The following is a 54,417-nucleotide window of genomic DNA, read 5'->3' on the forward strand; positions in this document are numbered from 1 at the left end:
GGCCGCAAGTCGCTGAACGAGATCAAGGAAGTGTTGGCCCAGATGGGTCTGCATCTCGGCATGGAAGTGCCGGGCTGGCCGCCAGAGAATATCGACGAGCTCGCCAAGCGCTTCGAGGATCACTACTAAGGATTCGTCATTCCGGACGTCGCGAAGCGGCGATCCGGAATCCCGAGATTCGGGGTTCGTGCTTTCGCGCGCCTCGAAATGACAGGGCGAACGCAGGAAGCCCACCTGAGAAACTTGTCGCTGAACCACCGCGACAGAATTGAAGAAGGAATACTCCAATGCGTCACGGCAAGGTTCATCGCAAGCTCAACCGCACCGCCGAGCATCGCCGCGCGATGTTCGCCAATATGTGCGCCGCGCTGATCAAGCACGAGCAGATCGTCACCACGCTGCCGAAGGCCAAGGAATTGCGCCCGATCGTGGAGAAGCTGGTCACCCTTGGCAAGAAGGGCGGTCTCGCCATGCGCCGCCAGGCGATCTCAGAGATGCGCGACGTCGATCAGGTCAAGAAGCTGTTCGACACGCTGGCGCCCCGCTACAAGGACCGCCAGGGCGGCTATACCCGCATCATAAAGGCGGGCTTCCGCTACGGCGACAACGCCCCGATGGCCGTGATCGAATTCGTCGACCGCGACGTCGACGCCAAGGGTCAGGACTCCGGTCCGGTGGAGGAGAAGTCCGCCGAAGCGGCGTAAGTTTTCCAAATCGCAGGTTTCAAAAGCGGCGCCGCGGGCGCCGCTTTTTTTATTTATCGTTCAAACGTGTACGATCTTCCAAACTGATCCAATGCGGTGTGACAATCGCAGGAGCATCATTGGAGTGCGCTGAATGAGTGCATCGGAATTGAAGGTCGCTTATGAGGCCGATGATGATGGGACTGGCAAGATCATCGCGACAGTGAAATCAGGTGAATTCTCGGCGCGGGGGCAGCGTGGTTTAATCCAGACGACGTGATGCGAACTTTCGTCGCCGCCCTCAGATCTTTTCCGCTGACGGCGACCACACCAGCGCTCATCGAAGATGGCATCTGGAGCAAGGAGAATCCAGCAAGTTTGGAGCAAGGCCACCTCAGGATTGCTGTCAAACCATACGACAGCCGTGGAACGCTTCTCGTGCACGTTGACCTTTCGTCGGAGGTCTGGACAGCGCGTGATGCTGATCTCCAGAATTTGGCTACTATTCGTTTCACGACCGAGTATGCCGCTGTCGATAGGTTCGCCCAGGAGTTCGAGGAGGTCTTGGACGGTAAGCGAGATGTCGCGGTCTTGACCGGAGCCAAGAGCTAAGGAACCGCTCGCCGGGCGAGGCTTTCATAGGAACCGTCCAGGGACGCAGACGTTCAACATGCATGAGTAGGGCGTTCGTCAAAGATACCGAGGACGTCGAAGGTCTGCCTGACCGGCCAATCTCCGATCTTCCGAACGACGTGACGGCTGAAGGTCTCCGCCGGATTGAGCAGGCATTGGCCGCGGCCGAAGCGGCCCAGGCTGCGGCGCAATCCGCTGGCGATCGCGCAGCGCTGGCCAGCGCTCGCCGTGACTTCCGCTATTGGAATGCTCGCCGCGCCACGGCAAGGGTGGCGCCTGAGCCATCAGACAATTCCGTCGTGCGTTTCGGCCACACCGTCACCATCGTGCGCGAGGACGATCGGCGGCAGACCTTCCGAATCGTCGGCGAAGACGAGGCCGAGCCCGCGCAAGGGACGATCTCGCACGGATCGCCGCTGGCGCGGGCACTGTTCGGCAAGGGTGTTGGCGATGTCGTCGTCATCGCGGGCGGCGGAGCGGAGATCGTCGAAATCCGGTGATACGTAACACCGTCTGCGAGGGGCAGGATGTCAGCCTATGTTATTTCCGAGGTCGACGACGTGCGCGATCCGGCAGGGTTCGAGGTCTATCGCAGCCTCGCCGCGAAGACGATCGCGCATTATGGCGGCCGCTATTTGATCCGTGGCGGCGCCGCAAACTTGATCGAAGGCGGCCCGCCGCCGAAAACCTTCATTGTCGTGGAGTTTCCGACGATGGAGCGCTTACGCGAATGGTACGCCTCGCCGGAATACGCCGAGGCACTGAAGGTGTGGCAGGCTGCGTTCGATCGGCGGCTGATCTTCGTTGAGGGCGTCCCGCCGGCGTGAGCGAAATGCGGCTTGAACTTGCCGTGCAATGCCGCGCTGCGAGCGCGCGCATCAAGGCGATATCGTTGTGCATTTAACGTGTTGCAATGCCGAATTCCGTCGGAACAACAGGTTGAAAAATCTGTTTTCTCGAAAGCCGCGCTGATGCGGTTTGAGGAGGAACTAGATGAAGAAGCTGTTCATACTTGCGGCGGCAGCATCGCTGGTTGCGACGATGGCCAACGCTCAAACTGTGACCACTGAGACCACGACCGGTGCTGCGGGCGCTACGATTCGGATCGAGCCGGAATACCGCACCCGGATTAAGAGCTATGTGACCGAGCACAAGGTCCGCCCGGTGGAAACACGTGAACGGATCGTGGTTGGTGCCAAGGTGCCTGCCGATGTGGAGCTCGCGCCGGTGCCTTCGGATTGGGGCCCGACGGTCACGAAGTATCGCTACGTCTATTCGAACGACCGCGTGATGCTGGTCGATCCTGCTACCCGCACCGTGGTGCATGAAATCGACTGACGCGATATCCAGGCGTTAAAAAGGGCCGCCATTTCGAGCGGCCCTTTTTTCGTTGTACTACCAATGACGCCAGTAGTGACGATGGTAAAACCGCGGACCATAGAACCGCGGGCCGCCATAGTAAGCGTACGCCGGACGATATACGCGGCGAACATAGGGCCCGCCGTAATATCCGCCATAGTAGGCTGGCGCATAAGCGTATCCGCCGTAGTAGGGGCCGTACGCCGGATAATAGCCTCCATAATATCCGTAAGGCCCGTAGGCGTAAGCGCTGGAAGCGATGCCGCCGATCACGGCGCCTGCGATCAGCCCGCCAGCCACGGCCGGGAAAAATCCGCCGCCGCGCCAGTGCGCTTCCGCCGGCGACGGTGCGGTTACCGCCGTCAAGCCCAGGACCGCAGCTGCGGCCAAAGCCAAAGGTGCCTTCCTCATGGATCACTCCTTTCCGTAACTTGACACTCGATAAACACGTTCGGGTGAAGTTCGTTGCTTGAGGCGCTGATCGCCAAGAGAGTTCACCCGCAAATTTAACTTTCATGAATAAGTATTCAGGGCGGATGTACGCGCCGCCGCCCTGAGAGGATCGCCAATTTCCTCCCGGTTTGGAACTCAATGCTGCGTGAACTTTTGTTCTGTGGCCGAGGCGAAGCGGCAGCGTCGAACGACGAGCGCGTCAGTCGAAGTCGAGAAAACCCGGCCGTGAGGAAATCGGCGGCTGACGGCGGAGCCAGGCGAGATCGGGGACAGGACGGGCCGTCTCCGGATTGGCGCCAAGCAGCGCCTCGATCTCGCGGGCCACCGACAGCGTCACGACATCGCCGCCGCGCGGGCCAATGATCTGGATGCCGAACGGCAGTCCGGCGCCATCGCGGCCGGCTGGGATCGCCACTGCCGGATGCCCGGCATTGGTTACGGCATAGGCCAGCGCCAGCCAGTGGAAATAGGTTTTCGTAGCTACGCCGTCGATCATGGCGGGGTAGAGCTCCGACCACGGCCGCGGGCTGATCGTGACTGCGGGGGCAATGACAAAATCGTGCGCGCCGAAGAATTGCTGCCAGCTCCGATAGAGCGCGGTCTGCAGCGAGAGCGCGCGTGCGACATCAAGGGCGGAATATCGAAGGCCCTCGGCGACGTTGTCGCGAATATTGGGACCGACCTTGTCAGGATATTTCTCGACGAGTTCGCGGTGACGGCCGAGGAACGCGACGGCGCGCAAAATCCGGAACACTTCGTCGGCGTGGCTGCAGTCGGGATGAGCCCATTCGAGGCTGCGGAAGACCGAACCGAATGTCGCGAGCTTCTTCCTGAACGTCTCGGCGATAGCGCGCTCCGTCGGCGCAAATCCGAAATCGGTTGTCGCCGCGATGCGCAAGGTGGCGAGATCGACCGCAGGCGGATTGCGATAATCGCTACTCACCGGCGTTCCGCCGGCGTGGAGAATTGTCGACAGCGGATCGCGCGCGTCGCGATCCAGCATGCAGGACAGCATCAGGCAGGCATCCGATACGGTTCTTGCCATCGGCCCAAGCTGCGAGATCTGCAGCCACGCCATGTTGCGGCTGTTGCTTGCGATCAGCCCGGGGGAGGGCCGGAAGCCGACGACACCGCAGAACGCGGCGGGGTTCCTGACCGAGCCGCCGGTGTCCGAGCCGGTCGCCAGCGGCACCATGCCGGTGGCGAGCGCCACCGCCGATCCACCGGACGAGCCGGCGGCGGAGCGTTCGGGATCGAACGGGTTGCCGGTGGCGCCATGAAGCGCGTTGCGGGTGTTGCCGCCCGCGCCCCATTCGGGGACGTTGGTCTTGCCGATGACGATGGCGCCGGCGCGCTTGAGCATCGCGACGATCGCTTCATCTTCGGCTGCAACATTGTCCGCAAACAGCACGCTGCCGAAACTCGTCGGCAGCCCCTTGGCGTCGATCAGGTCCTTGACGGCGAGCGGCAGCCCGTGCAGCGGTCCGAGATCGTCGCCGCGCATCATGGCGGACTCGCTCTCCCGCGCCGCCCCACGCGCCGCATCGAACGAGCGCGCGATGATCGCATTGACGGCGGGATCGATCTCCTCGATACGCCCAATACAACTGTCCATGAGTTCGACCGGCGAAAGCTTGCGCTCGCCGATCAGCGCCCGGGCGGTCACCGCGGGCAGATCGCACGGCTCGCTCATATCCGGATTACTCTTCCTTGATCCCGCCTTTGCGGGCCAGTTCCTTCATCTCGGCGGTTTCCTTGGCGATGAAACCCGGCCAGTCGGAATAGCGTTTGAAGGCGGGTTCATATCCGACCTTCTGGAAACGCTCGATCACCGAAGGGCTCGCGATGGCCTGTTCGAGCGCCGAGGCCAGCCGATCGCGAATCGCCGGTGGAATTCCCTTCGGCGCGACCACGGTGCCCCATGAGACAAAATCGATATTGGGATAGCCGAGCTCGGCGAGCGTCGGAACATCGGGAAGAAGCGATGAGCGTTTGGCGGAGAACACCGCGAGCGGGCGAACCGCGCCGGATTCAAGCAGAGGCCTGATCGCGATCACGGTGTCGACGTGATACTCGATATGCTTGCCCATCAAATCGTTCATCGCCGGCGCGCTGCCCTTGTAGGGCAGGTGCACCATCTTGATGCCGGCACTCGATTTGAAGAGCTCGCCGGCAAAATGCGAAGTGGTCGCCACGCCGTAGGAGGCCAGCGACAGCTTGTCGGGATTCGCCTTGGCCGCGGCGACCAGCGCCGCGACGTCCTTGATCGGGTTGTCGCGGTGGGTCACCAGCACCATGGCGAGGGTGCCGGTCTGGGCGATCGGCTCGAAATCCTTCGCGCTGTCATACGGCACGTTCTCCCTCACCGCATGCTGCAGGGTGAAGGTTGAATTCGAACTGGAGAGCAGGGTATAGCCGTCGGGTGCCGCGTTGGCAGCCTCCTTGGCGGCGATCGTGGTGCCGCCGCCGGGGCGATTGAGCACGATCACGGGCTTGCCGAGGCGCTGCTCGAGCTCGCCCGCGATGATGCGCCCGACGACATCGGAGGCTCCACCCGGAGGGAAGGGCACGATCAGTTGCAGTGGCTTTTCGGGATAGTTGACTTGCGCCGACGCGATCGACGGACAAGCCGCCAAACAGGCCGACGCGATCGCGCCCACCAAACATTTGCGTAACATGTCGAAAAGGCCTCCTGTCTTTCCGTAACCCCCGGCAGTTCGCGCCGGGGTTCTCGGCGACAGCCATCCCGGATCGATCGGGCAGGGTCCCTTGAATCGACCCTCTGATCAAGCCTGTTGTTGGATCGTTACCACCCCTCCAGCACGATCTTGCCGCGCGATTTGCCGCTTTCCAAAAGCGCATGCGCCCGTTTCAGGTTGGCGGCGTTGATGGTGCCGAAGGTCTGGTCGAGCGTGGTGCGCAGCACGCCCTTGTCGATGAGGTCGGAGACATCGTTCAAGAGGTGATGCTGGGCGATCATGTCGGGCGTCTGGAACGAGGAGCGCGTGAACATCGATTCCCAGTGCACTGAGATTGCCTTGCCCTTGAACACGCTCATGGTGAATTCCGGCGGATCGTCGATCAGTCCGAACTTGCCCTGCGGCGCCATGAACTCGGCGATCGCCTTGTAGTGCTGGTCGGTGAAAGTGAGACTCGCGACCAGACCGACCGGCGGCACTTTCAGCTTCTCGATCTGCTCCTTCATCGGCTTGGAATGGTCGATCACGGCATGCGCGCCGAGATCGAGGCACCATTTCTGCGATTCGGGACGCGTGGCAGTGGCGACCACCGTCAAGCCCGTGAGGCGGCGCGCGAGCTGGATCAGGATTGAGCCGACGCCGCCGGCGCCGCCGACAATCAGCAGCGTGCGTGGATCGAAGCTTTTGCCCGCCACCGCGCCGAGCCGGTCGAACAACAATTCCCAGGCGGTGATTGAGGTCAGCGGTAGCGCGGCGGCCTGCGCGAACGACAGCGATTTCGGTTTCCTGCCGACGATCCGCTCGTCGACCAGGTGAAACTCCGCGTTGGTGCCCTGGCGCAAAATCGAGCCCGCGTAAAACACCTCGTCACCGGGCTTGAACAACGTGACGTCGGGGCCAACAGCATCGACGATACCGGCGGCGTCATAGCCGAGAATTTTGGTCTCGCCCTCAGGCGGGGCGGCGCGCTTGCGGACCTTGTAATCGACCGGGTTGGCGGAGATCGCCTTGACGGCGACGCAGATGTCGCGGCCGGTCGGTTCCGGCTTGGCGGCCTCGAAATCGATCAGCGCATTGGCGTCCTCGATGGGGAGCGATTTTCGGTATCCGACGGCTTTCATGGGCGAGCCTCCTTGTTAGAAGAGTTGGTTTCCTACCTGTCGCGCTGGCATCCACTTGGCAAGTACTGTAAATTCGGGGAACTAGTCCCTGCTTGGATACTATTGGGAAAACTCCGGGAAAATCTCATGAAACGGCGAAATTTCGCTCGGCGGCCGGGCTGCGCGGTGGAAGCCACGCTCGACCTGATCGACGGCAAATGGAAGGGCGTGATCCTGTTTCATCTTTTGGCCGGCACCCAGCGCTTCGGGGAGTTGCGGCGGCGGATGCCCGGGATTACCCAGCGCATGCTGACAAAACAGCTCAGGGCACTCGAGGAGGACAAGCTCGTGATCCGCAAGGTCTATGCCGAGGTGCCGCCGCGCGTCGAATACACGCTGTCGGAGATCGGTGAGAGCCTTAGGCCTGTGATCGAGACGCTCAGGGTGTGGGGCGAGGGTCATCAGGAACGACTATCCTGTGGGCCTGCATCCGACGGCGTCAAAGAGCCCGAACGCGCGGCGTAGCTGCCGTATGGTGTACCGCTTTATCTTCTCTCGTTGCCGCCCCGCAGCTATATGTGTGGCGCTGAATTCCGGGATTTCGAAATGAGTTTGATCCGTTCCGTCACCCTGCTGCTGGTTTCAGTCGTCGTTGCAACGCCAGCGCTGGCGCAGGACCGCCGCGTACCATCCTCAACCGCTGAACTCAGGCTGTCCTACGCGCCGATCGTGCAGCATGCGCAGCCGGCGGTCGTGAACGTCTATGCTGCGAAGACGGTCCAGAACCGCAATCCGCTGCTGGACGATCCGATCTTCCGCCGCTTCTTCGGCGTGCCCGGCATGCAGCCCGAGCAGATGCAGCGCTCGCTCGGCTCCGGCGTGATGGTCGACCCAATGGGGCTCGTGGTCACCAACAACCACGTCATCGAGGGCGCCGACCAGGTCAAGATCTCGCTCGCCGACAAGCGCGAGTTCGAGGCCGAGATCGTGCTCAAGGACAGCCGCACGGATCTCGCCGTGCTGCGCGTCAAAGACGGCAAGGAGAAATTCGCCACCCTCGATTTCGCAAATTCCGATGAGCTCATGGTCGGCGACGTCGTGCTCGCGATCGGCAATCCCTTCGGCGTCGGCCAGACCGTGACGCATGGCATCGTCTCGGCACTGGCGCGCACCAAAGTCGGCATCACCGACTACCAGTTCTTCATCCAGACCGACGCGGCGATCAATCCTGGCAATTCCGGCGGCGCACTGGTCGACATGACCGGCAAGCTGGTCGGCATCAACACCGCGATCTTCTCGCGCTCCGGCGGCTCGCAGGGCATCGGCTTTGCGATCCCGGCCAACATGGTGCGGGTCGTCGTGGCGTCCGCCAAGAGCGGCGGCAAGGCGGTCAAGCGGCCGTGGCTCGGCGCAAAGCTGCAGGCGGTGACGCCTGAAATCGCCGAGACACTGGGGCTGAAGCTGCCGAACGGCGCTCTGGTCGCCAATGTCTCACCGAACAGTCCGGCCGCACGCGCCGGCCTCAAGCCGTCCGACCTGATCGTCGCGGTCGAAGGCCAGACCATCGACGATCCCAACGCGTTCGATTATCGCTTCGCCACGCGGCAGCTCGGCGGCGCGGCGCAGATCGACGTGCAGCGCGCCGGCAAGATCGTCAAGGTCACGGTGCCGCTGGAGACCGCGCCCGACACCAACCGCGAGGAAATCGTGCTCACCGGGCGCTCGCCGTTCCAGGGCGCCAAGGTTGCCAATATCTCGCCGGCGATCGCCGACGAATTGCATCTGGATTCCCAGAGCGAGGGCGTCGTGGTGATCGATCTCGCTGACGGCGGCACCGCGGCCAGCGTCGGTTTCCAGAAAGGCGATATCATCCTGGCGGTCAACAACCAGAAGATCAGCAAGACCAGCGACCTCGACAAGGCCTCCAGGGCCGGCTCTCGGCTCTGGCGCATCGTCGTGGTGCGCGGCGGCCAGCAGATCAACGTGACATTGGGCGGATGAGCCCGAAGAAACCCAGCGAAGCGCCTAACCTCTTTGCTGCGGCAGGGATGGAAGAGGATGCGCCGCGTCCGCTGCCCGACCGGCTGCGCCCGCGCTCGCTCGCCGAGGTCGTCGGACAGGATCACATCCTCGGTCCCGACGGCGCGCTGACGCGCATGCTGGAAACGCGCACGCTGGGCTCGCTGGTGTTCTGGGGACCGCCGGGCACCGGCAAGACGACGGTGGCGCGGCTTCTGGCCGACGCCACCGAGCTGCATTTTGAGCAGATCTCCGCGGTGTTTTCCGGCGTCGCCGACCTGAAGAAGGCGTTCGACGCGGCGCGCGGGCGACGCGAGATAGGCAAGGGCACGCTGCTCTTCGTCGACGAGGTGCACAGATTCAACCGCGCGCAGCAGGATTCATTCCTGCCCGTGATGGAAGACGGCACCGTGGTGCTGGTCGGCGCCACCACCGAAAATCCGTCATTCGAGCTCAACGCGGCGCTTCTGTCGCGCGCGCGGGTTTTGGTATTTCATTCGCTCGACGCCGCCGCGATCGAGAAGCTCTTTGTGCATGCCGAGAAGGTCGAGGGCCGAAAGCTGCCGCTCGATGCCGAGGCGCGCGCCGTGCTGGTGCGCATGGCTGACGGGGATGGCCGCGCCGCGCTGACTTTGGCCGAAGAGGTCTGGCGTGCCGCGCGCAAGGATGAAATCTTCAATGCCGCGCAATTGCAGGAAATCCTGCAGCGCCGCGCACCGATCTACGACAAATCCGCCGACGGCCATTACAACCTGATCTCGGCGCTGCATAAATCGGTGCGCGGTTCCGATCCCGATGCGGCGCTGTACTATCTCGCGCGCATGCTGGATGCCGGCGAGGACCCGCTGTTCCTGGCGCGGCGCGTGGTGCGCATGGCGGTCGAGGACATCGGTCTTGCCGATCCGCAGGCGCTGGTGATCTGCAATGCCGCCAAGGATGCGTACGACTTTCTCGGCCATCCCGAAGGCGAGCTCGCGATCGCGCAGGCCGTGATCTATCTCGCCACCGCGCCGAAATCGAACGCCGCCTACAAGGCCTTTGGCGCTGCGATGCGCACGGCGAAAGAGGGTGGGTCGCTGCTGCCGCCGAAGCACATTCTGAACTCGCCGACCAGGCTGATGAAATCGGAAGGCTATGGCGCGGGCTACGAATATAATCACGACGCGCCGGACGCCTTCTCCGGGCAGGACTACTTTCCGGAAGCCCTGGGGCGGCAGACTTTTTATGATCCGCCGGACCGCGGCTTCGAGCGTGAAATTCGCAAGCGGCTGGAATATTGGGCGAAGCTACGACGTGAACGGGACAAGCGCGAATGAGCAGGTTTGAAGCGTATTTTGGGCGGACGATGGCGGCGGTCGCCTTCGTTGTGACGCTGGCGTCGGCGTTTCCCGCGCTAGCGGAGACCGTCGAGGTGGCGCCCGGTGTGCAGGTAACAAAGCGAAGCTATCCCGCGCCGACCAACGAGCAGCCGTTCTTCGGGTTTGCGGCCAAGGATGCGGAGGAGAAGTCGGCTGACGAGAAGTTCGTGAGCGCTATCATCGCCGCAGCCGGCACGCGCGAAAAAGCGTTTGACGAAACGACCAAGCGCGCCTGGCGGGCACTCAATACCGGCAAGATCCGCGAGGCCGCCGTGCGGTTCAATCAGGCGTTCCTGATTTCGCCGGAGGAGAGCAGCGTCTATCATGGCTTTGCCGTGGTCGCGCAATTTCGCTTCAATGATCTCGACGCTGCGGATGAGCTGTTCAAGATCGCGCTCAAGCAGCCCGATCCGGTGAAGGCGCTGAGGGCCGATTATGGCCGCATGTTGCTGATCGCCAAGCGGCCGCGGGATGCCGAGCAGGTGCTGGAGCAGGCGGTCAAGGATGCGCCCGATTTCGGCGACGCCTGGACCAACCTCGCCGTTGCGCGCTACCAGAACGGCAATGCGTCGGCGGCCTGCGCGGCGGTAGAGGAAGCGTTCAAGCGCCGCCCGTCCAACAATTCCGGCCAGGATCTGATCACGGTGAAAAACGCGGCGCAGTGCAAATAGCTGGCGCGCAGCATAGCCGGCACGGCGCGGTAGCCATTCGCAACGAGGCCGCGAACCGATTGAATCTGCCGTTCGGAGGACTTGCCAGAGTCGGCCATGGACCGATAGAGACCAAAGTTTGTCACGAAACTAGATGACGCGATGGGCCAATTCCGGACTCATGCGTTGCAGCACCCTGCATCTTGTAGTCGATCACCTCGTCTGCGCGGGCAGCGCCGCGGGAAGATCGAGGCCGCGCATTCTAGCGGTCTTGAGATTGACGACCAGCTCGTATTTGGTCGGCGCTTGTAACGCGAGCACTTCCAGACAGCCTTGCATGACTAACTTGTAAGCTGACTTACCGCTGGCGACCTCTAATGTTCTGGTCAAATCCGCTTTGGACATTGGCGCGACTTGGTTTGAACGACGGTGCCGGATAGCGGTAGCGAATGCAGCAATCGATGCTTTGGAAAGGGTTATAGTCGCACGGCAATTCAGCCACGGAGATCGAGCCATCGCCATGCGCCGCGCCTCCCTGTTGCACGCTCTTACCACAGCCGGTCTGTTCTCTGGTCTGTTCCTCGGATCCAGCCTCATCTCAGATGCATCCGCCGCGACCGCGGGCCAGGCCTTGGCCGTCTCCGTCGACGATTTCAATTACATCGACACGTCGAACGAGCCCACCGATCAGACGGCCGTGCATGAAAAGCGATTGCGGGCTTTCATGACCGCGCTGCGGGACGACGTCACGGCAGACCGCCGTTTTGAGCTCGTGCCGTCCTCCTGCGCACCAAATTGTCCGACCGACGGACCGGCGTTGCGCGATCGGCTGCGCGCGGCGTCACAGGCCGGCACGCAGATCCTGATCATCGGCATCGTTCACAAGCTAAGCACGCTGGTGCAGGTGGTGCGGATTGCTGCTGTCGATACGACAGCCCAGCGCGTCGTGTTCAGAAAGTACTTCCAGTTCCGCGGCGACAATGACGAGGCATGGCAGCGGGCGGAGCGCTTCGTGTCGGAGGAGGTCCGCGACCGGCTGCTTCAAGGCAGATCGCAGCAATAGGCGACGCGTCTGAAATGGGGTCAATCGCGACCGGGTCGAGCCAGTAGCAAGTCCGGCCAAGTCCGCTATGCCGCAGAAAGCGGAAGTAAGCATTCGTGGCACGGCCACGGGGCGCTGTCGGTTGCTGGCGCTGCTCGAGAGGTGATTCAAGCTTCGGAACCGAAGCCTCGAATCATGTGCTACGAACTCGGCGATTACGACTGGACCGCCCATCAACCGATACTTCCGAACAAGCCTCGCGGCGTTCGGCGCGTAAATCACCGTCGCCTGCTCAATCGCATCCTTGTGCTGCGTTCAGGTGCACCATGACGCGACCTGCCGGAGAACCACGGTCCCCCCGCACCAATTTGCTGCGTGCTGATGAGTCCGCGCCCTAGCGGCTTTCCTTACCGAGCAGGAGATCAATCGTATGTGCGGCGATCTTCCGAAGCTGGGCCTCATCGCCGAACGCGCGCTCGAGCACTGCCAATCCGCGCGTGACGGTTGCGATGTGTAACGCCGCGATCTCAGGCGCTCCGCTGAACTCGCCTCGCTTCTTGCCCTCGGCAAGAGCTTGCTCAATCAGACCGGTGGCGCGAGCGACCAGATCCGCAAACGCCTGGCGCGCGTTCTCGTCCAGCCCTTCGCCTTCGCCTGACGCTAGCTCCATCAGCCCGCGTGTGGTCGGACATCCGCGGGGCGGGGAGCCGGAACGGAAGTTCCTTATCGTGACGTCGAAAAACGCCGTGAGCCGCTCGCGCAGCGTGCCTGCTCCGAGCGCCTTTTGCAGGCTGCTCAGATATTTGTTCGCATAGCGTTCGTAAGCGCAGAGAAACAGCGCTTCCTTGCTGCCGAAGGCGTTGTAGAGACTGCCGCGCTGCACGCCCGCATCGCGCGCGATGTCCGAAAGCGACGTGCCGCGCACGCCCTTGCGCCAGAATTGATCGAACGCGATGCGCAGGACGGTGTCGTGGTCAAACTCGCGCGGTCTCAATTCTTGCTCCTCAGTTCCGAAAATCCTGCTTCTAACGCGGCCAAATAGTATTTGACGCGTCGTCAAGAATATGTTTTTGATATCGTGTCAAAAACTACTTAGCCCATTTCGCCGATGAGGTGAAGCACCCGTGCGAGAACCGCCGCACGGGTGAGGGCCGAATGCAAAAGGATTTCGCGATGCCTCTCATTCACATCTCCCTGCGCGCCGGAAAGCCGGAAGCCTACCGGCAGGCGGTCTTCGACAGTCTCTACCGCGCCATGCGCGAGGCGCTGGGCGTGCCCGAAGACGACCAGTTCATGACCATCAGCGAGCATGACGCCGCGAACTTCCGCTACGGCAATGCCTTTGGCGTCAGGCGCAGCGATGATCTCGTGTACATCCAGATCACCGTGTTCGACACGCGCACCGCGGAGCAGAAGAAGGCGCTGTTCCGGCGGATCGCGCAATTGCTCGGCGAGCGTCCCGGCATCCGGCCTGAGGACGTATTCGTGAACATCCTCGATGCCGCGAGAGAGAATTGGTCCGTCGGCCACGGCCTCGCGCAGTTCGCCTGAGGCTGCGTAGGGCCGGCGACGTCCGCCGGTGCGGGGCAGCGCGGCGAAAGCTATTTTCCGGTCTTCACGAAATCCAGAATTTCGTCGGCAAGACGGGATTCGACCGCGTTGATCGCATACACTTCCGACATATGACTGTGCTGTGGCAGCAGGAGCGCACGTGCGCATCCGCTGGCGCGTTTGCAACTGGCTTGCCTCGCGCGGTCGAATTGCAGGATGAAGCCTTCAGGATCAAGTTCGGCGACAGCGATCATCAGGGGGATGTCGGTCGTCGCCAGACCCTGCAGCGAGGAACGTTCGGCGTAGCGCGCGGGATCATCGCCGAAATAGGCGCGCTGGCCGTCTGCGAGGGCCATCGCAGTCAGGTCGTAAATGCCCGAGATCATGATCGCGCCGGCCAAGCCGCCGCCCTTCACGTTGTGAAATTCGGGATGCGATACGTAGGTTGCGACGTGAACGGCGCCCGCGGAATGTCCCATCAGGTAGATGCGCGCGGGATCGCCGCCGCGTTCGCCGATGTTGTCCGTGACCCATCGGACCACGCTGGCCATATCCTCAGCGCCCGCCGGCCAGGGTGCTTGCGGAGCGAGGCGATAGGTGGCGTTCACGCCGATAAAGCCGTTCTTCACCGCCCACAGCATGATGTTGTCATAGAACGGGCTGGTCGGTGTCCTGCGCTTGTTGCCGCCCACGAATGCACCGGCATGTATGTAGATCAGCACCGGCCGGGTAGATGCAGCCGTCTCCGGCACGAAAACATCGAGAAGGTTGCGATCCGCCGGACCGTATCTGATGTCCCGCTCGACCTTGACGCCCTGATACGGTTCCTTCTGCTGCAGTGGCTCGAACAGTGCGGCCGTCCTGGGCGGATCGATGACCCGGCCGAGTTCGAGCAGCTTCCAGACGAGATCCTCCGACATCGGGGATGGCTGAGCGGAAGCCGCGCTCGCGATGAGGGCTGCAATCACCGTGAGTGCCGCTCTCGAAAAGGACATAGGATACTCCATTCGCGTTCCGCATCGGGCTCACCATGGCCGATCTTTAGGCCGATTTGTACCGGATTCACCGTGACGATTCCCTGCTTTTGCGCTACCGAAAAGCTCACCTTTGGAGCCAGAGCCGGATGAGCCGCCGCGACCGAAAACCGCTAAACAAGTCGCGCACTTCAGGCGATCGCCCGAAGCGAGCACAGCCCTTGCGCAACCGCAAGCCGGGAGGGTACGTGCAAGGCGATCGGCCGCCAGCGCATCGTCAGGGCGGCAAGCCCGCGCGGATTGCCGAGCCGCGGCGGGAAAAGCCGTCCCATGTGGCGGCCGAGCCCAAGCAGGCCAACGCCGAGTTGCCGTTACCTACGAAAGTGCAAACCGTCGTCGTCACCGGCGACGAAAACAACATGCGCGTCGACCGTTTCCTGGAGGCGCGCTTTCCCGGCCTGTCGTTCTCCCACATCCAGCGCATCGTCCGGAAGGGCGAGCTGCGCGTCAACGGCAAGCGGGCCGACAGCAAGGACCGGCTGGAAGAAGGCCAGAGCGTCCGCATTCCGCCGCTGCGGCTCGATGCGCCGAAGGGCACTGGTCCGCTCTCCGAGGCAGCGACCAAGACGCTGCAGGCGCTGAAGGACATGACGCTGTTCGAAGACGCCGACGTCCTGGTGCTGAACAAGCCTGCGGGCCTTGCCGTGCAGGGCGGCTCCGGTATCACGCGCAATGTCGATTCCATGCTGGAAGTGATGCGCGATGCCAAGGGGCAGAAGCCGCGGCTGGTTCACCGGCTGGATCGGGAGACATCAGGCTGTCTTCTGATCGCAAAGACCCGCTTTGCCGCCACCGCGCTTACCGGCTCGTTTCGCAGCCGCTCGGCGCGCAAGATTTACTGGGCATTGGTTGCCGGCGTGCCGAAGCCGAAGCAGGGCCGCATCTCGACCTATCTCGCCAAGGAAGAGAGCGAAGAAGACAGCATCATGCGGATCGCCAAGCATGGCGAGGAGGGTGCAAGCCACGCGGTGACCTATTATGCGGTGGTCGAGACCTCGGCGCAGAAGCTCGCCTGGGTTTCGCTGAAGCCGGTCACCGGGCGAACACACCAGTTGCGCGCCCATATGGCCCACATCGACCATGCCATCATTGGCGATCCCAAATATTTCAACAAGGAGAACTGGGACCTGCCGGGCGGCCTGCAGAACCGGCTGCATCTCCTGGCACGTCGGCTCGTGATTCCGCATCCGCGCGGCGGCGTGATCGACGTCAGTGCGCCGCTGCCGCCGCACATGCTGCAATCCTGGAATCTGCTGGGGCTCGAGGCCGACCGGTTCGACCCCATCGAGAACGCGCCGGAGGAGTAGGGCGGGGCAGCCTTTCAAGCCGCGCGCGCAGCAATATCGATCAAAGCGGCGTCGTGCAGTTCCGGTAGCGTGCGGGACGAAGTTGTCTCGGAAAGGCTTTGCTCATGACCCGCCATTGGCTCAGCGCTGCGCTTCTCTCCTGTGTTCTTGCTGTTTCGCCGGGCGCCGTCGCGGAGGCGCAGACGCTGGTCTTGAAGGGAGGCAGCGTCTACGCCTCACCTGACGCAATGCCGATCTCCGATGCCGTGATCGTGACATCAGCTGGTGTCATCGCCGCCGTCGGACGCGAAGGTGAGGTCCAGATTCCGCCTGATGCGCGCGTGATCGATTGCTCAGGCAAGACCATCGTCGCAGGCTTCTGGAACAGCCACGTCCATTTCACGGAAGCTGTATGGAAGGATGCCGGCTCCGTGCCCGCCGCGCCGCTGGCCGAGCATATGCAGGCGATGCTGACACGCTGGGGCTTCACCACCGTATGGGACCTTGGTTCAGACGGAAGAGATACCCTGGCGTTGCGCCGCCGGGTCAACTCCGGCGAGGTGCCGGGTCCGGACATTTATACCGCGGGCAGCATCTTCCCCAGGGATGGCCATCCGGCCTATCTCCCGGCTGAGATGAAGCTGCCGACGGCTTCGACGCCCGAGGAAGCCGCACAATGGGCACGCACCTTTAACGACGTCGGCCTTGACGGTGTGAAACTGTTCACCGGCTCCTTCAAGGGCACCGGCAAGCCGGTCGTGAACATGGATCCGGCGATCGCCAAGGCGGCCGTCGATGTCGCGCATGCCGCGGGCAAGCCGGTGTTCGCCCATCCGCAGAACATGGCGGGCGTGGACGCCGTGATCGCGGCCGGCGTCGACATCATGGCTCACAGCGCGCCCGGTGAACCCGCCTATTCGCCCGAGCGGCTCGCGCGCTTCAAGCAGCAGGGCATTGCGCTGGTTCCGACGCTGTCGCTGTTTGCAAAGCTCCCAGTCGCGCCCGAGATAGCCGCGCGTCTCGTTGAAACGACCGTCAATCAGCTCAAGGCGTTTTCCGACAATGGCAGCCCGGTCTTGTTCGGCACCGATGTCGGCTTTACCAACCAGTATGACACCACGCTCGAATACGAACTGATGCGCCGGGCGCTTTCCGAACGGCAGGTGCTGGCATCGCTGACGACGAACCCGGCGAGCTATTTCAAGGCCGCAAAGAAGGGGCGGGTCGAGAAGGAATTCGATGCCGACCTCGTGGTGCTCGACGGCGATCCCATCGCCGACGTCCGCAACCTCGCCAAGGTCGCCTACACCATCCGCGCCGGCAGGGTGATTTATCAGAGGCCGTGAACTCGCGCCCTTGTCGAAGGTCGCGATCCATTGCAGGGAACCGGCCGAACGGCCGCTCGTGAAACCAACATCACAATTGGCCGACGCAACGGCCTCATCAGCTTTATTTGCATCCACCGTTATCGTATTGTCAGACCTGAATTATTACTCGATCTTGGCAAGCTGAATCACGATATGCGTGAACTATTCGATGAAGTCGCCGGACACTCGCCGCTCGATCCGCAGGAGGCGGTGCGCCGCGCTACGCGCGCGCCCCAGCGCAAACGCTTCTACAAGGAAGCCGGCATCGTCGCGGCGGATGGCGGGTTCTCTGTGACGCTGGACGGCCGACCGATCCGCACGCCGTCCGGCCGCCAGGTCGTCGCCCCGACCAGCGGCATCGCCGACCAGATCGCCGCCGAATGGAACGCGCAAGGCGAGACCATCGATCCACTGACCATGCCGTTGACGCGCTTTGCCAACTCGGTTGGCGAGGTCACCGATCGCGTCGATGCCGTGGCCGACGATGTCGAGAAATATCTCGGCTCCGATTTGCTGTTCTACCGCGCCGGCCATCCCGAGGCGCTGGTCGCCCGCGAAGCCGCGCAGTGGGACCCCGTGCTGTCCTGGGCCGCGACCGAACTTGGCGCCCACTTCATCCTGTCCGAGGGCATCGTTCATGTGACCCAGCCGGAGCAGGCGATCAACGCCGCGCGCAGCGTATTTCCGGCCGACCCCTGGTCGGTGGCGGCGCTGCATGTGGTGACGACGGTGACAGGCTCCGCACTGCTGGCGCTGGCGCTTTGGCGCGGGGCCATGAAATCCGACGACGTCTGGGCGGCCGCCCATGTCGATGATGACTGGAACATCGAGCAATGGGGCGCCGACGAGGAAGTTACGGCCCGCCGTGCGGCGAGGTTCGTCGATTTCCGGGCTGCGGTGACTATTTTGGAGTCCTTACGGGCCTGAACGCCTCCGGTCCGGTTAAGGAGAGGTTTACGGCGCCGGGTTAGCCTTCTTGACCCTGGCCGAGACCTCAAACCATGGCGATTTCGATCAATCCCGTTTTGCCGGTGCTATCAGCCCAAGAGGCTGGCAGCATTGCGCCCGAGCTCGTGCTGCAGCCGGGCAGCGTGGTCAACGCGCAGGTTCTGAAGGTGCTGTCCGCCGATCTCGTGCGGATTGCGATCGCCAGCCTCTCGATCGATGTGGCCACGGAAGTACCGCTGCAGCAGGGCCAGAACCTGCAGCTTGCGGTGTCGCAGACCAAGGACGGCATTCGCCTCGCCGTGGTCGGGCAGGGCGGCGCTTCGGCCGACGCCGTCACCCTTTCACCCGACGCGCTGGCCGATGTCCCCACCAACCATTTAACCAGCGTGGCACCGAAGAACGTGCTGACACCGGTGGAGCGCGCTGCCGTCTCGGCAGCCGCGCAGGCCGCGGCGAGCGAACAGGACAGCCTGGCGCCCTTGTTCGCCAACCTCGGCGCGGCGGTTTCCTCCAGCAGCCTGCCGCCGAAACTGCGCGAAGCGATCGCCCAGGTGCTCGCGCAACAAACCAGTCTCGATCAGAACCTTGATGGCGGTGACATCAAGACCGCGTTCCAGAAGTCTGGAATCTTCCTCGAGGCATCGCTGGCGTCAGGTTCGGTGCCGCCGGGCAGTGTCCCCGATCTGAAAGCCGCGCTGATCGTGCTGCGCCAGACCCTGCACTCGGCGCTCGGTCTCAATGCGGTATCTGCGTCACCCGCACCGGCCGGCGCGCAACAGGCCGCGCTGCCGCAGGCCAGCACGGCGAACACCGTGTCGCCTTTGTCGTCCAATGTCGACGTGCAGAAAATCATGCTGCCGCAGGCGCGATCGCCGGCAGGAGAGAATCTCGCGCTGGCGACTATCATAACTCGAAGCCCGCTTGCACCTCTGCCGGGCACCCAATATTCGGCCGGGGCGACGCTGAGCCTGCTGCAGGAAGCGCTGCATGAACTCGGTGTCCCCATGCGGGCAACCACTGCCGCGCCGAACGATGTTCGCAGCGGCGACGTAACCTTCCAGACCAACACACCACCGCCGCCGGTCCGCGGCGCGCCGCCGGCCGCGCAGCCGATCGCCGCGCCGACGCTTCAGCCGCAGGCGCCGCTGGAATCGACGGCGCATCATCTGCTCGATGACACCGACGCTGCCATAGCGCGGCAGACACTGTTGCAGGTGGCCTCCTTGCCGGATTGCATCGATACGTCCGCGCCCAGAACCGACACGACATCGCCGCGCTGGCACTTCGAAATTCCCTTCGCAACACCGCAGGGCACCGCGATGGTGCAATTCGAGATTTCGCGCGACGGCGGCCACGAGGAGGTCGAGGCGGCGAAGCGGGTGTGGCGGGCGAGATTTTCGCTCGACGTCGAGCCGGCCGGTCCGGTTCACGCACTGATATCGCTGACCTCTGACAAGACCTCGGTGCGGATCTGGGCGGAACGGCCGGCGACGGCAGAGCAACTGCGCGCCGGGTCCTCGCAGCTCAGCCAGGCGCTCAGCCGCGCCGACTTGCAGCCCGGCGATATCGTGATCCGCGACGGCGCGCCGCCGCAGGCTGCGCCTGCCGCCCGTGCCGGGCATTTCCTGGACCGCGCGCTATGAGCGTCGAGACCAAGAGCAAGCTTGCGGTCGCGCTGCATTATGACAAGACCGGCGCGCCGCGTGTCGTCGCCAAGGGCAAGGGCACCATCGGTGCCAAGATCGTCGAACTCGCCAAGGCTCACGACATTCCGATCGAGGAGAACGAAGTCCTGGCGGGCGCGTTGTCCCATGTCGAGATCGGCGACGAAATCCCGCCAGAGCTCTACAAGGCGGTCGCCGAAGTGCTGATCTTCGTGCTGCGGCTGTCGGGCCGCGTGCGCTGATTTGTAGGCTTTCGCGCAAGTGGACGCTGGTTTCGTGGTCGGAACATCCGCCAAACTAAAAGCCTGCTTGTCATAGTTTTTCCACGATGCCATCAGCATCGTCGCGCCGTTCAACCAGGTTGGATATTCCCGTGATCAATCGTCGCCATGCGCTCGGTCTTCTTGCTGCGACCCCGTTCGTACCCGCGCGCGCTCTTGCCAATGTCTCTTATCAGCGCAGCGAGTTTCGCGACGATCTATCCAAGCGCTTCTTCGACCTCGGCACCGTCGGCACCTTCGTTGCTTACAAGGTGGACGATTACCTGATCATCGCCAGCGACAAGGTGCGCTCGGGCGAGGGCAGGCTGCCGGCCTCGACATTCAAGATTCCGAACTCGATCATCGCGCTTGAGACCGGCGTGGTCGAGGACCCCGACAAGGACGTCTTCAAGTGGGACGGCGTGACGCGCAGCATCGAGTCCTGGAACAAGGATCACACGCTGCGCTCGGCGATCGCGGCCTCAGCGGTGCCGGTCTATCAGGAAATCGCCCGGCGCATCGGGCAGGAGCGCATGCAGAAATATCTCGACCTGTTCGACTACGGCAACCATGACATCGGCGGCGGCATCGATCAGTTCTGGCTGACCGGCAGTTTGCGCATCGATCCGATCCAGCAGATCGATTTCGTCGATCGCCTGCGGCGCGGCGTGCTGCCGGTGGGTAAGCGCAGCCAGGAGCTGACGCGCGACATCCTGCCGGTGACCAAGGTGGGCGATGCCACCATCCGCGCCAAGAGCGGACTTTTGGGAGCCGAGCAGGGCAAGCCGTCGCTGGGTTGGATGGTCGGTTGGGTGGAGAAGGGGTCTTCCGCCACCGTGTTCGCCATGAACATGGACTGCAAGGAGCAAAGCCACATCGCCGCCCGCATGACAGTCACGCAGCAATGCCTCGCCGATATCGTGGCCTATTGACGCGCTGATCCGGGTTGCGCAGGCTAGGGTTGCACGAACCCAACCGCGACGCTGACGGGGTAGGGACAGCCAACGGAGCTTTGCATACTGCATCGCCGCTCGGTTCTGCTCGCAGGCCCGGCGCTGCTGATCGCGCGGGGAAAGGCGCAGGCCCAGTCAATGCCGGAGCGGGATCTCGCCGCCATCCTGAAAGAGCGTGTGGATATCAGCCGTGACACGATGGGGATCGTTGCTGCGACGATCGATGGCGGGCAGCGCAGCGTGACCGCCTACGGACGTTCCGGCACTGATCGCCCGCTCGATGCCGACACCGTATTCGAGATCGGCTCGATTACAAAAGTGTTCACGGCGCTGCTGTTCGCCGACATGGTGCTGCGCGGCGAGGTAGCGGCGGAAGACCCTGCGGCGAAATTTCTGCCAGCCAGCGTCAAGATGCCGGATTTCGAGGGAGCGCCGATTACGCTGATGGATCTGGCGACCTACACGTCTGGCCTGCCGCGGATGCCGTCCAATTTCGCGCCAAGAGACTGGGGAAATCCCTACATCGATTACACCGCCGAGCGACTCTACGATTACCTATCGAACCACAAGCTCGGCTTCAAACCGGGCACGCGCTATGAATATGCCAATCTTGGCTTCGGCCTGCTGGGCCATATCCTCGCGCTGCGCGCCGGCAAGAGTTATGAGGAGCTCGTCGTGTCGCGCATTTGCGCGCCGCTAAGCATGGACGACACCCGCATCACGCTCACAAGTTCGATGCGACAGCGCCTGGCGCAGGGGCACAGCGCTGCACTGGAGCCGGTCTCGAATTGGGATTACTTGGCATTTGCCGGCGCCGGCGCGTTTCGTTCAACGGCGAACGACCTGTTGAAGTTTCTTCTGATGTGTCTCGATCCCGCCGATACGCCGATCGCCGCCGCGCTGAAGATGACGTTTTCCGAGCGCCGCCCGCGGGCCGATCAGGGCGACGTGGCGCTCGGCTGGTTCGTCAACTTGCGGTTCGACGACGAACTGATCTGGAAGAGTGGCGGCACCGGCGGCTACGCGGCCTTCATCGGCTACTCGACCAGAACCCGGCGAAATCGCATCCTGCTCTCGAATGCAGCCGACCTATGACGCCAATATCGCGTTTGGCATGCATCTGGTGAACGCGGCATACCCGCTGCCAAACTAGACAGGCCAGGACGCCGGATGACCTGAATATCAGTCAATCGACGCCTCGCGGGTTGGACGCCCGCTCCGTTGCGATTTGGTTCGCAGCTCAACGCCGGTTCAGCGCTAACGAGACGGACGTGACGTTCGTACCCTGCGGCTGGATCGACACCGTCTGCTTCCCGCCACGCGTCGTCAACGACAAGTTGGCCGAGAAGTTGTCGCCTCTTGCCGCAGCCTGAACGTGGTCGCCGGCCGCACGTCCGGAAAGTGTCCCGGAAGCGTTACGGCTTGCTTCGCTCCATGAGCCCGAGATTGTGCCGCCGCTGTATTCGACCTCGCTTGCGAGATCGAAATTATAGCTTGCGCTGGCGCATCTCAGATTGAGCCGGAGTTGCTCGCCGCTTCCGGCGACATCGTAGGCCGCGCGGCAACGCAGTTGCTCTTGTTGTCCATCTGTGGTGCGCAGCACGCCGCCGCCTGACCATGTACCCGCCATGCTGGCGAAGGGCGAGGCGGGCGCTGCCAATGCCGCGCCGGGCAGGCTGAGCGAGACTAGAAGAAGCGTTGCTCTGGTGAGATTTGATCCGTACATCGGATGACCTCCGTTTCGGTCTGGTCAACCAACGTCCAAACCATCCACGGGTTCATGGTTCCGCTGTCGGCACAGGCTTGTGAAGCGAGGTTCCGTGTGCCCGGCGCGGTCAATAACGCCTGCAGGAATTCGCTCACCGCTTTCTGGGCTTCCCCAGATATTTGCTGCCGTGGTGCGACAGCCTTGGAGGGACTGCGACAAGCTATAGAGCAGCCATCAGTTCGTAGGCTTGCCGATCCGCCCGAGATGCGTGAAGGAAAAGCCGCTCAGATATTTCAGCCCGTAGCCGAGCGCGCGGTCGAAGCCGATATGGGCGAGCCAAATCATCGCGACAGAGAGAATGAGCGGCGAGGCGGTGGCAAATCCGCCGGTCATGATCGCGACCGGGGCGAGATAGCTGTGGGCGGCGTTGTAGATGAGGGCGCCGAAACGCGGACCCGACAGATAGGCCGCAAAGCTGAGATCGGGCACGAAAAACAGGACAGCATAGATCCACCAGTCGCCATCCCAGATATAATAAAGCAGCGTCATCCCGATAAAGAGCGCTAATCCTTCCAGCCGCAGCACCGTTCGCACACCCCCTGTGACGGCGCCCGAGGTGTCGGCGCTCGCAGTATCGGTCATTCTGCTCCCCATGGTCTGGATGCGCATATAGGGTCCGCGAGATGGCGGTACCAGAGGGCGGGAAGGGTGTTTCCTGTCCGGAAAATGCCGTGTTAGAAGGCCCTCAAATCGACACCGGAACGGGGCGGAAGCAGCATGAAGGATATCCTGGACACCCTCGAGGCACGGCGCGCCGGCGCCAAGCTTGGCGGCGGCGAAAAGCGCATCGAGGCGCAGCACGCCCGCGGAAAATTGACCGCGCGAGAGCGCATCGAGCTGCTGTTGGATAAGGGCTCGTTCGAGGAATTCGACATGTTCGTCGAGCACCGCTCGATCGAATTCGGCATGGAAAAGACCAAGGTGCCGGGGGATGGCGTTGTCACCGGCTGGGGCACCGTCAACGGCCGCAAGACGTTTGTGTTCGCCAAGGACTTTACCGTGTTCGGCGGCTCGCTGTCCGAGACTCACGCGCTGAAGATCACGAAGCTGCAGGACATGGCGATGAAGGCGCGGGCGCCGATCATCGGCCTCTATGACGCCGGTGGCGCGCGCATCCAGGAGGGCGTCGCCGCGCTCGCGGGCTATTCCTACGTCTTCCGCCGCAACGTCATTGCCTCGGGCGTGATCCCGCAGATCTCCGTCATCATGGGCCCCTGCGCCGGCGGCGACGTCTACTCGCCCGCCATGACCGACTTCATCTTCATGGTGAAGAACACCAGCTACATGTTCGTCACCGGCCCCGACGTGGTGAAGACCGTCACCAACGAGGTGGTGACCGCCGAAGAGCTCGGCGGCGCCTCAGTGCATGCCACGCGCTCCTCGATTGCGGACGGCGCGTTCGAGAACGATGTCGAGGCGCTGTTGCAGATGCGCCGGCTGATTGACTTCCTGCCGTCCAACAACACTGACGGCGTGCCGGAGTGGCCGAGCTTCGATGATATCGGCCGGGTCGACATGTCCTTGGACACGCTGATCCCCGACAATCCGAACAAGCCCTACGACATGAAGGAATTGATCCTGAAGGTCGTGGACGAGGGCGACTTCTTCGAAATCTCGGAAGCTTTTGCGAAGAACATCGTCACCGGCTTCGGCCGCATCGCCGGCCGCACCGTCGGCTTCGTCGCCAACCAGCCGATGGTGCTGGCGGGCGTGCTCGATAGCGACGCCTCCCGCAAAGCGGCGCGGTTTGTCCGTTTTTGCGATGCCTTCAACATACCGATCGTGACGTTTGTTGACGTGCCGGGCTTCCTGCCGGGCACCGCCCAAGAATATGGCGGCCTGATCAAGCACGGCGCGAAATTGTTGTTCGCGTACTCGCAATGCACGGTGCCTCTCGTCACCGTCATCACCCGCAAGGCCTATGGCGGCGCCTTCGACGTCATGGCGTCGAAGGAAATCGGCGCCGACATGAACTACGCCTGGCCGACCGCGCAGATCGCCGTGATGGGCGCCAAGGGCGCTGTGGAAATCATCTTCCGCGCCGACATGAACGACCCCGACAAGATCGCCAAGCGCACCAAGGAATACGAAGACCGCTTCCTGTCACCCTTCATCGCGGCCGAGCGCGGCTACATCGACGACGTCATCATGCCGCATTCGACACGGCGCCGCATCGCGCGAGCGCTGGCGATGCTCAGGGATAAGAAGGTCGAGATGCCCGCGAAGAAGCACGATAATTTGCCGTTGTGACAGGTGCCGTAGGGTGGGTTAGCGAAGCGTAACCCACCGGCAGAGCTGTCCGCGTATCAAGACGTTGGTGGGTTACGCCGGAGCTTGTCATCGGGCCGCGCCTTAGCGCGGACCCGGTGGGCTAACCCACCCTACGAAGCGAGTTTCGCCTACGCCGCCTTGTTCTGCTGCTTCATAAATTCCGTCGCGCGCTTCTTGAGCTCAGCCGGCGATACGTCCTCGATATGGGTGCCGATGTGCCAGCGGTTGCCGGCCGGGTCCGTCACGGCGCCGCTGCGGTCGCCATAGAACATGTCCGCAGGCTCCATCACCGACGTGCCGCCGGCCTTCAGCGCCATCTGGTAAACCGCATCGACGTTGGGCACGTAGATGTACAGCATGGCCGAAGTGGCCTTTGCGCGCTCGGAAGCATCGGAAATCATCACGATGGAATTTCCGATTCTGAACTCCGCATGCATGACCTTGCCGTCGGGCCGCATCATCGGCTCGAATACCGGTTGGGCTCCGAAGGCCTCTTTCATGAAGCGGATGATCTTGTCTGCGCCGTCGACGACGAGATAAGGCGTGACGGTGTGGTATCCCTCAGGAACCGGCTTTACTTTTGTTGCCATGGCTGTCTCCTCTGTTTCGATGGATTTGATCCATGTAGGGCGGCCCAGCCCGCTTCTCCTTTTGCTCGCGATTTTCGATCCGGTCTTTGAGCATAATATGGCGGCCGTGGTGCCGCGCCCGCGTTTGAGCGGTGGTCGCGTCAATGCTGTCCGCTGCCAAGTTCCGTGTTGCCGCCGACCTTAGGGCAGTGACCGCGACCTAACTCTGCAAGAGAGGCACAAAGTCGTATTCGCCGACGCCTTGCAAAACCGGGAAGGTGAGCGATGTCGTGCCGCCGTACAGGTCGGCCGACCCACCCTACAATCCGTCACTCCATATCCTCGCGCTTCCGCTGCTCACCCTCGCGCAGCCGCTGCGCGATTGCGGTTCGTCGCGGGATCAGCGCGGCCTCATCGGCGAGGCGCTGCGCGAGATCGGAGTGGTATTGCTGCACGACATCGAGCACCGCCTCCTTGGCGAGGCGGCGATGATAGTCGGCCAGGAATTTGTGCAGGTCAGCGAGCTGTTCGTCATCCATAGCGATCGCGCCTCAGCCGCGATGCCGGATTATAACGCAACCTGTTGATCCCACACCAGCTTTTCCGATCCCGGAAGTTTCATAAATCTGTCGCAGAAGGAGTGCGGCACATTCAGGTCGTCCGAATGCCATCCGTTAACCACTTGTTAACCATAGCGGCCTTAGCGTTAGTCACTATCCGGTCATGATCACCCGATTCCAGCGCGGTTCGTTCGAGGAGAACAGCCGATGTCCGTTGAGATTCTGACCTACGCAGACCTGGGCGCTCGCCTGAATATCTCGGCAGCGGCTGCTCGTTCGCTTGCCAGGCGGCTCCACTTGCCGCGCACGCTTTCGGATGACGGCAAGGCCCTGGTGAGCGTGGATCTTGCTGAAGTAAGGCATAGGCCACATCCGCTGGGCCGTCGTCAGGCGGCCGACGTTGCTCAGCTGACGACAGCGATCGCGGCGCTGCAAGCGGAGGTCGGGCAGCTCGAGGCCAGGGCAGCCGCTCATCGCGCGGATTTCGAGTACGAACGCGAGCGCGCGGATCGCCTGATGGCGGAGCTGCTGCAGGCGAATGCCGAGACCACGGCCGCCAGGGAGGCGGCGGCGCGGCTCGAAGGTGAAGTGACGGCGCTGCGGACCGCCGTCAGAGCTGGCAGTTCCGACGAGAATCACGGACATTCTGCGCGGCGGGTAGGGCACCTGGCTGCGACTTTGGTGGAAGCAGACCGCAAGGCTGCGCGTAGGTAGCAATCGCTTTTTCTCATTCCGCGGTTGAGCGGAGCAACCGTGGGGCGAAAATGACTGGCATCGATATCCGCGAGCTGAGGGCCCGTATCATCGTCTTCGGGGTCGGCGGCGCCGGGGGCAATGCCGTCAACAACATGATCGAGGCCGGGCTCGAGGGCGTCGAGTTCATCGTCGCCAACACCGATGCGCAGGCGCTCACCAGTTCGAAGGCGCAGCGCGTCATCCAGATGGGCACGCAGGTGACCGGCGGCCTCGGCGCCGGCGCGCAGCCCGATGTCGGCCGCGCGGCGGCGGAAGAAACCCTTGATGAAATCCGCGATCACCTGAGCGGCGCCAACATGGTGTTCATCACGGCCGGCATGGGCGGCGGCACCGGCACCGGCGCGGCGCCCGTGATCGCGAGGGCCGCGCGCGATCTCGGCATTCTCACCATCGGCGTCGTCACCAAGCCGTTCTATTTCGAGGGCCAGCGCCGCATGCGCTCGGCGGAAGCCGGCATCGCGGAACTGCTGAAGGTGGTTGATACGCTGCTGATCATCCCGAACCAGAACCTGTTCCGCGTAGCCAATGCGAAGACCACCTTTGCCGATGCCTTCGCGATGGCCGATCAGGTGCTCTATTCGGGCGTCGCCTGCATCAGCGATCTCATCGTCAAGGAAGGCCTGATCAATCTCGATTTTGCCGACGTTCTCTCAGTCATGCGCGAGAAGGGCAAGGCGATGATGGGCAGGGGCGAGGCTTCCGGCGACAAGCGCGTACTCAACGCCGCCATTGCTGCGATCTCCAATCCGCTCATCGAGAATCCCTCGATCAAACGCGCCAGCGGTCTGATCGTCTCCATCACCGGCGGCAGGGACCTGACGCTGTTCGAGGTCGACGAAGCGGCAACCCGCATCCGCGACGAGGCCGATCCGGACGCCAACATCATCGTCGGCGCCACCTTCGATGCCGATCTCGAAGGTATTGTCCGTGTCTCGGTCGTCGCTACCGGCATCGACAATCTCGAGGCGACGGGCGCGGCGCATCCGGCGGAAGGCCTGCTTTCGGACCTCGCTGGCAGGCTGAGCCACGACAGACGTCGTATTGCCGATCGTGTAGCGCCGCCACCGGTTCCGGCGGCCCGCCACCTCGAAGCGCGAACGGCAGTCGCCGACCATGCGCGGCCGGCGCCTCCGCAGGGTCTCGATCCGTTCGGCCGCTCCGCTCCGGTGCGCAATCCCATTGAGGAAAAAGTTCTCGACATCCCGGCCTTCCTCGGCCGCAAGTCCTCCTGACAGACTTCCGGCGGTCGGCATCCGTTGTCCCGGCGGTGACGGTCAAGTAGCATCCATCGGCTTGACGGCGCCATCAGCGGCTGTCGTGGCCCGTCATTAGGCGGAAACAACCGATACATGAGTGCTCGATCTTGGATTCGATAACCGAGGGCGATCCCGCCGACGAAATTTCACGAATCGAGGAACGGCTTGAGACGCTCGCCGAGACCGCCGAGCGATGCCGGAAGATTATTCTCGTTTCGAAGGCGGTCATCGCGGGCGGCTTCGCGCTGCTGCTCGCGACGATGCTCGGCCTGTTCGCCTCTGGTCAGACCGCCGCGCTCGGCTCGATTGCGCTGGTGCTCGGCGGCATCGTCTCGCTCGGATCGAATGTCAGCACGCTGCGGCAGACCACAGATGCGATCAGCGCAGCCGAGCTGCTCCGTTCGGACCTGATCGGCAGGATCGACCTCCGCGTGGTCGCCGACAGCCCGATGAAGCTGATGTGACGGATTTACCGCGACCGTAGAAGGTGATCTCGACGGAGGAACCCGAACGCAGTTGCCCAAAATCAGCCCTATGCCAGCCTTGCTTTGGTCAAATCGGCGGTAGGGAGTGTCTGCATTCCGACGATCGCCCGTCCAGTTGACGGCAAAACTGGCAGGAGGCCTTACATGCATTCCTCGGCGACCATCAGTCCGACCGAACCACGCGATGCTACCCCGGGATTGTCTACGCAAGACGCGGAGCTGATTGCGCGCGCCGATCAACGGCTCGCGCATGCTTATGAACAGATCGCGCTCGCGGATGAGCAGCTCGCGCGTTTCAACGAACAGATTTCCAAGTTGGAGAAAGAAGGCGCGGGGAAGAGCAAATCTCGTCCGCCAGCGCGTGGCAGGCCGGCGCTCCGCGGCTTCATTGGTCTATTGCTGACCGCGGGCATCTGTGCCGCTGCCTTCGCCTGGCATTCCTATGGTGAGACCGCGAGGCCGATGATCGCCCGGTGGGCGCCGCAACTGGCCGCGGCTTCATCGCCTCTGGAAACACCGAAGCCCGCCGCCGACCCGGCCCCGCCTGCTGTTCAGCTAGCCGCGGCGGATGCGGCAACTTCGCCATTGCCAGCTCCGGCTCAATCCGTACCGCAGGATGCGGCAGCGAGCCCGATCCCTCCCGAGATCACACAGTCGCTTCAGACGATGGCGCGCGATCTCGCCGACATGCGCCAAGAGATCGAGCAGCTCAAGGCGGGCCAGGAAGCATTGACCCGCGAAACTGCCGGGAATGCCGAGCAGCTCAAGGCGCTCAAGGAGAGCCAGGAGCAAACGGCGCGCGCGATTGCGAACGTTTCCGAACAGAATCAGCGCAGGACGTCAGCTGCTCCGCCACTGCCGGTTGCCAACCCCGCCCGCAATCCGGTTGCCAACCCTGCGCGCAAGCCAGTACCGGCGCTTGCGCCAACGGAAGCGAGAGCGCAAGCTGGAGCGCCAGTACGGTTACAGCCCCGACCACAGTAGGCTTGATCGGCGCCGCCGCAGGCCGAGGGCTGGGTCCTTTGTCTTGCGGCGACAGCGCCAGCGCTTTCGATTTTGTATGGCCGACCGCATGATCTTGAAGATCTTGCCGCTGCTCGTGCTATCCATGGTCGCGGCCGCGCGCGAAGTGGCCGCACAGGACGCAGAATGCGTCCGCGAACGCGCCGCCATGGTCGAGACCATCCGCACCTACGCCCGGTCTCGCGTCGACGCTCTGGGCCGGGATGGTCTGTCAGACAGGGTCCTTGAGGCCCTGGGGAAAACGAAGCGTCATCTGTTCATCCCAGAGCGGTCTTGCTCCATCGCATATTCGGACGCACCGCTTTCGATCGGCCATGGCCAGACCATATCGCAACCGTTCATCGTGGCCTTGATGACAGAGTTGGCCGAGGTCGCGCCCGATCATGTCGTCCTCGAAATTGGCACGGGTTCGGGCTATCAGGCCGCCATCCTCGCGCACTTGGCGCGGAAGGTCTGTACCATCGAGATCATCCCGCCATTGGCAGAGACGGCCGCGAAAACACTGCGGGATGCCGCCTATGACAATGTGAGCGTCAGGCTCGGCGACGGCTTCGCCGGCTGGCCCGAATGCGGTCCTTTTGACGCCATCGTCGTGACCGCCGCGCTCGGCGAGGTGCCGCCGCCGCTGATTGAGCAGCTCAAAGTGGGTGGCCGGCTCGTCATGCCGGTGGGGTCCGCTTACGCCTCGCAGCAGCTCACGGTCGTCGAAAAGACCGCCCCTGACAAGACGACGACGCGCGCCGTCGCCCTCGTGCGCTTTGTGCCCTTTACGCGTCCCAAAAAATAACAGCCGCTATGGCGACTATCTCGAAAACGATACATAGAAAAGAGCAGGGAGGAAGCCATGAGCGGTGCAAGACTGAAGCATTATGGCTGGGGCCGCGAAGGCGAAAGCATGACTGCTGAAGAGCAGGCCTTTGTGCTCGGCCGCTACAGCGCAAAATTCGCGCGCGATGCATTTGAGACAACAGCCGTGCCGCGTCTTGAAGACCTGACATTGCGCGCGCCGCGCGTGGCGCCGCCGGCCTCTCTTGCCGCTTTCTGCACGAGCGAAAAATACGATCGCGTAGCGCACACCTACGGCAAGTCCTATCCGGACTACGTGCGAGGCATGCTCGGCGAATATGACAGCGCGCCCGACGTGGTCGCCTATCCACGTAACGAAGCAGAGATTTCCGCTGTCATGGACTGGGCCGGTGGTGTCAGCGCGTCGCTTACGCCGTTCGGAGGCGGGTCAAGTGTCTGCGGTGGTGTCGAGCCGCGCGTTGACGGTATCAGTTATAAGGCGGCCGTCACACTCGACTTGCGCAATCTCGGCAAGGTCATCGAGGTGGATCAGATATCGCGCGCTGCATTGATCGAAGGTGGCGCCTTTGGTCCGTCTCTGGAGAACCAGCTTAAGCCGCATGGCGTTACGTTGCGTCATTTTCCGCAGAGTTTCGAGTATTCAACCCTTGGCGGCTGGATCGCGACGCGGTCGGGCGGTCATTTCGCCAGCCTCTACACGCACATCGACGATTTCGTTGAAAGCCTGCGCGTGGTGACCCCGCGCGGCATAGTGGAAACACGTCGCCTGCCGGGATCGGGTGCCGGACCGAGCCCCGACCGCATGTTCATAGGCTCCGAAGGAACGCTCGGGGTGATTTCGCGCGCCTGGATGCGATTGCAGCCTCGCCCGAAATTCCGTGCTGGCGCATCGGTTCGTTTTCAGTCGTTCTTCGGTGCGGCCCGCGCGCTGCGCGCGATCGCACAGGCCGGCCTCTATCCATCCAACTGCCGTATCCTTGACGCGCAAGAGGCATTCAACACTGGGGCGGCCGACGGCAGCGTCGCGATCATGGTGCTCGGCTTTGAATCCGGCGACCATTCGCCGGATGCCTGGATGGCGCGCGCGCTCGAATGCTGCGCGGACCATGGCGGGATAGCGGAGGCGGCAAAGGCCGGCGATGCACATCTCGAAGGCGCGGCAGGAATCTGGCGTAACGCGTTCATTCGGATGCCCTGTGCGCGCGAGTTTCTGACACCGGCGGGCATCATCAACGACACCTTCGAAACCGCTATCACCTGGGACCGGTTCGAAAGCTTCCACGATAAAGTAAAGGCGGCGACGGAGCGTGCGATTCTCGATGCGACTGGCGTAAAAGGGGAGGTCACATGCCGCTTCACTCATGTCTATCCTGACGGGCCCGCACCATATTTTTCGTTCCACGCACTCGGCCGCCACGGTGCTCTTCTGGAGCAGTGGCAGGCGATCAAGAATGCGGCCAGCGATGCGCTGATTGAGGCTGGCGGGACGATCACGCATCACCACGCCGTTGGCCGAGATCATAGGCCCTGGTACGATCGTCAGCGCCCGGAGCTTTTCGCGACCGCGTTTCGCGCGGCAAAACGAGAACTCGATCCGCAGGGCATGCTGAACCCTGGAGTGCTCATCGATCCGTAAACAAGAGCCGCACGCAAATGCGGTCGATCACAATTCACAAGTCATATGCGGCAAGTGGTGCAATAGGGAACCCGCTACTCACGGACGAGTTTGTTCCTGGGGGGTTCACGGGCCTTCAATTCGGAGGGAAGCCATGGAGCATCTCAGCTATCCGAACGAAACCGCCGAGTATCGTGCTGCCAGAAACGCGCTTCTCAACGACGAGATCGCACTTCGTGCCCAGATCGAAGCTGTGGCAGCCAAGCGCCGTGCCTTACCGCTCGGCGGAGAAGTACCGGAGGACTATGTGTTTGAGCGGATAGGCAAGAATGCGGCGCCTGAGAAGGTCAAGATGTCCGAGCTGTTCGGTCCGCATGACACGCTCATTCTGTACAGCTTCATGTATGGACCAGAGCGGGAGTTGCCATGTCCCGGCTGCACGCACCTGCTTGATGGGCTCGACGGCGCGGCAAGACACATCGGCCAGCGAGCTGCATTTCACATCGTCGCGAAATCCTCGATCGCACATCTCACTGCGTGGGCTCATGAGCGCGGCTGGGACCATCTGTCGCTTTTGTCTACGGCGGGCAATAGCTACGATGCGGATTATTTTGGTGACACGTCGAAGTTTCCCAAGGGCTTGCGTGCACAGCATCGTGTTCCGGATGGCGAGAACTGGGATGAAACGATCTTCAACGTATTCAAGAAGAGTGGTGGAGCAATCCGTCACTTCTGGGGTTCAGAGATGAGCTTCGCACCAACCGAACCCAATCAACATCATCGCGCCGGGGATCTTGTCGACCCCTTGTGGGGTCTCCTCGATATGACCCCTGAAGGTCGCGGAGACTTTTTCCCCAAGGTGAACTACGATTGACATCACTCGGTCGGAGAGGATCCGGGCTGGCGGATGATCATCCAGATGCAGGCTGCCAGCGGCGCAAGCAAGGGATGTCCGGCGGAGAAAGAAAACATCGGCTTGCTTGCATTGACGGTGAGTAATCGAGGAACGATACGATGTCGGCGCTGCCAGAAGTCAAATCCGCGGACGCGACCGTCCGGGCAAACGTGATCAACACCATTGTGCTCGGCTTTGCGACCGACCCGATGGCGCGTTGGGCTTGGCCGGATCCATCCGTGTACCTCGCAACGATGCCCCGGTTCGTCAACGCCTTCGGCGGCCGTGCCTTCGAGCATGGCACAGCCTATGTCACTCAAGGAATCCACGCTGTCGCCCTCTGGCTGCCGCCAGGTGTAGAGCCGGATGAAGCAAGAATGGGCGCAATCATGGAGGAGACCCTGCGCCCGGAGATATCAGAGGATATTGCGAGCATCATGAAAGGCATGGCCGAACATCATCCTCGCGTGCCGCATTGGTATTTGCCTTTTATCGCCACCGATCCGATTTGGTTCGGGCAGGGGCTCGGCACATTGCTAATGAAACACGCGCTTCGACGATGCGACGAGGAGGGCATCGCGGCCTATCTCGAAAGCTCGAACCCGCGAAACATTTCGCTCTATGAACGTCATGGCTTCAAGATCACCGGCCGAATCCAAAGCGGCTCTTCGCCAGTGCTGACGCCAATGCTGCGGCCGGCCGGCAAAATGGGTTAGCTCCACTGGCGCTTCTTTTCCGCGCTCGGCGCTGCAACACTTGTTGATCTCTGCGAAAGGTCTTTGTCCTTGCTCGCGTGTTCCGCGAGGAATAGCTTTTTCGGTTGCGATTGGTTCTCTGCACAATCATGGGAGAGAGCAATGGTAATTTCTCACGCACTTATTGGATTGTCTTCGATCGCTATCCTTCTGACGACGGTTGCGAGTGTTCAGGCTCAGAGTATCCCGCCGGAAGGACCGGTCTCCGTCACATTTACTGCAACGCCAATCCCGCCTCCCAAGCCGATGCCGGTGGGCGGTGGTAGAGAGTTTGACCTGCTGAACCAAGCCATGGCAGCAACGAACGATGCGGGAAACCCGGTGCTCAATAACATGGGTGGGCGCTGCCAGTTTAGCCGGCTCAGAGATCCAGCGGCGAAGACGGTCGAACTGCACGGGTTCTGTACTTATGTCGACAAGGACGGCGACCAAACATTCGAACAATGTGATTTCCTGCCGGGGCAACCCAACAAGTGCAAGATAATCGGCGGCACCGGAAAATTCGAAGGCCTTCAGGCCGAGCTCATCATTACCGTTGTGCCTCTGAAGAGCAATTTCGAAGGAATTAGTCAGGTCGTTGGCCACAAGAAAGGCACATACAAATTTGCAAAAACCAACTGATACGCCGAACTGACGCCGCGCTCCGTGGCAAGCAAATCTGACCTCGGGCGCGGCGTGAGAGTGGACGTGGAGTTGTGCTTGACGGAGCGCAACCAGCGCTGACGGGAGTTCTTGGCTGCGTTCGGACCCATCCCGTTCAACTCACGATGTCCGTGCTAGGCGTTAGAGCGGATCGAAGGCTTACGCGAGGTCTCGTGTTATCAGGACCACGGGCAACCGCGCTGGTCGCCCACATTTTCCAGCTCTCGGAAAATTGCAGTTGCAAATACTAACGTCGAGCTAACACTCCCCCGAGTTGTGCCGAAAGATCGGAATTTTGTTAACTGCGCCAATCTGTCCCGGCTTTCCGTTATGGCAGAGGCCGGGCGATGGGATACCCTCCTTGAAAAATCAAGGAGGAGATATGCCCTTAAAATTCAACCGCCGTCATTTCATCGCTGCCGGTACCGCCGCTGCCGCGCTGCCTTTGCTTTCGCGTAGCGCCTCGGCGCAAGCTCCATGGCCGTCGCGCAATATCCGCATGGTCTGCAGCTACCCGGCAGGCGGGCAGACGGATCTCCTGGCGCGCGCCTTCGGCGAGTACATCGGAAAGCAGGTGGGGCAGACGGTCGTTATCGAAAACAAGGCGGGCGCTTCCGGCTCGATCGGCGCTGCGGAAGTTGCGCGCGCGGCGCCCGATGGCCACACGATCCTGTGCTCGATCTCGACCACCTATGTGATGAACCGGGTGATGATGAAGAATCCCGGCTACGACATGGACAGGGACCTCACGCTCGTCAGCGTCATTCCGGGCGCCGGGCTGCTGTTGGTCGCGAGCAAGGCGTCCGGCGTCAAGACGCTGGACGAATTCGTCGCGTTCGCGCGCAAGAAGGGCCAGGTGAACTTCGGCACCTATAGCGCCGGCTCGGCCCCGCACATGACCATAAACGAACTCAACAAGCAGTACGGCTTGAAGATCGAGCCGATCCACTACCGCGGCGAAGCGCCGATGTGGACGGGGCTGATGGACGGCACGCTCGATGTCGCGATGGGCAGCTACACGGCCGCGCAACCCGTCCTGCAAGGCAATCACGGCGTGGTGTTCGCCGTGCATTCGAAGAGGGTCGCTGCGATCCCCGATGTCAAGACGCTGCCCGAGCAGGGCGCGACATCGAAGTTCTTCACCATCAGCGGCTTCACGGGCTGGGCGGTGCCGAAAGCGACGCCGCAGCCGATCGTCGATCGCTTGGCGGAGCTCTGCGTCGCCGCCAACAACGACCCGAAGGTGAAGGAAGTTCTAGCCACCTTCGTGCTGGACCCGGCGCTCGGCTTCAAGGAAAGCAACGCGCTGTATCAGCGCGAATTGCCGACCTGGATCGAGACCGCGCAGGCGCTCGGGCTCGAGCCGGCGTAGCCGAACTCGTAGGGTGGGTTAGGCGAAGCCGTAACCCACCGCCGAACTTACCGCGGGTCGAGACTTTGGTGGGTTACGCCTTCGGCTAACCCACCCTACGAAGTCGCAAATCCCTCACTTCATCCCCGTGCAGCTTGCATAAAACGTCGTTGTCGCCGGCCAGTCCGAGAACATGCCGCGGATGCCGACCTGTTTGGCGAGTACATCCAGCACGGTCAGCGTGTCGCCATCGCGGTCGATCGCAGCCTTGATCGACTGTGATAGAAGCCGCCACCCTTGTGCAGCGGGCCGTCGCGTTCCAGCGACCAGCCGATCAGGTCGAGGCCGGCGGCCTTCGCGGCCTTGGCGTATTCGGATGGCACGATTTCCTTGCTGTCGTTCAGCGTCAGCATCATCGGAATCGGCGGGCCGAGGATCGCGACGCCCTGCGCCTTCAATTCCGCCATTGACGGTTTCCACGTCTCGGGCTTGCTCGGATCGAGCCCCTGCTTCTCGTAGCGCTCTTCGAGATAGACCGCTTGTTTGCCGAACTCCGGCTCAGTCTTCACCCAATGGAGCACGTCGGCAAGATTGAAGCTCTGCGCGAACACATCGCTCGGCGCAATGCCGGCCTTCTTGTAGGCCGCGATCATCTGGCTGGCATATTTCTCCTGCGTATAGTCACCGTCGAACGGCATCGGCACTTCTGGCGCCTTCAGCTCCGGCGTGAATTTTGCGCCGAGCGCCTTGATCAACGCGATGCTCTCGTCATGCGTCATCAGCGTGCCGGAATTGGCGTAGAGGTCGGTGCGCCAGCGCGGCGTGCCGTTCTGGTATTCTTCCGGTGTCTTCGCATCCGGATTGAAGCCGTCCATCTTCGCCGTCAGCCGGCGGAATTCGGCAAGCGTGATGTCGGACGTGCAGCATTTTGCGGATGCCTTCTTACCGGTCGCGGGATCGGCGGGAGTGAACGGCTGCGAGCATTTGGCCGCAAGCTCCGGCACCGTCAGAATATTGGTCGTGGTGTGCAGGTCGCATTGCGAATGACGGCAGACGAGTTCGCGATCTTTCGTGAACGTCACGTCGCATTCGATGATACCGGCGCCCATGCGGGCGGCGGCCACATAGGACTCTTTTGTATGCTCGGGAAATTCCAGCGCCGCGCCGCGGTGGCCGATGGAAAAGTCGGTCTTGCGAAATGGCCCGGTGCACTGGCTGAGCTCGCGCTTCAGCGGCCCGTCCTTCATCTTGTCGATGAGATAAAACGGCCGCGGCCCGATCTGCGGCTCGCGGGGCAGGGCAATATCCTGCGCCTTCGCCGGGATGGCTGCAGTCAGCAAGCAGAGCGCGAACAGAAGGGCGGAGCAATGGCGGGCAGGCATAGGTGACACCTCGGATAACGCGTTGCGCGCGGCCTTGATATCACAGAGCATGTGACAGTTGCGTGTTGAAGAGTGCGTGGAAGCGTAGGGTGGGTTAGCCGAAGGCGTAACCCACCGAAGTCCGGACACGCGGCGCGTCCATGGTGGGTTACACTGCGCTAACCCAGCCTACAAAATAATTCTGGGAGAAACGAAAATGCCCGCAGCCTTCTTCGTCGTTCGCGCCACGGTATCAGACCCCATCAAACGCCAGGCCTTCGACACCTGGTATTCGCGCGAGCATCTGCCGGATGCGGTAAAGTCATTCGGCGCGGTGAAAGCGTGGCGCTACTGGAGCGCTACCGATCCGTCGCTGCATCAGGCGATGTACCAATTCCCGGACAAGGCCGCGCTCGATCGCGCGCTCGAGGGCCCGGAGCTGAAGCGCCTGGTCGCCGACTTCAACCGTGACTGGCCGGACGTGACGCGAACGCGCGAGGTGCTGGTGCTGGCGGAGGAGCTTATCGCGTAGGCTCAGTCGTTCGGGCGGGTTCTGCGTCGACAGCGACGATGGATCATGACAGTTGCGCGTGATGCAGAAATGCCGCAACGATGACAAATGTTCCGCTGCGAGCAACACCGCGCGAAAATAATCATCGATTGAGTCTGTTCACCGCAAAGCTGAATGCGCAATTCAGCGCGTGTTCATCTACATGCATCGAAACTTCTCCTTGCGGAGGAGGAGATGTGATGGAACGCCGCCACTTTCTGAAACTCGCCTTTGGATTTGCCGCCGGTGGCGTTGCCCTCGCCGCGAGCGCGCAAGCCGCCCCTTTGATGCCGGCGCCGCTCGCTGACGACACCAAGCTCCCCGCCAACAAGGACGCTCAGCCTGCCGTCACGACAGGCAAGGAGGTCGAGCGACTCTCGCCGGAAGAAGTAAAATGGGGTCGGGGCCGCGGCCATCGTCGCGGCTGGGGTCGCCGTCGTTGGGGCTGGCGCCGCCGCCGTTGGCGTCGCAGGTATTGGGGTTGGCATCGCCGCCGTCGTCGCTGGCGCCGCCGCTACTGGCGCCGTCGTTACTACTGGTAAGCCGCCGCCGCTGGTTGTTTAGAGAAGAAATAAGAAAGCCCCGCGCGAGCGGGGCTTTTGTGATGTTGGGGAAATATCAATAAGGACGGCAGCGTCCGTACCGCCACACCGTGCCGTAGGGACAAACGCGGCCGGGCCGCACCACGACGACCGGCGCCGGACGGACGACGACCGGAGCAGGCCGCACAACGACCGGAGCTGGACGAACCACAACTGCCCGGCGATTGGGCTGGCAGCCGCCATAGGGGCCGCGATGCCAGCCGGGGCCGCATCCGCCAGCCGCTTCTGCGGCGCTAAAGCTGGCGACAGTGCCCAGGGCCAAAACTGCTGCGAAGAGGTATTTCATGTTTTCTCCCGTTCTTGGCCGCTAGGGCGGCACGGAACGGAACTTAGTCCCGAGACCTGAATGGAACATGAATGTTCGCTGATGCTACGGAGCGGCCAAGAAGCCGAGCACCAGTTCGTCATATTTGCCCGGGGCCTCGAGAAAGACCAGATGTCCTGTGTTCGGGATCACCTCGGCCCGTCCCTTCGCCATCCTGGCAGCGAGAGCTTTGGCGAGCTCGGCGTTCTGTCCCATCTTCGAGCGCAGCGCCTCCGGCGCATTGGCTTTTCCCGGCGCGTTGTGATCGTCGGCGCCCATCACGAACAACGTCGGCTGCGTGATCAGCGGAATCTCGTGCACGACGGGTTCGCGGTAGATCATCTGCGCCGAGGAGACGAAGGCGCGCAGCCAGCGCCGATATTCGGCGCTGCCCTTGATGTTGAAGCGCGCATCGATGAAGGGCGTGATCTGTTCGGGCGGCAGCTTCAACGCGTAATTGGTCTCGAGCTGTTTGCGATAGCCGTCGGCGGTCAGCTTGTCTTCGTTCTCCAGAATTTTTTCGGTCGGCGTCGGCGGCACGTAGAGCCGGTAATCCTCAAGGCCAATCGGCGCGGTCAGCACGAGGTGCGCGATCCGATCAGGGTAGGCGCGCGCGATCCGCACGCCGAGCATGCCGCCGAGCGAATGCGCCACGATGTCGGCTTTGGCGATTTGCAGATGATCGAGCAGCGCGATCGTGTTGCGCGCCAGCGTATCGAAATGCAGCTCGCCCTGCGGCTTTGAGGATTTGCCGAAGCCGATCTGGTCCGGCACCACGACGCGATAGCCGGCGTCGCTCAAGGTCTTGATGACCGGCGCCCAGTAGCTCGATGGAAAATTGCGGCCGTGCAGCAGCGCCACAGTGCGGCCGTTCGGCCGCGCGGGAGCGACATCCATATAGGCCATCCGCACCTGTTCGCCGTCATTCACCAGCGGCAGCAGGTGAACCGGGTAAGGATAGGCAAAGCCTTCGAGCGCGATGCCATACGGCTCGCGCGCTGCAGGCTCGGCTGCCTGCGCGCAGGAGAGACCGCCCACGATAAGAGAAAAGCAGACAATGATCGCGCGTCGCATCGCAAGGCTCCATCTCTTTCGGATGCGGCCTTATTGCTGCGATCAACGCGCGGGTAAAGCTGGCGTGCCTTCACATTTTGCGGAGATCAGGTCCGCGTCATTCGGCCTTCAGCGCCGCCTTGAAATCACCGCCTGTGTCCGTCGTGTGCACATGCTTCAGCTCGCCGCGGTCATCGATCAGGTAATAGTGATTCCCGTTGATGCCTTTCTCGTTGCGCTTGCCGCGGAATACGATCAGGCGGCTGTCGGCGCGGCTGACCACCGGCTCGAACTCGTCAGGCACGTCGCCCCAGTTCGAGACGGTGAAGAATTGGGTAATTCGGCCGGTGCGGACGTCGAGGAATGTCGGTGCCTGGCATTCCGAGCCGCACGGCAGGATCACGACGATGAAGCGCCCGCCGGCGTTGATCTTGTCGTCTTCCATCGCCCAGCGATAGGTCTCGCCGCGGTCGCGCCAGAATTCATGGTCAAGCCGCGGTTTGGCGTGCTTGCCGGCATAGACCTTCACCCTGTGATCGCTGAATTTGGGCGGCTCTTCTGCTGATACCGGCGGGGCATAGAGCGCCAGCAGCATCGCGGCGGCAATGGTTCGAAGCGAACGGTTCATGAAAATCTCGTCGGAAAGCGCAGAGCACCGTTTGGTCTGCGCTTCCGATGAAAAAGTTCAAGAAGGTTACGCCTGCTCGCTCCCGAACAGCGCGGCAAAGCGCTTTTCGCCGGTGCGGGTGAAATTGACGACGCGGCTGCCCGGCGTGGGATCACGCGCGGCCCAGTTCAGTTCGGTGAAGCGGCTCATCACGGCAGCGCCGAGTGTGCCGGCGAGGTGATGGCGACGTTCGCTCCAGTCGAGACAGGCCTTGCACACCGGACGGCGCGGATGCGCCAGCGCATCCGTGTCGATCTGCAGCGCCTCGGCCATGAAGCGCTTGCCTTCGCCCGTGAGTTCGATCGTCTGCTTGGTCTGCCGGACCAGCTTCTGCCGGCGCATGCTGTCGAGCATCTGCACGCCGAGATCGCCGGCCAGATGGTCGTAGCAGATTCGCGCCCGCCGCAGCGCCGGCTCCTTCGGTCCGGTGCGCACGCGGGTGTGGCCGGCGCGCTCGGCTAGGCCCGCCAACCCTTCCAGCACATGCGCAACATCGGGGCCGGTGAGGCGGTAGTAGCGGTGGCGGCCCTGCTTTTCCGGCTCGATCAGCCCGCCGGCTTCGAGCTTGGCAAGATGCGAGCTGGCGGTCTGCGGCGTGATGCCGGCCTGCTGCGCCAATTCGCTTGCGGTCAGCGCGCGGCCGGTCATCAGCGCAGTCAGCATGTTGGCGCGCGCGGGATCGCCGACCAGGGAAGCGACCACGGCAATGTCGGGACCTGCTTTCATAGTTCGATGTTAGCCGAAGCATTAACGTAGGGCAAGCGGGTATTGTGGGGCTCGACGTTTCGTTCTCCGTCATTGCGAGGAGCGAAGCGACGAAGCAATCCATTCCTCCGCATGTGGAGGCGTGGACTGCTTCGCTGCGCTCGCAATGACGGCCTGAAGCATTGGAGCCCCCCATGACCGTCACCGTCTTCATCCGCTACCAGCTCGATCCCTTCAAGCGCGCGCTGTTCGAGCAGTATTCGAAGAACTGGCTCACCATCATCCCGAAATGCGGCGGCGATCTCATCGGCTACTGGATACCGCATGAGGGCACCAACAACATCGCGTTCGCACTGATCTCGTTCGAGAGTCTCGCGGCCTATGAAAGCTACCGGGCGCGGCTGCGCGCCGACAGCGAAGGCAAGGCCAATTTCGATTTCGCCGAAGAGCACAAGTTCATCCTGGCGGAAGAGCGGACTTTCCTGCGCAAGGTCGTCGCGTGAGACGTCTGGCGGAGGGGGCGTTGCGTTCCTATCTACGCGGCGCCAATGAACACCAGGGGAGCTATCAATGCTGACAACTGCTGACAAACGCGCCGCATTCAAAAAACTGCACGAGAGCGGATGCTTCATCATCCCCAACCCCTTCGATGTCGGCAGCGCGAAGGCGTTGCAGCATCTTGGCTTCAAGGCGCTGGCCTCGACCAGCGCCGGCTTTGCCTGGACGCTTGCCAAGCCTGACAACCGCGTCACCGTCGACGACGTCTGCAATCATCTCGCCGCGATCTCTGCGGCGGTGGAGATTCCCGTCAATGCCGACTTTGAGGACGGCTTTGCCCATGAGCCGGAGAAGGTCGGCGTCAATGTTGCCCGCGCGGTGAAGACCGGCGTCGCCGGCCTGTCGATTGAGGATTACACGGGAGACAACGCAAAGCCGTTGTTCGATCGTGCGCTCGCGGTGGATCGCATCCGCGCAGCGCGCAAGGCGATCGATTCCGACAACAGCGGCGTCCTGCTCACCGGCCGCTGCGAAGCGTTTTTGCGGGGACAGAAGGATCTCAAGCTCGTGATCGACCGGCTTACCGCCTACGCTGAAGCCGGTGCGGATTGTCTTTACGCACCGGGTATTTCAACGGCAGAAGAGATTTCCGCGGTCGTCAAAGCGGTGCATCCAAAGCCCGTCAATCTCCTGGTCGGCGCGGCCGGCCCGTCGCTCAAGGAGGCCGGCGATCTCGGCGTCCGTCGCATCAGTGTCGGCGCTTCGCTGGCGCGGATGGCATGGGCCGGCTTCATGAAGGCTTCGAAGGAGATGGCGGAGAAGGGCACCTTCGGCGAATTCGCCAACGGCTATCCCGGCGGCGAACTCAACAAGATGTTCAGCTAGACGAATACGTCGCACGAAAAAGCAGCGGGCTGTTTGGCCCGCTGCGCATCTTTGAATAATCAACCGTTACTGCTTGGCGCGATCGACCTCCGTGCCCGTCGGATTTTGCGACGGCGGCGTCGGGCGATTGGTCGCGGCGCCGGTGGTGGTTCCCGGGTCGGTGTTGGCCTTCGGCGTTACGTCACGCATGCCCGGAGGCGCCGCGGGGTTAGCCGGCTGCGTCTGCTGCGCGGTCTGGTTCGGCGGCGTCGTGCCGACCTGGTTCACGGTCGTGTTATTGAGACCATAGAACAACGCGCCGAGTACGACGGCGATGGCAACGGCGAACATCGCGACCTTCGTGCCGCTCGGCGAACCTTCACCGAGCGCGGGATCGGGCTGCAACTCATTATCGAGACTGTTGAGATGGGCCTGCCGGCGGATTTCCTCATCGCTCATGCCCGCGCGGTAGGGATCGTTCGGATTGGGTTGATATGCCATGAATGGTTCCTCCGTTAGCATCCCAAGAGCTAATAGTTGGCGCGCTCGGATGTTCCGCCAAAGTTGCCAACCCGTAATGTTGGAACCAGTGCTTCCCTGAGGTTCCACCCTGCACAACGACGTGCCGTGTAGTCCCGGTTATGCGGCGCGTCACCAGCGCGTCGAACACGCGCGCGAACGCGCTGATGGTATCGCACCGCATCCGGACACGATTACTTTCGTCGCGCTTTCGCGACCTGATCCGCCGTGACCAGCGGCGCTGCATTGCCCCAGGAATTGCGGATATAGTTGGTCACATCCGCAATCTCCTGATCGCTCATCTTCGCCGCATATCCCGGCATCGATCCCTTGTTGGGTGCGCGCGGCGTCGTCACGGTCTCGGCGCCGTCGAGGATGATGCGCAGCGTACTCGTCGCATCGGCCGATTGCAGATTGGCGTTGCCGGGCAGCGGCGGATAGATCCGCGGCGCGCCTGAGCCGTCCTCCTCGTGGCAGGCGATGCAGGCGCCGTTGTAGAGCTTTTCGCCGGCGGCCATTTGCGCCGGCGGGGGCGGGGTTACCTTGGGCTCCGGTGCACCGGCCGGAAGACTCTTCAGGTACACCGCGATGGCGCGGACGTCCGCATCGCTCATCTTCGACGTCGAATTGACGACGACCTCCGACATCAACTGACCGGCATGGCTGCGCGTATTGCGGCCGCTCTGCAGATATTCGGTGATGTCTTCCACGCTCCAGGACTTCAGGCCGCTGCGCTCGGCGCCGTCCAGCCGTGGCGCGAACATGCCCTGCACGAGGCCGCCGCCAAACTTCCGGCCTCGTCTGTCCGCGCCAAATATGTTTTTGGGCGTGTGGCAGACGCCGCAGTGCGCGAGGCCCTCGACCAGATAGCGGCCACGATTCCATTCCGCGCTCTTCTGCTGATCGGGCATCATTATGCCCGGCTTGAAGAACAGCCAATTCCAGCCGCGCATCACGAAGCGATAGTTGAACGGAAAGCGCAGCTCCGGCGCGCGCGGCGGATTGTGCAGCGGGGTGAGCGTCGCGAGATAGGCGCGGATCGCAAAAATGTCCTGGCGCGTCAGCTTGGTGAAGTTCGGGTAGGGGAAGGCTGGGTAGTACCGCGAGCCGTCGCGCGCCACGCCGTAGCGTAGGGCGCGGTAGAAATCGTCGTCGCTCCACGCGCCAAGCCCGGTCTCGCTATCAGGCGTCAGGTTGGGCGAATAAATCCCGCCGAAGGGAGTGTCGATCCGCTTTCCGCCGGCGAAGGGTCTTGCGGGATCGGCGGTGTGGCAGCTTGCGCAGTCGCCGGCCTCGGTCAGCGCCTTGCCGCGCGCGATGTCCTCGCTGGTCGGTTCGGCCTTGAGCTCAAGCTTAGGCTTAACCGTTGGCTCGGTCCTGGACTGGGCATGGCCGTCGGCGACCGCGAACGCAGTGCACAAAAATACGCCGGCGAGAATCGTCCGCATGGGTCCCTGCACCATCTGGCCTTCCCGAGCGTTATAGCGCGAAAGCGAAGCGAGGAGGGGCGTCATGCCATTTCGCGCGGGGGCTTCCGGACGACACAAACCGAAATGCCCCGCGGTTATTCCCGGCACGAAATTGCGATCTTTCAAAGCGCGGCTTTGCGCGCGAGATTTGTAGTGCGCGTGCGGAAAAATCCGACATAGACTGGTTCTAACAAGCTCAGATGACTAGCTAAAAGCAGTCGTCGCGCTCAAGGCTTATGGCAAAGAGGGCTGCAATGGGAATCAACCAGGGTCCGATCAGTCTCGATCAGAAGTATACCCAAGGCACTGGCCACATCTTCCTGACCGGTATCCAGGCGCTGGTCCGCCTGCCGATGGCGCAGATCCGCCGCGACCGCGCGATGGGACTGAACACGGCTGGCTTCATCTCCGGCTACCGCGGCTCGCCGCTCGGCGGCTATGACCAGCAGCTCTTTGCCGCGCGAAAGCATCTCGACCAGTACAACATCAAGTTTCAGCCCGGCGTGAACGAGGACCTCGCGGCGACCGCGATCTGGGGTTCGCAGCAGCTCAATCTGTCGCCAGGCGCCAAATATGATGGCGTCGTCGGCATCTGGTATGGCAAGGGCCCGGGCGTCGACCGTTGCGGCGACGTCTTCCGCCACGCCAACACGGCAGGCTCCGCCAAGCATGGCGGCGTGCTGTGCCTTGCCGGCGACGACCACGGCGCAAAATCCTCCACCGTGCCGCATCAGTCGGACCACGCCTTCATCTCCGCGCTGATGCCTTATCTCTATCCCTCCAGCATCCATGAAATGATCGAGATGGGCCTTCTGGGGATCGCGATGTCGCGCTACTCCGGCTGCTGGGTCGGCATGAAGGTGATCACCGAGACCGTGGAGACCACGGCGGAGATCGATCTCACCGACGAGATGAAGCCCTTCATCATTCCATCCGATTTCGAGATGCCGCCGGGCGGCCTCAATCTGCGCTGGCCGGACGACCGCTACGCCCAGGACCTGCGCCTGCAGGACTACAAGGGCTATGCCGCAATCGCCTTCGCCCGCGCCAACAAGATCAACCGCATCACCATGGATTCGCCGAATGCCCGCTACGGCATCATGGCGTCAGGCAAGAGCTACGAGGACATCCGCCAGGCGCTGCGCGAGCTCGGGGTCACCGAGGAGGTCGCCGCCAAAATCGGGCTGCGGCTCTACAAAATCGGCATGCCCTGGCCGCTCGAGCCGGAAGGCGTGCGCAATTTCGCTGTTGGCCTTGAAGAGATCTTCATCGTCGAAGAGCGCCGCGAGATCGTCGAGAACCAGGTCAAGCAGGAGCTGTTCAACTGGCGCGACGACGTTCGCCCGCGCATCGTCGGCAAGATGGACGATCACGACAAGCGTTTCTTGACCTTTGCTGCCGAACTTAGCGTCGCTTCGCTCGCGAGTTCACTGACCGAACGACTTCTTCGACTTAATCTCAATCCCGAAATCGCCCAGATGCTGCGCGCCAAGGCCGACTGGTTTAACGGCCGGCAGGCAACCCAGATGCAGGCGGTCGCGCCCGTCACCCGCACGCCGTATTTCTGCTCGGGCTGCCCGCACAACACCTCGACCAAGGTCCCGGAAGGCAGCCGCGCCTTTGCCGGCATCGGCTGTCACTTCATGGCGCTGTGGATGGACCGCAACACCGAGACCTACACCCATATGGGAGGCGAGGGCGTGCCGTGGGTCGGCGTCGCCCCCTTTACAAAGGAAGAGCACGTCTTCGCCAATCTCGGCGACGGCACCTACTTCCATTCCGGCAGCCTTGCGATCCGCCAGGCGATCGCCTCGGGCGCCAACATCACCTACAAGATCCTCTATAACGACGCGACCGCGATGACCGGCGGCCAGCATGTCGATGGCGAATTGTCGCCGCAGCAGATCACCTTCCAGCTGCACAGCGAAGGCATCCGCGACATCTATCTGGTCTCGGAAAATCCCGATGCCTATCCGGCCTCGGAGATCGCGCCCGGCGTCAAGACCGCGCATCGTGACGAGCTGCAGGATGTCATGAAGACCTGCCGCACGCTCAAGGGCACCTCGGCGATCGTCTTCGTGCAGACCTGCGCCGCCGAGAAGCGCCGCCGCCGCAAGCGCGGCCTGATGGAAGACCCGGCGCGCCGCGTCATGATCAATCCGGCCGTGTGCGAAGGCTGCGGCGATTGCTCTGTGCAGTCGAACTGCATTTCCGTCGAGCCCTTGGAAACCGAGATGGGCCGCAAGCGCACCATCAACCAGTCGACCTGCAACAAGGACTATTCCTGCCTCAAGGGTTTCTGCCCGTCCTTCGTCACCATCGACGGCGGCAAGCCGCGCCGCCGCGCGCCGGCAGGTCTCGGCGACATCGGCGATCTGCCGGAGCCGGCCTCGTTCCCGTCGCTGGAGCGGCCCTACAACATCGCGGTCGGCGGCGTCGGCGGCACCGGTGTGCTGACGATCGGCGCGCTGCTCGGCATGGCCGCCCATATCGAGGGCAAGGCCAGCATGATCCTCGACATGTCCGGCCTGGCGCAAAAGGGCGGGGCGGTGCTCAGCCACGTCCGGCTCTCCGAACATCCTGCCGATGTCACCTGTTCGCGCATCGTCACCGGAACGGCGGACCTTGTGCTCGCGGCCGATGAAGTCGTGGCGGTATCGAAGGATATGGTTACGTTGTGCGAGTCCACCCGCACGGCGGGCATTATCAACAGCCACGTCATCCCGACCGCGGATTTCATTCTCAACCGTGACTTCAATTTCCAGAGCCGCAAGCTCAACTCGGTGCTGGAGACCGAGCTGCGCAAGGATTCTTCCTTCTTCGATTTCACCACGCCGGCCGAAGCCCTGTTAGGGGACTCCATCGCCACCAACATCATGATGCTGGGCTACGCCTATCAGCGCGGCCTGCTGCCGCTGTCGGCGAAGGCGATCGAGCAGGCGATCGAGGTAAACGGCGTCTCCATCAAGATGAACACGCAGGCCTTCCAGCTCGGCCGGCTCGCCGCCGCCGATCCGGCGCGGTTCAAGGAGATGATGAAGGATCACGAGGCCGTCGTCCCGGCCAAATCGCTGGATACGATGACGCTCGACGACATCATCGCGCACCGCAGCGCATTTCTGACCGACTATCAGAACGCTGCGCTGGCCGAGCGTTACCGCAATCTGGTGAAGCGCATCCGCGACGCAGCGATCGATGGCGGTTATGGCGAAGCGCTGCCGCATGCGGTCGCGATCAACTACGCAAAACTGCTCGCCTACAAGGACGAGTACGAGGTGGCGCGTCTCTTCACCGATGGCCGTTTCGAAGCGCAGCTTCGCGATCAGTTCGAGGGCGACTTCAAGTTCAACTTCAACCTGGCGCCGCCGATCCTCGGCGGCGCGAAGGACGCGCTCGGCCGTCCGAAGAAGCGCGCGTTCGGCGCCTGGATGATGCCGGTGTTCCGGACGCTGGCAAAGCTGCGCGTCCTGCGCGGCACGCCGCTCGACATTTTCGGCTACAGCGCCGATCGCAAGCTGGAGCGCGAATTGATCACGGCCTACGAGAAGGACGTTGATACCGTGCTCGGCCTGTTGTCGCCCGTGACCCACGACACCGCCGTCGAGCTCCTGTCCTTGCCTGACCGCATCCGCGGCTTCGGCCCGGTAAAGGAGAAGGCAGTCGCGGACGCCAAGGCCCGCCACGCCCAACTCACCGGCGACCTCGCCAACCCGCCGCCCGCGCCAAGGCAATTGGCGGCAGAGTGACTCTCGTGTCCCGGACGTGGTGCAGCACGCAGTGATGCACCACAGAGCCGGGACCCATCTAGCCGCATAGGCCCCGGCTCAGCAGCGCAGCACTTCGCGCCGCGTCCGGGGCACGAGAGCCGTAGGGTAGGCAAAGGCGCCCTTCGCGCCGTGCCCACCATCCAACACTCCGCTCGTGCATGGTGGGCACGCTTCGCTTAATCAAAAGCTTGTCTCCCAAGCCCCGATGGGGTGTAGTCGCCATCAGCTTGCCACTGCGTTGACGCATTGCCTGCTTCGCACCAGCAACGGGTTAGCAGATGGACCAGCCCCTCGCCGATATCGGCATCATCTCCGCCTATCGGTTCGCGAACGACGGTTCGGCGACGAAGCTCGATATCGTTAACCTCGATGTGGAACTCGCCAATCCGCACGGCTGGCTGTGGCTGCATTTCAACCTGTCCAACCGCCGCTGCCACGACTGGCTCGCCAGTGCGCCGCTGTCCGATATCGCGCGCGAGACCTTGCTCGATGCCGATGAGCATATCCGCCTCGATATCTTCGGCGAGGAGATCGCCGGCGTTTTGCCCGACCTGCATCAGGAGTTCATGCAGGAGGGCGACGATCTCCTGCGGGTGCACTTTGCGATCTCGTCAAAGCTGATGATCACCGCCCGGCGCAAACCGCTGCGTGCGATCGAGCTGACACGACGTGCACTCGATAGCGGCCGCAAGTTTCCAACCCCAGTGTCGCTGTTCGATGCAATCATCGACCAGTTCGCCGATGTGATCGGGCGCTATTCGGCGGGCCTTGGCGACGAGCTCGACATCGTCGAGAATCATGTACTGCACGATGAGATCGACGATGAGCGCTTGCGGCTTGGCCGCGTGCGCTTGCAGGCGATCCGCACGCGGCGGCAGCTCTCGCAGATCCGGGCGCTGTTTCATCGCCTGGAGACGCGCGAGGACGTCGAATCCGAAACCCTGCTGTCGGCGATGCGCAAGCTTGCGCAGAAGTTCGACGCGCTCGACTACGAGTTCAGCGCGATCTATGAGCGCGCGCGGCTGCTGCAGGACGAGATCGCCGGTCGCATGACGGCGATCACCAACCGGCGCCTGTTCACGCTGTCGGTCCTGACCGCGTGCATGCTGCCCTCGACGCTGGTCACCGGCTTCTTCGGCATGAACACCAAGGACATGCCGTTCCAGACCGGTGACGGCGGCACCTGGTACGCGCTTCTCTTGGTGATCGCCGCGGGAGCACTGACCTGGTGGCTGCTTAGGCGGACCAAGGCGTTGTAGTCGGCCGTTGGCCGTAGCCCGGATGAGCGCAGCGATATCCGGGGCCAGCGTTACCCCGCATGTCGCTTGCGCTCATGCGGGCTACAATTCATCGACGTTCGCAAATCACTTCTGATTTTCAGAAATCGTGTCAAGCCCGCGAATCAAAAATATTCCGCTTCCGTTTTCACCCAAATCAGCGGCATAACTCCGCCCGTCTCACCGCAAGATGAGGGGCGCTCGCGAACGTCACGAACGCGCGGTGAGATGCGATGGACGCAGATGGCGCGAGAGACGTTGCGCGCCGGAAGCGTACGGTGAAGTCGTGTGGTTCGGGCGCCGCGGTGCTGGCGTTAAGTCGGCGGGAAGTATCTTGCCGGCGACGGAGGCAATAAAGCCGTTCTCCGGGAAGAGCGCGAAGTAAGCCGTAAAGCCATTGCGCAGGGAAGGCCGGGATGCTCCCGCCGAACCTGTATGCTCGTGTGCGTGTTCTTTGCGCATAATTGCACACGAGACCGCGGGTGCGGCGCGCACCCGGTCTTCCCTGCGCCCTCTGATTGGAGAGGGCGGGAAAAGAAGATGCAAACCTCGGGCAAACATGTCGCGAGATCGCGGCCCCATATTCAGTTTTCGTCACCCGCGCAGGCGGGTGACCCAGTACCCCAGAGACGTCGGTGATTGAACCGAGAAGCCGCGGCGTACTGGATCCCCGCGTTCGCGGGGATGGCAGTCGTGCATGTGGCGGCTCAATGGGTCCACCAACTTGAGTCCAGTCGCTACCGTCTCGCCCTGCGGAATATTTCCGCGCTTGCCAAGGTCGGCCCAACAGGCCAGAAAAACTCTCTGCAAGAAGAAACGTCAGCGGAGAACGATTTGACTATCAAGGGCAAAGCCTACATTGCCGGGATCTACGAGCATCCCACCCGGCACGCACCCGATAAATCCACTGCACAGCTCCACGCCGAGGTCGCCAAGGGCGCGATCGAGGATGCCGGCCTGACCAAGGACGATATCGACGGCTATTTCCTCGCCGGCGACGCGCCGGGCGGGCTGTGGCCGATGGTCGATTATCTCGGCCTCAACACCAAGAAGCTGCGGCACGTCGATTCCACCGAGACCGGCGGCTGTTCCTATCTGATCCATCTCGGTCACGCGGCGGAGGCGATCGCCGCCGGCAAATGCTCGGTCGCGCTGGTGACGCTCGCCGGCAAGCCGCGAACCGGCCCGATGCCGGCCCGCGCGGCCGGCGCGGAGGCCGATTTCGAGGCCGCTTATGGCGCGACTACGCACAATGCTTATGGCATGTGTGCCATGCGCCATATGCACGACTACGGCACCACCAGCGAGCAACTCGCCTGGATCAAGGTCGCGGCCTCCCACCACGCCCAGTACAACCCGCATGCGATGCTGAAGGATGTCGTCACGGTCGAGGACGTCCTGAACTCGCCGATGATCTCGGACCCGCTGCATCGCATGGACTGCTGCGTCGTCACCGACGGCGGCGGCGCGATGATCGTGACCACGCCGGAAATCGCCAAAAGCCTGAAGAAGCCGCTGGTGCGGCTGATCGGCCATGGCGAGGCGATGAAGGGCCCGCGCGGCGGCAAGGATCTCGACCTCACTTATTCTGCCGGCGTGTGGTCCGGCCCGCGCGCCTTCGAGGAGGCAGGCGTCACGCCGAAGGACATCAAATACGCCTCGATCTATGACAGCTTCACCATCACCGTGCTGATGCAGCTCGAAGACCTCGGCTTCTGCAAGAAGGGCGAGGGCGGCAAGTTCGTCGCCGACGGCAATCTCATTTCGGGCGTCGGCAAGCTGCCGTTCAACACCGATGGCGGCGGCCTCTGCAGCAACCACCCCGTCAACCGCGGCGGCATGACGAAGGTCCTCGAAGCCGTCAGGCAATTGCGCGGCGAAGCGCATCCGAAAGTGCAGGTGCCGAATTGCGATCTCGCGATTGCCCACGGCACCGGCGGACTCCTTGGCGTGCGTCACGCCGCCTCAACCTGCATTCTGGAGCGCGTGTGATGGCAGAAGTGAAGAAATATCCGGCGCCGGTGACCAATCCGGAAACCGCGCCGTTCTGGGAAGCGGCCAAGGCCGGCAAGTTCATGATCAAGCGCTGCACCGCCTGCGGCGAGCCGCATTACTTCCCGCGCGCGATCTGCCCGTTCTGCTTCTCCGACAAGACGGAGTGGGAGGAGGCATCCGGCGAGGGGACGATCTACACCTACAGCCTGATGCGCAAATCGCCGACCGGACCGTACACGATCGCCTATGTCACGCTGAAGGAGGGCCCGTCGCTGCAGACCAACATCGTCGATTGCGATCTAACGAGCCTGAAGATCGGCCAGAAGGTGAAGCTGGTGTGGAAGCCGACCGACGGTGCGCCATTGCCGTTTTTCACCGCGGCCTAGCCTGGAAAGTACCTTCCCCCCTTGCGGGGGAAGGTGGCGCAAAGCGCCGGAAGAGGGGTTCTCTCCACGAGAGAGATGCATTTGTGGAGGCAACCCCTCTCCCAAGCGAGGTTGTTGCTGGCGCCTGTGTAGCCCTCTCCCGCAAGGGGAGAGGGCGCAACAATAGGCGCCGCGAAGAAAAGGTTCGGAGAGAAACGAAATGCCGATCAACTACGAACAACTGATGGCCCTGAAAAATCTCGGCCAGAAATACGCCTATACCGATCGCGAGGTGATGCTCTACGCCTACGGCATCGGCATGGGCGCCGATCCGATGGACGAAAAAGAGCTCGCCTTCGTCAACGAGGGCACGCTCACCCCGCGTCCCCTGAAGGTGGTGCCGACCTTCGCCTCGGTGGCGGCCTGGGGCGCAGGTCCCGGCGAGATGAACCTGAACCGGGTGATGGTGGTCGACGGCGAGCGCGACATCACTTTCCACAAGCCGCTGCCGAGCGCCGCAAAGATCACGGCCGACTCGACTGTGCTTGACGTCTTCGACAAGGGCAAGGACAAGGGCGCCGTCATCCGCCACCAGACGGTGCTGAAGGACGAGAACGGCGACAAGCTGGCGACGCTGGTAGCCTCGCGCTTCGCGCGCGGCGACGGCGGCTTTGGCGGTCCTTCCGAAGGCCAGCCTGAGCCGCACCAGGTGCCGACCCGCGCGCCCGACCAGGTCATCGACATCACGACGCGGCCGGACCAGGCGCTGGTCTATCGTCTCTGCGGCGACCGCAACCCGCTGCACTCCGATCCCGAGTTCGCCAAGAAAGCCGGTTTCCCGCGGCCGATCCTGCACGGCATGTGCACCTACGGCATCACCTGCCGCGGCGTGCTGCAGACCTACGCCGATTACGATCCCTCAGCCTTCAAGCAGCACGTCGCGCGCTTCTCATCGCCGGTCTATCCCGGCGAGACCGTGACGATGGAGATGTGGAAGGACGGCAATGTCGTCTCGTTCGAAGCCAAGGTGAAGGCGAGGGGCGTGACGGTGATCAAGAACGGCAAGACGGTGTTGGGTTGAATCTCGTGCCCCGGACGCAGCGCAGCACGTAGTGATGCGCTGCTGAGCCGGGGCCCACGCCGGCGATAGGTCCCGGCTCTGCGAAGCAGCGTTTCACGCTGCGTCGCGTCCGGGACACGAGACGGCAAGACAGTGCTGGGGTAGACGCGGCGAGGGCGGTGCGCTCCCTCGCCCCGCTCTTCGCGGGGAGAGGGTTGGGGTGAGGGGCTCTCACCGCGAGCTGTGAAAGTAGTGAGACCTGTACCCCCTCACCCGAAATTCGCTAACGCGAATTTCGACCTCTCCCCGCAAGCGGGGAGAGGTAAGAAGAAACAAAACGGGAGAAAAACACCATGGGATTACTCGACGGCAAGGTCGCCATCATCACGGGCGCAGGCGGCGGGCTTGGTGAAGCCTACGCAAAACTGTTCGCGCGCGAGGGCGCGGCGGTCGTGGTCAATGACCTCGGTGGTCCCCGCGACGGTTCCGGCGCCGACGTCTCGATGGCGCAGAAGGTGGTCGATGCGATCAAGGCCGAGGGCGGCCGTGCCGTCGCCAACGGCGCCGATATCTCGACCATGGCGGGCGGGCAATCGGTGTTCGATGACGCCATCAAGAATTTCGGCCGCGCCGATATCCTGGTGAACAATGCCGGCATCCTGCTCGACGAGACCTTCCATAAGGCCAAGGAGTCGAACTGGGACAAGGTGATCAAGGTGCATCTCAAAGGCACCTTCTGCTGCACCCAGCCGGTGTTCAAATGGATGCGCGAGAACGGCGGCGGCGTCATCGTCAATACGTCCTCGACCTCGGGCCTGATCGGCAATTTCGGCCAAACCAATTACGGCGCCGCCAAGGGCGGTATCTGGGGGCTGTCAAACGTGCTGGCGATCGAGGGCCGCAAGTACAACATCCGGGTCTGGACGCTGGCGCCGGGCGCGCTGACCCGCATGACCGCAGACCTGCCGCGCTACAAGGAGAACCCCGGCGCGGCGCTCGGCCCTGACGGCATCGCGCCGGCGGTGCTCTACATGGTCAGCGATCTCTCGGGTGACCAGACCGGCAAAGTGCTCGGCGTCTCCGGCCCGCGCGGCGTGCGCGAAATGCGGATGATGGAAATGGAAGGCTGGAAGCCGCCTTTCACGGGGTGGAAGGCCGAGGATATCGTGACCCATGCCAAGGAGATCTTTTTCTCCGAAGAACAGATCAAGATGGGTGCGCGAAGGTTCTAATCTCCGAGTGCGATGGAGGTGCCATGCTCGCGTTGCGGCCCGCGCGTCCCGAGGAAGGTGCAGCTCTTACCGAGCTGTGCCTGCGCTCCAAGGCGGTCTGGGGGTATGACGATGCATTCATGGCGGCTTGCCGCAAAGAGCTAACACTGACGCCGGCAACCATCCTGACGTCCCAGGTGCAGGTGGCTGAACTCGACGGCCGTATCGCCGGCATCGCCGAGGTGAATTCCAGTGGCGACACGGCCCAGCTTGAAAAGCTCTTCGTCGAGCCGGCCATGCTTCGGACGGGCACTGGGCGCAAGCTGCTTGACTGGGCC

General features: G+C 62.7%; 59 protein-coding genes and 2 pseudogenes (2 of these 61 cut by a window edge). 43 read left to right on the plus strand and 18 right to left on the minus strand.

Features of this window, described 5'->3' with window-relative positions; genetic code table 11:
* The 7 genes from J6524_RS20335 to J6524_RS20360 all read left to right on the plus strand — a co-directional run.
* On the plus strand, positions 1 to 129 hold the 3' portion of the coding sequence (locus J6524_RS20335) for a DNA-directed RNA polymerase subunit alpha (protein WP_225673691.1). Its footprint begins 903 nt before the window's first position; 129 of the gene's 1,032 nt are visible here — the last part of the coding sequence; the start codon falls outside the window, past its left edge; its stop codon occupies positions 127 to 129.
* A 158-nt stretch (positions 130 to 287) separates the two neighbouring features.
* A complete protein-coding gene (rplQ, locus tag J6524_RS20340; protein WP_028349036.1) occupies positions 288 to 704 on the plus strand; it encodes a 50S ribosomal protein L17 in 417 nt (138 codons plus the stop codon).
* A gap of 133 nt (positions 705 to 837) precedes the next feature.
* Positions 838 to 963, plus strand: a complete 126-nt coding sequence (locus tag J6524_RS37395) for a hypothetical protein (RefSeq protein ID WP_283843329.1) — start codon at positions 838 to 840, stop codon at positions 961 to 963.
* Positions 963 to 1,295, plus strand: a complete 333-nt coding sequence (locus J6524_RS20345; RefSeq protein WP_225673693.1) for a hypothetical protein — start codon at positions 963 to 965, stop codon at positions 1,293 to 1,295. The genes J6524_RS37395 and J6524_RS20345 overlap by 1 nt, the downstream gene beginning before the upstream one ends.
* Before the next feature lie 62 nt (positions 1,296 to 1,357).
* Entirely contained in the window at positions 1,358 to 1,816 is a 459-nt protein-coding gene (gene greA, locus J6524_RS20350) for a transcription elongation factor GreA (RefSeq protein ID WP_225673695.1), read from the plus strand.
* A gap of 27 nt (positions 1,817 to 1,843) precedes the next feature.
* Positions 1,844 to 2,143 (plus strand): DUF1330 domain-containing protein, encoded by a 300-nt coding sequence (locus J6524_RS20355; RefSeq protein WP_225673698.1) that lies wholly within the window; start codon positions 1,844 to 1,846, stop codon positions 2,141 to 2,143.
* Positions 2,144 to 2,309: 166 nt separating this feature from the next.
* On the plus strand, positions 2,310 to 2,654 hold the full coding sequence (locus J6524_RS20360) for a DUF1236 domain-containing protein (protein ID WP_225673701.1): 345 nt from the start codon (positions 2,310 to 2,312) through the stop codon (positions 2,652 to 2,654).
* A 57-nt stretch (positions 2,655 to 2,711) separates the two neighbouring features.
* On the opposite strand, the gene J6524_RS20365 is transcribed toward J6524_RS20360, so the two are convergent.
* From J6524_RS20365 to J6524_RS20380, 4 genes are all read right to left on the minus strand, one after another.
* The gene (locus J6524_RS20365) at positions 2,712 to 3,086 is read right to left on the minus strand and encodes a hypothetical protein (RefSeq protein ID WP_225673703.1); all 375 of its coding nucleotides are present in this window, start codon (positions 3,084 to 3,086) and stop codon (positions 2,712 to 2,714) included.
* A gap of 241 nt (positions 3,087 to 3,327) precedes the next feature.
* Positions 3,328 to 4,821: an amidase gene (locus J6524_RS20370; RefSeq protein ID WP_225673705.1), complete on the minus strand. Its 1,494-nt coding sequence runs from the start codon at positions 4,819 to 4,821 to the stop codon at positions 3,328 to 3,330.
* Between the two features lie 7 nt (positions 4,822 to 4,828).
* Entirely contained in the window at positions 4,829 to 5,806 is a 978-nt protein-coding gene (locus J6524_RS20375) for a Bug family tripartite tricarboxylate transporter substrate binding protein (protein ID WP_225673707.1), read from the minus strand.
* Positions 5,807 to 5,934: 128 nt separating this feature from the next.
* The gene (locus J6524_RS20380; RefSeq protein ID WP_225673709.1) at positions 5,935 to 6,948 is read right to left on the minus strand and encodes a zinc-binding alcohol dehydrogenase family protein; all 1,014 of its coding nucleotides are present in this window, start codon (positions 6,946 to 6,948) and stop codon (positions 5,935 to 5,937) included.
* Between the two features lie 126 nt (positions 6,949 to 7,074).
* Between J6524_RS20380 and J6524_RS20385 the strand changes: the two genes are divergently transcribed.
* The 4 genes from J6524_RS20385 (at position 7,075) to J6524_RS20400 (ending at position 10,975) form a co-directional block, all read left to right on the plus strand.
* On the plus strand, positions 7,075 to 7,452 hold the full coding sequence (locus tag J6524_RS20385; protein WP_225673711.1) for a winged helix-turn-helix transcriptional regulator: 378 nt from the start codon (positions 7,075 to 7,077) through the stop codon (positions 7,450 to 7,452).
* An 81-nt stretch (positions 7,453 to 7,533) separates the two neighbouring features.
* The gene (locus J6524_RS20390) at positions 7,534 to 8,928 is read left to right on the plus strand and encodes a DegQ family serine endoprotease (protein WP_225673713.1); all 1,395 of its coding nucleotides are present in this window, start codon (positions 7,534 to 7,536) and stop codon (positions 8,926 to 8,928) included.
* The gene (locus J6524_RS20395; protein WP_225673715.1) at positions 8,925 to 10,262 is read left to right on the plus strand and encodes a replication-associated recombination protein A; all 1,338 of its coding nucleotides are present in this window, start codon (positions 8,925 to 8,927) and stop codon (positions 10,260 to 10,262) included. The genes J6524_RS20390 and J6524_RS20395 overlap by 4 nt, the downstream gene beginning before the upstream one ends.
* Positions 10,259 to 10,975 (plus strand): tetratricopeptide repeat protein, encoded by a 717-nt coding sequence (locus J6524_RS20400; protein WP_225673717.1) that lies wholly within the window; start codon positions 10,259 to 10,261, stop codon positions 10,973 to 10,975. The genes J6524_RS20395 and J6524_RS20400 overlap by 4 nt, the downstream gene beginning before the upstream one ends.
* A gap of 192 nt (positions 10,976 to 11,167) precedes the next feature.
* Here the strand turns inward: J6524_RS20400 and J6524_RS37400 are convergent, their stop codons facing one another.
* Positions 11,168 to 11,293, minus strand: a complete 126-nt coding sequence (locus J6524_RS37400) for a hypothetical protein (RefSeq protein WP_283843330.1) — start codon at positions 11,291 to 11,293, stop codon at positions 11,168 to 11,170.
* 58 nt (positions 11,294 to 11,351) lie between these two features.
* On the opposite strand from J6524_RS37400, the gene J6524_RS20405 reads away from it, so the two are divergent.
* Both J6524_RS20405 and J6524_RS20410 read left to right on the plus strand, forming a co-directional pair.
* A complete protein-coding gene (locus J6524_RS20405) occupies positions 11,352 to 12,017 on the plus strand; it encodes a DUF2380 domain-containing protein (protein WP_225673719.1) in 666 nt (221 codons plus the stop codon).
* A gap of 174 nt (positions 12,018 to 12,191) precedes the next feature.
* Positions 12,192 to 12,323, plus strand: a pseudogene (locus J6524_RS20410) (IS5/IS1182 family transposase); the annotation flags it as partial.
* A gap of 67 nt (positions 12,324 to 12,390) precedes the next feature.
* Here J6524_RS20410 and J6524_RS20415 read toward each other — a convergent pair.
* Positions 12,391 to 12,990, minus strand: a complete 600-nt coding sequence (locus tag J6524_RS20415; protein WP_225673721.1) for a TetR/AcrR family transcriptional regulator — start codon at positions 12,988 to 12,990, stop codon at positions 12,391 to 12,393.
* Positions 12,991 to 13,169: 179 nt separating this feature from the next.
* Between J6524_RS20415 and J6524_RS20420 the strand changes: the two genes are divergently transcribed.
* Positions 13,170 to 13,547 carry a tautomerase family protein gene (locus J6524_RS20420; RefSeq protein WP_225673724.1) on the plus strand — a complete coding sequence of 126 codons (378 nt, stop codon included), beginning with the start codon at positions 13,170 to 13,172 and terminating at the stop codon, positions 13,545 to 13,547.
* A 50-nt stretch (positions 13,548 to 13,597) separates the two neighbouring features.
* On the opposite strand, the gene J6524_RS20425 is transcribed toward J6524_RS20420, so the two are convergent.
* Positions 13,598 to 14,542, minus strand: coding sequence for an alpha/beta hydrolase (locus tag J6524_RS20425; protein WP_225673726.1), 945 nt, complete (start codon positions 14,540 to 14,542; stop codon positions 13,598 to 13,600).
* A 128-nt stretch (positions 14,543 to 14,670) separates the two neighbouring features.
* Between J6524_RS20425 and J6524_RS20430 the strand changes: the two genes are divergently transcribed.
* From J6524_RS20430 to J6524_RS20460, 7 genes are all read left to right on the plus strand, one after another.
* Complete coding sequence (locus J6524_RS20430; RefSeq protein WP_225673728.1) at positions 14,671 to 15,888, plus strand: RluA family pseudouridine synthase; 1,218 nt, start codon at positions 14,671 to 14,673, stop codon at positions 15,886 to 15,888.
* 104 nt (positions 15,889 to 15,992) lie between these two features.
* Positions 15,993 to 17,213, plus strand: a complete 1,221-nt coding sequence (locus J6524_RS20435) for an amidohydrolase family protein (protein ID WP_225673730.1) — start codon at positions 15,993 to 15,995, stop codon at positions 17,211 to 17,213.
* A 174-nt stretch (positions 17,214 to 17,387) separates the two neighbouring features.
* Complete coding sequence (locus tag J6524_RS20440; protein ID WP_225673732.1) at positions 17,388 to 18,161, plus strand: ATP12 family chaperone protein; 774 nt, start codon at positions 17,388 to 17,390, stop codon at positions 18,159 to 18,161.
* A 74-nt stretch (positions 18,162 to 18,235) separates the two neighbouring features.
* On the plus strand, positions 18,236 to 19,825 hold the full coding sequence (fliK, locus tag J6524_RS20445) for a flagellar hook-length control protein FliK (RefSeq protein WP_225673734.1): 1,590 nt from the start codon (positions 18,236 to 18,238) through the stop codon (positions 19,823 to 19,825).
* Positions 19,822 to 20,088 (plus strand): EscU/YscU/HrcU family type III secretion system export apparatus switch protein, encoded by a 267-nt coding sequence (locus J6524_RS20450; protein ID WP_225673736.1) that lies wholly within the window; start codon positions 19,822 to 19,824, stop codon positions 20,086 to 20,088. Before fliK ends, J6524_RS20450 begins: the two co-directional genes overlap by 4 nt.
* A 125-nt stretch (positions 20,089 to 20,213) precedes the next feature.
* Entirely contained in the window at positions 20,214 to 21,038 is an 825-nt protein-coding gene (gene blaOXA / locus J6524_RS20455; protein WP_376712056.1) for a class D beta-lactamase, read from the plus strand.
* 159 nt (positions 21,039 to 21,197) lie between these two features.
* Entirely contained in the window at positions 21,198 to 22,154 is a 957-nt protein-coding gene (locus tag J6524_RS20460; RefSeq protein WP_225673741.1) for a serine hydrolase domain-containing protein, read from the plus strand.
* Positions 22,155 to 22,299: 145 nt separating this feature from the next.
* Here J6524_RS20460 and J6524_RS20465 read toward each other — a convergent pair whose 3' ends face one another.
* Together J6524_RS20465 and J6524_RS20470 are read right to left on the minus strand one after the other, a co-directional pair.
* Positions 22,300 to 22,785, minus strand: a complete 486-nt coding sequence (locus tag J6524_RS20465; protein WP_225673743.1) for a hypothetical protein — start codon at positions 22,783 to 22,785, stop codon at positions 22,300 to 22,302.
* Between the two features lie 216 nt (positions 22,786 to 23,001).
* On the minus strand, positions 23,002 to 23,409 hold the full coding sequence (locus J6524_RS20470) for a DUF4260 domain-containing protein (protein ID WP_225673745.1): 408 nt from the start codon (positions 23,407 to 23,409) through the stop codon (positions 23,002 to 23,004).
* 135 nt (positions 23,410 to 23,544) lie between these two features.
* Here J6524_RS20470 and J6524_RS20475 point away from each other — a divergent pair, with 135 nt between their 5' ends.
* Positions 23,545 to 25,077, plus strand: a complete 1,533-nt coding sequence (locus J6524_RS20475; protein WP_225673746.1) for an acyl-CoA carboxylase subunit beta — start codon at positions 23,545 to 23,547, stop codon at positions 25,075 to 25,077.
* A 149-nt stretch (positions 25,078 to 25,226) separates the two neighbouring features.
* Here J6524_RS20475 and J6524_RS20480 read toward each other — a convergent pair whose 3' ends face one another.
* Both J6524_RS20480 and J6524_RS20485 read right to left on the minus strand, forming a co-directional pair.
* Entirely contained in the window at positions 25,227 to 25,688 is a 462-nt protein-coding gene (locus J6524_RS20480) for a VOC family protein (protein WP_225673748.1), read from the minus strand.
* Positions 25,689 to 25,996: 308 nt separating this feature from the next.
* Positions 25,997 to 26,206 (minus strand): hypothetical protein, encoded by a 210-nt coding sequence (locus J6524_RS20485; RefSeq protein WP_225673750.1) that lies wholly within the window; start codon positions 26,204 to 26,206, stop codon positions 25,997 to 25,999.
* Positions 26,207 to 26,434: 228 nt separating this feature from the next.
* Here J6524_RS20485 and J6524_RS20490 point away from each other — a divergent pair, with 228 nt between their 5' ends.
* The 10 genes from J6524_RS20490 to J6524_RS20535 all read left to right on the plus strand — a co-directional run bounded on the left by J6524_RS20490 (position 26,435) and on the right by J6524_RS20535 (position 35,833).
* Entirely contained in the window at positions 26,435 to 26,941 is a 507-nt protein-coding gene (locus J6524_RS20490; RefSeq protein WP_225673752.1) for a hypothetical protein, read from the plus strand.
* Positions 26,942 to 26,991: 50 nt separating this feature from the next.
* The gene (gene ftsZ, locus J6524_RS20495) at positions 26,992 to 28,215 is read left to right on the plus strand and encodes a cell division protein FtsZ (protein WP_225673754.1); all 1,224 of its coding nucleotides are present in this window, start codon (positions 26,992 to 26,994) and stop codon (positions 28,213 to 28,215) included.
* 140 nt (positions 28,216 to 28,355) lie between these two features.
* Positions 28,356 to 28,703 (plus strand): hypothetical protein, encoded by a 348-nt coding sequence (locus J6524_RS20500; RefSeq protein ID WP_225674038.1) that lies wholly within the window; start codon positions 28,356 to 28,358, stop codon positions 28,701 to 28,703.
* Positions 28,704 to 28,868: 165 nt separating this feature from the next.
* Positions 28,869 to 29,708, plus strand: coding sequence for a hypothetical protein (locus J6524_RS20505; RefSeq protein ID WP_225673756.1), 840 nt, complete (start codon positions 28,869 to 28,871; stop codon positions 29,706 to 29,708).
* Positions 29,709 to 29,784: 76 nt separating this feature from the next.
* Positions 29,785 to 30,534 carry a protein-L-isoaspartate(D-aspartate) O-methyltransferase gene (locus tag J6524_RS20510; protein ID WP_225673758.1) on the plus strand — a complete coding sequence of 250 codons (750 nt, stop codon included), beginning with the start codon at positions 29,785 to 29,787 and terminating at the stop codon, positions 30,532 to 30,534.
* A 57-nt stretch (positions 30,535 to 30,591) separates the two neighbouring features.
* The gene (locus J6524_RS20515; RefSeq protein ID WP_225673760.1) at positions 30,592 to 32,190 is read left to right on the plus strand and encodes an FAD-binding oxidoreductase; all 1,599 of its coding nucleotides are present in this window, start codon (positions 30,592 to 30,594) and stop codon (positions 32,188 to 32,190) included.
* 133 nt (positions 32,191 to 32,323) lie between these two features.
* The gene (locus tag J6524_RS20520; protein WP_225673762.1) at positions 32,324 to 33,043 is read left to right on the plus strand and encodes a DUF899 family protein; all 720 of its coding nucleotides are present in this window, start codon (positions 32,324 to 32,326) and stop codon (positions 33,041 to 33,043) included.
* A gap of 260 nt (positions 33,044 to 33,303) precedes the next feature.
* Complete coding sequence (locus J6524_RS20525; RefSeq protein ID WP_376712053.1) at positions 33,304 to 33,780, plus strand: GNAT family N-acetyltransferase; 477 nt, start codon at positions 33,304 to 33,306, stop codon at positions 33,778 to 33,780.
* Positions 33,781 to 33,921: 141 nt separating this feature from the next.
* Positions 33,922 to 34,440: a hypothetical protein gene (locus J6524_RS20530; protein WP_225673766.1), complete on the plus strand. Its 519-nt coding sequence runs from the start codon at positions 33,922 to 33,924 to the stop codon at positions 34,438 to 34,440.
* Between the two features lie 403 nt (positions 34,441 to 34,843).
* Complete coding sequence (locus tag J6524_RS20535; RefSeq protein ID WP_225673768.1) at positions 34,844 to 35,833, plus strand: Bug family tripartite tricarboxylate transporter substrate binding protein; 990 nt, start codon at positions 34,844 to 34,846, stop codon at positions 35,831 to 35,833.
* A gap of 114 nt (positions 35,834 to 35,947) precedes the next feature.
* Here J6524_RS20535 and J6524_RS20540 read toward each other — a convergent pair.
* Positions 35,948 to 37,194 (minus strand): annotated as a pseudogene (locus J6524_RS20540) (glycerophosphodiester phosphodiesterase family protein).
* Positions 37,195 to 37,390: 196 nt separating this feature from the next.
* Between J6524_RS20540 and J6524_RS20545 the strand changes: the two are divergent.
* Together J6524_RS20545 and J6524_RS20550 are read left to right on the plus strand one after the other, a co-directional pair.
* Positions 37,391 to 37,705 (plus strand): EthD domain-containing protein, encoded by a 315-nt coding sequence (locus J6524_RS20545; RefSeq protein WP_225673770.1) that lies wholly within the window; start codon positions 37,391 to 37,393, stop codon positions 37,703 to 37,705.
* Between the two features lie 218 nt (positions 37,706 to 37,923).
* Positions 37,924 to 38,265, plus strand: coding sequence for a twin-arginine translocation signal domain-containing protein (locus tag J6524_RS20550; RefSeq protein ID WP_225673773.1), 342 nt, complete (start codon positions 37,924 to 37,926; stop codon positions 38,263 to 38,265).
* 76 nt (positions 38,266 to 38,341) lie between these two features.
* On the opposite strand, the gene J6524_RS20555 is transcribed toward J6524_RS20550, so the two are convergent.
* The 4 genes from J6524_RS20555 to J6524_RS20570 all read right to left on the minus strand — a co-directional run bounded on the left by J6524_RS20555 (position 38,342) and on the right by J6524_RS20570 (position 41,075).
* Positions 38,342 to 38,611, minus strand: a complete 270-nt coding sequence (locus J6524_RS20555) for a GCG_CRPN prefix-to-repeats domain-containing protein (RefSeq protein WP_225673775.1) — start codon at positions 38,609 to 38,611, stop codon at positions 38,342 to 38,344.
* Between the two features lie 84 nt (positions 38,612 to 38,695).
* A complete protein-coding gene (locus J6524_RS20560; RefSeq protein ID WP_225673777.1) occupies positions 38,696 to 39,703 on the minus strand; it encodes an alpha/beta fold hydrolase in 1,008 nt (335 codons plus the stop codon).
* Between the two features lie 97 nt (positions 39,704 to 39,800).
* The gene (locus J6524_RS20565) at positions 39,801 to 40,310 is read right to left on the minus strand and encodes a hypothetical protein (RefSeq protein WP_225673779.1); all 510 of its coding nucleotides are present in this window, start codon (positions 40,308 to 40,310) and stop codon (positions 39,801 to 39,803) included.
* A gap of 66 nt (positions 40,311 to 40,376) precedes the next feature.
* Positions 40,377 to 41,075 carry a metalloregulator ArsR/SmtB family transcription factor gene (locus J6524_RS20570; protein ID WP_225673782.1) on the minus strand — a complete coding sequence of 233 codons (699 nt, stop codon included), beginning with the start codon at positions 41,073 to 41,075 and terminating at the stop codon, positions 40,377 to 40,379.
* Between the two features lie 173 nt (positions 41,076 to 41,248).
* On the opposite strand from J6524_RS20570, the gene J6524_RS20575 reads away from it, so the two are divergent.
* Positions 41,249 to 41,557, plus strand: a complete 309-nt coding sequence (locus tag J6524_RS20575; protein WP_225673784.1) for an NIPSNAP family protein — start codon at positions 41,249 to 41,251, stop codon at positions 41,555 to 41,557.
* 67 nt (positions 41,558 to 41,624) lie between these two features.
* Positions 41,625 to 42,437, plus strand: coding sequence for an isocitrate lyase/PEP mutase family protein (locus tag J6524_RS20580; protein ID WP_225673786.1), 813 nt, complete (start codon positions 41,625 to 41,627; stop codon positions 42,435 to 42,437).
* 66 nt (positions 42,438 to 42,503) lie between these two features.
* Here J6524_RS20580 and J6524_RS20585 read toward each other — a convergent pair whose 3' ends face one another.
* Both J6524_RS20585 and J6524_RS20590 read right to left on the minus strand, forming a co-directional pair.
* Entirely contained in the window at positions 42,504 to 42,917 is a 414-nt protein-coding gene (locus tag J6524_RS20585; RefSeq protein ID WP_225673788.1) for a hypothetical protein, read from the minus strand.
* Between the two features lie 212 nt (positions 42,918 to 43,129).
* Entirely contained in the window at positions 43,130 to 44,383 is a 1,254-nt protein-coding gene (locus J6524_RS20590) for a cytochrome c (RefSeq protein ID WP_376712057.1), read from the minus strand.
* Between the two features lie 275 nt (positions 44,384 to 44,658).
* Here J6524_RS20590 and J6524_RS20595 point away from each other — a divergent pair, with 275 nt between their 5' ends.
* From J6524_RS20595 to J6524_RS20625, 7 genes are all read left to right on the plus strand, one after another.
* Entirely contained in the window at positions 44,659 to 48,150 is a 3,492-nt protein-coding gene (locus J6524_RS20595) for an indolepyruvate ferredoxin oxidoreductase family protein (protein ID WP_225673792.1), read from the plus strand.
* A 299-nt stretch (positions 48,151 to 48,449) separates the two neighbouring features.
* Positions 48,450 to 49,430 carry a CorA family divalent cation transporter gene (locus J6524_RS20600; protein ID WP_225673794.1) on the plus strand — a complete coding sequence of 327 codons (981 nt, stop codon included), beginning with the start codon at positions 48,450 to 48,452 and terminating at the stop codon, positions 49,428 to 49,430.
* 852 nt (positions 49,431 to 50,282) lie between these two features.
* Positions 50,283 to 51,440, plus strand: coding sequence for a thiolase family protein (locus J6524_RS20605; RefSeq protein WP_225673796.1), 1,158 nt, complete (start codon positions 50,283 to 50,285; stop codon positions 51,438 to 51,440).
* The gene (locus tag J6524_RS20610) at positions 51,440 to 51,829 is read left to right on the plus strand and encodes a Zn-ribbon domain-containing OB-fold protein (RefSeq protein ID WP_225673798.1); all 390 of its coding nucleotides are present in this window, start codon (positions 51,440 to 51,442) and stop codon (positions 51,827 to 51,829) included. The genes J6524_RS20605 and J6524_RS20610 overlap by 1 nt, the downstream gene beginning before the upstream one ends.
* Positions 51,830 to 52,028: 199 nt before the next feature.
* Positions 52,029 to 52,889, plus strand: coding sequence for a MaoC/PaaZ C-terminal domain-containing protein (locus J6524_RS20615; RefSeq protein WP_225673800.1), 861 nt, complete (start codon positions 52,029 to 52,031; stop codon positions 52,887 to 52,889).
* 332 nt (positions 52,890 to 53,221) lie between these two features.
* On the plus strand, positions 53,222 to 54,100 hold the full coding sequence (locus J6524_RS20620; RefSeq protein ID WP_225673802.1) for an SDR family oxidoreductase: 879 nt from the start codon (positions 53,222 to 53,224) through the stop codon (positions 54,098 to 54,100).
* 23 nt (positions 54,101 to 54,123) lie between these two features.
* On the plus strand, positions 54,124 to 54,417 hold the 5' portion of the coding sequence (locus J6524_RS20625) for a GNAT family N-acetyltransferase (protein WP_225673804.1). It continues 186 nt past the right edge of the window; only the first 294 of its 480 coding nucleotides appear in the window; the start codon lies at positions 54,124 to 54,126; the stop codon falls past the right edge of the window.

The sequence above is a fragment of the Bradyrhizobium hereditatis genome, from assembly GCF_020329435.1.
In the GTDB taxonomy this organism is placed as follows: domain Bacteria; phylum Pseudomonadota; class Alphaproteobacteria; order Rhizobiales; family Xanthobacteraceae; genus Bradyrhizobium; species Bradyrhizobium hereditatis.

Excerpts from the sequence above, each read along its gene's own strand:
- rplQ (WP_028349036.1), top strand. The coding sequence starts at position 288 with ATGCGTCACGGCAAGGTTCATCGCAAGCTCAACCGCACCGCCGAGCAT.
- J6524_RS37395 (WP_283843329.1), top strand. The coding sequence starts at position 838 with ATGAGTGCATCGGAATTGAAGGTCGCTTATGAGGCCGATGATGATGGG.
- J6524_RS20345 (WP_225673693.1), top strand. The coding sequence starts at position 963 with ATGCGAACTTTCGTCGCCGCCCTCAGATCTTTTCCGCTGACGGCGACC.
- greA (WP_225673695.1), top strand. The coding sequence starts at position 1,358 with ATGAGTAGGGCGTTCGTCAAAGATACCGAGGACGTCGAAGGTCTGCCT.
- J6524_RS20355 (WP_225673698.1), top strand. The coding sequence starts at position 1,844 with ATGTCAGCCTATGTTATTTCCGAGGTCGACGACGTGCGCGATCCGGCA.
- J6524_RS20360 (WP_225673701.1), top strand. The coding sequence starts at position 2,310 with ATGAAGAAGCTGTTCATACTTGCGGCGGCAGCATCGCTGGTTGCGACG.
- J6524_RS20365 (WP_225673703.1), bottom strand. The coding sequence starts at position 3,086 with ATGAGGAAGGCACCTTTGGCTTTGGCCGCAGCTGCGGTCCTGGGCTTG.
- J6524_RS20370 (WP_225673705.1), bottom strand. The coding sequence starts at position 4,821 with ATGAGCGAGCCGTGCGATCTGCCCGCGGTGACCGCCCGGGCGCTGATC.
- J6524_RS20375 (WP_225673707.1), bottom strand. The coding sequence starts at position 5,806 with ATGTTACGCAAATGTTTGGTGGGCGCGATCGCGTCGGCCTGTTTGGCG.
- J6524_RS20380 (WP_225673709.1), bottom strand. The coding sequence starts at position 6,948 with ATGAAAGCCGTCGGATACCGAAAATCGCTCCCCATCGAGGACGCCAAT.
- J6524_RS20385 (WP_225673711.1), top strand. The coding sequence starts at position 7,075 with ATGAAACGGCGAAATTTCGCTCGGCGGCCGGGCTGCGCGGTGGAAGCC.
- J6524_RS20390 (WP_225673713.1), top strand. The coding sequence starts at position 7,534 with ATGAGTTTGATCCGTTCCGTCACCCTGCTGCTGGTTTCAGTCGTCGTT.
- J6524_RS20395 (WP_225673715.1), top strand. The coding sequence starts at position 8,925 with ATGAGCCCGAAGAAACCCAGCGAAGCGCCTAACCTCTTTGCTGCGGCA.
- J6524_RS20400 (WP_225673717.1), top strand. The coding sequence starts at position 10,259 with ATGAGCAGGTTTGAAGCGTATTTTGGGCGGACGATGGCGGCGGTCGCC.
- J6524_RS37400 (WP_283843330.1), bottom strand. The coding sequence starts at position 11,293 with ATGCAAGGCTGTCTGGAAGTGCTCGCGTTACAAGCGCCGACCAAATAC.
- J6524_RS20420 (WP_225673724.1), top strand. The coding sequence starts at position 13,170 with ATGCCTCTCATTCACATCTCCCTGCGCGCCGGAAAGCCGGAAGCCTAC.
- J6524_RS20425 (WP_225673726.1), bottom strand. The coding sequence starts at position 14,542 with ATGTCCTTTTCGAGAGCGGCACTCACGGTGATTGCAGCCCTCATCGCG.
- J6524_RS20430 (WP_225673728.1), top strand. The coding sequence starts at position 14,671 with ATGAGCCGCCGCGACCGAAAACCGCTAAACAAGTCGCGCACTTCAGGC.
- J6524_RS20435 (WP_225673730.1), top strand. The coding sequence starts at position 15,993 with ATGACCCGCCATTGGCTCAGCGCTGCGCTTCTCTCCTGTGTTCTTGCT.
- J6524_RS20440 (WP_225673732.1), top strand. The coding sequence starts at position 17,388 with ATGCGTGAACTATTCGATGAAGTCGCCGGACACTCGCCGCTCGATCCG.
- fliK (WP_225673734.1), top strand. The coding sequence starts at position 18,236 with ATGGCGATTTCGATCAATCCCGTTTTGCCGGTGCTATCAGCCCAAGAG.
- J6524_RS20450 (WP_225673736.1), top strand. The coding sequence starts at position 19,822 with ATGAGCGTCGAGACCAAGAGCAAGCTTGCGGTCGCGCTGCATTATGAC.
- J6524_RS20460 (WP_225673741.1), top strand. The coding sequence starts at position 21,198 with ATGCCGGAGCGGGATCTCGCCGCCATCCTGAAAGAGCGTGTGGATATC.
- J6524_RS20465 (WP_225673743.1), bottom strand. The coding sequence starts at position 22,785 with ATGTACGGATCAAATCTCACCAGAGCAACGCTTCTTCTAGTCTCGCTC.
- J6524_RS20470 (WP_225673745.1), bottom strand. The coding sequence starts at position 23,409 with ATGACCGATACTGCGAGCGCCGACACCTCGGGCGCCGTCACAGGGGGT.
- J6524_RS20475 (WP_225673746.1), top strand. The coding sequence starts at position 23,545 with ATGAAGGATATCCTGGACACCCTCGAGGCACGGCGCGCCGGCGCCAAG.
- J6524_RS20480 (WP_225673748.1), bottom strand. The coding sequence starts at position 25,688 with ATGGCAACAAAAGTAAAGCCGGTTCCTGAGGGATACCACACCGTCACG.
- J6524_RS20485 (WP_225673750.1), bottom strand. The coding sequence starts at position 26,206 with ATGGATGACGAACAGCTCGCTGACCTGCACAAATTCCTGGCCGACTAT.
- J6524_RS20490 (WP_225673752.1), top strand. The coding sequence starts at position 26,435 with ATGTCCGTTGAGATTCTGACCTACGCAGACCTGGGCGCTCGCCTGAAT.
- ftsZ (WP_225673754.1), top strand. The coding sequence starts at position 26,992 with ATGACTGGCATCGATATCCGCGAGCTGAGGGCCCGTATCATCGTCTTC.
- J6524_RS20505 (WP_225673756.1), top strand. The coding sequence starts at position 28,869 with ATGCATTCCTCGGCGACCATCAGTCCGACCGAACCACGCGATGCTACC.
- J6524_RS20510 (WP_225673758.1), top strand. The coding sequence starts at position 29,785 with ATGGCCGACCGCATGATCTTGAAGATCTTGCCGCTGCTCGTGCTATCC.
- J6524_RS20515 (WP_225673760.1), top strand. The coding sequence starts at position 30,592 with ATGAGCGGTGCAAGACTGAAGCATTATGGCTGGGGCCGCGAAGGCGAA.
- J6524_RS20520 (WP_225673762.1), top strand. The coding sequence starts at position 32,324 with ATGGAGCATCTCAGCTATCCGAACGAAACCGCCGAGTATCGTGCTGCC.
- J6524_RS20530 (WP_225673766.1), top strand. The coding sequence starts at position 33,922 with ATGGTAATTTCTCACGCACTTATTGGATTGTCTTCGATCGCTATCCTT.
- J6524_RS20535 (WP_225673768.1), top strand. The coding sequence starts at position 34,844 with ATGCCCTTAAAATTCAACCGCCGTCATTTCATCGCTGCCGGTACCGCC.
- J6524_RS20545 (WP_225673770.1), top strand. The coding sequence starts at position 37,391 with ATGCCCGCAGCCTTCTTCGTCGTTCGCGCCACGGTATCAGACCCCATC.
- J6524_RS20550 (WP_225673773.1), top strand. The coding sequence starts at position 37,924 with ATGGAACGCCGCCACTTTCTGAAACTCGCCTTTGGATTTGCCGCCGGT.
- J6524_RS20555 (WP_225673775.1), bottom strand. The coding sequence starts at position 38,611 with ATGAAATACCTCTTCGCAGCAGTTTTGGCCCTGGGCACTGTCGCCAGC.
- J6524_RS20560 (WP_225673777.1), bottom strand. The coding sequence starts at position 39,703 with ATGCGACGCGCGATCATTGTCTGCTTTTCTCTTATCGTGGGCGGTCTC.
- J6524_RS20565 (WP_225673779.1), bottom strand. The coding sequence starts at position 40,310 with ATGAACCGTTCGCTTCGAACCATTGCCGCCGCGATGCTGCTGGCGCTC.
- J6524_RS20570 (WP_225673782.1), bottom strand. The coding sequence starts at position 41,075 with ATGAAAGCAGGTCCCGACATTGCCGTGGTCGCTTCCCTGGTCGGCGAT.
- J6524_RS20575 (WP_225673784.1), top strand. The coding sequence starts at position 41,249 with ATGACCGTCACCGTCTTCATCCGCTACCAGCTCGATCCCTTCAAGCGC.
- J6524_RS20580 (WP_225673786.1), top strand. The coding sequence starts at position 41,625 with ATGCTGACAACTGCTGACAAACGCGCCGCATTCAAAAAACTGCACGAG.
- J6524_RS20585 (WP_225673788.1), bottom strand. The coding sequence starts at position 42,917 with ATGGCATATCAACCCAATCCGAACGATCCCTACCGCGCGGGCATGAGC.
- J6524_RS20590 (WP_376712057.1), bottom strand. The coding sequence starts at position 44,383 with ATGCGGACGATTCTCGCCGGCGTATTTTTGTGCACTGCGTTCGCGGTC.
- J6524_RS20595 (WP_225673792.1), top strand. The coding sequence starts at position 44,659 with ATGGGAATCAACCAGGGTCCGATCAGTCTCGATCAGAAGTATACCCAA.
- J6524_RS20600 (WP_225673794.1), top strand. The coding sequence starts at position 48,450 with ATGGACCAGCCCCTCGCCGATATCGGCATCATCTCCGCCTATCGGTTC.
- J6524_RS20610 (WP_225673798.1), top strand. The coding sequence starts at position 51,440 with ATGGCAGAAGTGAAGAAATATCCGGCGCCGGTGACCAATCCGGAAACC.
- J6524_RS20615 (WP_225673800.1), top strand. The coding sequence starts at position 52,029 with ATGCCGATCAACTACGAACAACTGATGGCCCTGAAAAATCTCGGCCAG.
- J6524_RS20620 (WP_225673802.1), top strand. The coding sequence starts at position 53,222 with ATGGGATTACTCGACGGCAAGGTCGCCATCATCACGGGCGCAGGCGGC.